We start from the raw sequence: 43,760 nt of genomic DNA, 5'->3' as shown, positions 1-43,760 counted from the left end.
TTGCTGGGCCTCTGCCCTTTCGGCGTTCCGGATAAACGCGCCGGGCGGGCCCGATGATCCTCATCGACGAAGGGAGCGGCGTCACTCGAGCGCGTCGGCGAGCTTCGCCTCGACCTCCGCCTGGTCGACGATGTTGTCGATCACGATCACCTGCGCGTAGGTGCGGCCGATCTCCGCGACCTTCTCGCTCGTGGCGAGCACGACCTGGGCGTCCTCGGCGAGCGCCGCGACGTGCGCCGCGTCCGTCGCAGTGACGGTCGCCTCGATGCCGAGCCGCTGGAGGGCGCGGACCGCGGTCACCCGGAGGATCTCGCTCGTCCCGATGCCCGCGCCGCACACGGTGAGGATCTGCACCGCCATCGCTAGTCGATCGCCTCGAACCCGGCCGTGATCCGGTCGGCGAGGTCCTCCCGGTCCTCGAGCGGCAGGAAGGCGGCCTCCGCGGCGTTCAGCTGGAAGGTGAGCAGGTCGTCGAGGTCGTAGTCGAACGCCTCGGTGAGCAGCGCGAGCTCGCGGGACAGCGTCGTGCCGCTCATCAGCCGGTTGTCCGTGTTCACGGTGACCCGGAAGCCGAGCTGGTAGAGGAGGTCGAAGGGGTGGTCCTCCAGCGCCTCGCCCCACGTCGCGATCGCGCCCGTCTGCAGGTTCGACGACGGGGCGAGCTCGAGCGGGATCTGCCGGTCGCGGATCCACCTGGCCAGCCGGCCGACGGTCACGTAGGAGCGGTCGGCGTCCTCGCGCTCGACCACGAGGTCCTCGGCGATCCGCACCCCGTGCCCGAGCCGGAGCGCCCGGCCGTCGAAGAGCGCGGAGCGGATCGAGTCGAGCCCGTCCGCCTCCCCCGCGTGCACGGTCGCCGGGAACTGGTGCTCGGCGAGGTAGTCGAACGCGACCCGGTGCCGGGAGGGAGGGAAGCCCGCCTCCGCGCCCGCGATGTCGAAGCCGACGACCCCGCGGTCGCGGTGGCGCACGGCGAGCTCGGCGATCTCGAGTCCCCGGTCGGCGTGCCGCATCGCGGTGACGAGCTGCCCGACCTGGATGCTCCGGCCCCGCTGACGGACGAGGTCGACGCCCGCGTCGAGTCCGCGCTGCACGGCCTCGACCGCACCGTCGAGGGTGAGCCCGCCCTGCAGGTGCTGCTCGGGCGCCCAGCGGACCTCCCCGTAGATCACGCCGTCGTCGTCGAGGTCCAGCACGAACTCGCGGGCGATCCGCTCGAGGTTCGGGGCGGTCTGCATCACCCCGGTGGTGACCGCGAAGGTGGTCAGGTACTCGACCAGGGAGCCGGAGTCGGCCCGGTCGCGGAACCACGCACCGAGCGCCTCCGGCGTGTCCGCCTCGAGGGCGATACCCGCCTCGTCCGCCAGCTCGAGCACCGTCGCGGGGCGAAGGCCGCCGTCCAGGTGGTCGTGCAGCGAGACCTTCGGCAGACTCGCCGCGTCCACGTCCCCCCAGAGGAGCCACCCCGCCACCGGCTCAGCGTACCCCGGCGCCGAGCGCGTTCATTTCGAAGGGGATCCTGTCGCGCGGGGCACCAGGACCCCCTTCGAAATGCAGTGGCGGACTCAGGCGATGCGTGCGGCGATGAGGGGCTCGCGGGGCACCTCCGTGCCGGCTGGCGCGATCGACATGGCGCCCTCGAGCGCTTCGAGGGCCCGCGGGATGCGATCGGCATCGTCCGTGAGCAGGGTCGCGAGCGGCTGCCCCGCGCGCACCGCGTCGCCGGGCTTCGCGTGGAGGCGGACCCCCGCGGCGTGCTGCACCGGGTCCCCCTGCCTGGCGCGGCCGGCCCCGAGGCGCCACGCCGCGACGCCGACGGCCTTTGCGTCCTGCGTGGCGAGCACGCCGTCCGTCTCGGCGAGCACCTGCTGGGACTCGGCCGCGACGGGCAGCGGCGCGTCGGGGTCGCCGCCCTGCGCGCGGATCATCCGCCGCCAGACGTCCATCGCGCGCCCGTCGTCGAGCGCCGCCGCAGGGTCCGCGTCCGCGACCCCCGCGAGCGCCAGCATCTCCGCCGCGAGTGCGACGGTGAGCGCTCGCACGTCGGCAGGACCGCCGCCGGCGAGCACCTCGACGCTCTCCTCCACCTCGATCGCGTTGCCCGCGGTCAGTCCGAGCGGCACCGACATGTCGGTGAGCAGCGCGACCGTCGCGACCCCCGCGTCTCGGCCCAGCTCCACCATCGTGCGGGCGAGCTCCTCGGCCTGCGCGCGGGCGGGCAGGAACGCACCGGAGCCGAACTTCACATCGAGCACCAGGGAGGCGGTGCCCTCCGCGATCTTCTTCGACATGATGCTCGACGCGATGAGCGGGATCGCCTCCACGGTGCCCGTCGTGTCGCGCAGCGCGTAGAGCCGCTTGTCCGCGGGCGCGAGGTCCGCACCCGCCGCGCAGATCGCCGCGCCGACATCGGCGAGCTGCGCCCGCAGCGCCTCCGGGCTCAGGTCTGGCCGCCAGCCGGGGATCGACTCGAGCTTGTCGAGCGTGCCGCCGGTGTGGCCCAGGCCGCGGCCCGACAGCTGCGGGACGGCGACCCCGAACACGGCGACGAGCGGCGCGAGCGGCAGGGTGATCTTGTCCCCCACCCCGCCGGTGGAGTGCTTGTCGACCGTCGGCCTGCCGAGGCCCGCGAAGGACATGCGCTCGCCCGAGTCGATCATGGCGAGGGTGAGGTCGCGGATCTCCCGCCGGTCCATGCCGTTCAGCAGCACCGCCATGGCCCACGCGGCCATCTGCTCGTCCGCGACCACGCCGCGGGTGAAGGCGTCGACGAGCCAGCGGATCCGCGCGGTGTCGAGGGTGCCACCGTCGCGCTTGACGGCGATCACGTCCACGGCGTCGAAGGGTTCCCGGGCTGCGCTCATCCCGGCAACGCTACGGGGTCAGCCCGAGTAGCGGGCCACGGGGCGCACGGTCATGAACGCCGGCCCGGACACGCACGCGACCGCGCTCGAGTCCTGCACGAAGTACGCGCGGGTGGAGTGCGGCGGGTACACGCGGTAGCCGTCGCCCCGCTTCACGGTGCACCCCTGGAGCGGACCACCGTTCGTGCCGATGTTCACCACCTGCAGCGGCGCCGCGACCGTCTGCCCGACCGCGAGGGTGAGCGTCGACACCCCGGTCTGCACGCGCGTGGCCGGCTCGCCCAGCTGCGTGCCGTCGCCGTCGCCCACCACCGACACGCCTGGGGTGCCGCGCAGCGCGCAGGGGGTGCCGCCGGTGTTCGTGAACAGGACGTCGAAGAACTCGCTGCCGGCCGCCCCGCCACCGGAGGCGGTCACGACGCTGACCCCGATGTCGGTGCACTGGTTCGCCGGTCGGCCGGGGTCCGCCGCGGCCGTGCTCGTCGCCGGCTCGGGTGTGGCAGGAAGCGTCCGGGTCACGGTCGCCGTCGGTGCCGGCGCGGCCGTCGACGGGGCGACGGTCACGGTCGGGGAGGCGGTGGGCCGGCTGGCCTGCGACCCGCACGCCGTGAGCATCAGCACCGACGCGGCCGCGACCGCCGCTCCCCCCAGGACCCGCATGCCCGGCACGCTAACGATCGCCGCTGACAGCCGGAGCCGCGGCGCCGGGCAGCGCGCCCGCCACCACCTCGCCCCGGCAGACGACGGCGACGACGCGCTCCGGCCGGAGGGCCGCGAGGTCCTCCCACGGCCGCCCCTCGACGAGCACGAGGTCGGCCTTGGCGCGGGGTGCGATGCGGCCGAGATCCGGGCGGCCGATCGCGGCGGCGGCGCGCGAGGTCGCGGCGGCGAGCGCCCGCTCGGCGGACCAGCCGAGCACCGCCGCCATCCTGGCCACCTCCTCCGCCTCCTCGCCGAACCCGACGTGGAAGCCGTTCGCGTCGGTGCCGAGCACGAGCTCGACGCCGGCGTCCGCTGCGGCCCGCAGGCGCGCGTCGCGCTCGATCACGAGCTCCCGCGCCTTCCGCGCCTGCTCCTCCGACGCACCGCGCCCTGCGGCGATGCGGTCGTTGATGAGCAGCGTGGGCGCGAGGGTGATGCCGGCCCGCGCGATCAGTACGGCCTGATCCGCGGTGACGAGCGTGCCGTGCTCGATGGAGTCGACGCCCTCCTCGATCGCGACGTCGATGCCCGCCTCGGTGTGCGCGTGGGCCGCGACCCGCATCCCGAGGGCGTGCGCCTCGTCGACGATCGCGGCGACCTCGGCGCGGGTGTGGTTGCGCCAGGCGGGACGGTCCCCGACGGAGAGCACGCCTCCGCTCGTCGCGATCTTGATGCCGTCCGCGCCGGCCCGCGCCCAGTGGCGGACCAGGCGCCGGCACTCGTCCGGGCCGTCCGCGACCGGCGGCCGGTCCACGATCGCCGGCGGCGTGAACAGGTCGGCGTGGCCGCCGGTCATGCCCACCATGCCGTGGGCGACCAGCCGCGGCCCCGGCACGACGCCGGCGTCGAGCGCGCGCCGGAGGGAGAACTGCACGTCGTCCGCGGCGAGGTCCCTCACGGTCGTGACCCCGGCGGCGAGCGCGCGCCTGGCGTTCGCGAGGCCGTGGAGCACCCGCTCCTCCGCCCGGGTGGTGAGCGGCCAGGTGAGGAAGTCGCCGCGCGCGCCCGTCGACTCCCCGATGAGGTGGACGTGCGTGTCGATCAGCCCGGGGATCGCGGTCAGCCGGGCGGGTGCCGACGAGGGCTCGACGGCCGCGATCACCCCGTCGGCGCCGTCCCGCGCGAACCGGATGGTCGACGGGCCGCGATGCGCGGTCCCGTCCCAGACGTCGATCCCGTCGAGCACGTCGAGCACCGCCCCACCCTAGAAGTGCAGCGGGGCGCCTCCGGTACCCGCCCTCCTAGGCTCGAGGGGTGACCGTCGACCTGATCGTCTCCGATGCGACCGTGCTCACCCGTACCGAGCCCGCCGAGGCCGGCTACCCCGACGACCCGGCGCGGCGCCGCGCGACCGCCGAGCTGCTCGAGCACCACGACCTCGGCGTGGCCGACGGCGCGATCGCGTGGGTCCGGCCGACCGGGTCGACGCCGGAGGAGGAGCGCGCCGGCGCCCGCGTGATCGACGGCCGCGGCCGGGTCGCGATCCCGGGCCTGATCAACTGCCACACCCACTCGGCGATGACGATGTTCCGCGGCTCCGCGGAGGACGTGCCGGTCCACTCCTGGTTCAACGACCACATCTGGCCGATGGAGGTGAACCTCACCCCGCACGACGTGGCGCTCGGCGCACGCCTCGCGATCGGCGAGATGCTGCTGGCGGGCGTGACCACGTTCGCCGACCACTACTTCTCGATGGACGAGATCGCGAAGGAGGTGCTGGCGAGCGGGGCCCGCGCCGTCCTCGCCCCGACCTACTTCTCCTCGGAGGGGCCCGCCGGGCTCGACCGGTCCGCGGCGTTCGCGGCCGAGTGGCACGGTGCCGCCGACGGGCGCATCACGGCGATGATGGGCCCGCACGCGGTGTACACGGTCGACGACGCCGACCTCGCGCGCACGGCGCGCGTCGCCACCGAGCTCGGCGTCCGCACCCACCTCCACGCCGCGGAGGGCATGTTCCAGACCGAGTCGAGCCTCGCGAACCGCGGGGTGACGCCGATGCAGGTGCTGCACGACGCCGGGCTGCTCGAGTCCGGCGTGCTGATCGCGCACGGCGCGGGCATCACCCCGGAGGACGTGCAGTGGCTCGCGCCGGTCGCGGACCGGATCGGCGTCGGCGCCTGCGACAAGGTCTACCTGAAGCACGCGCAGCAGAGCACCACGCCCGTGCGCCTCCTCCACGACGCCGGGGTGCCGGTCGGGATCGGCACCGACGGCCCCGCCTCCGGCAACACGCTCAGCGTGCTCGAGAGCATGCGGCTCCTGTCGCTCGTGGAGAAGCAGAAGGAGGCGGACGCGACCTGGCTGACGAGCGCCCACGCGCTCGACATGGCGACGCGGCAGAGCGCGCTGACGGTGGGGCTCGGCGACCGGATCGGCGCGCTGCTCCCCGGCCGCCGCGCGGACATCGCGCTGATCGCGCTCGACGGCCCGCACCTGCAGCCGCTCCACGACCTCGCCGCGGCGCTCGTCCTCAGCGTGCAGGAGGCGGACGTGCGCACGGTGCTCGTCGACGGGAGGGTGCTCGTCGACGAGGGCCGGCTGACGACGATCGACGTGCAGGAGGCGATCGACGGCCTGACCCGGCGGATCCCGCAGCTGCGCGATCGCTCCCACGGCCGCCGCATCCAGGACTACGCCCCGTGAGGCTCGACGCCGCGACGGCGACCGCGCCCCAGGTCGTCTCGCACCTCCGGGCGGGGCGCGGCATCGCCGTGCTCCCGGTCGGGGCGCTCGAGCAGCACGGGCCGCACCTGCCGCTGTCGACCGACACGCTCACCGCCGAAGCCGTCGCCGAGCGGCTCGCGGACGCGCTCGACGCGCTCCTCCTGCCCGCGATCGGCTACGGCGCGACCTGGAACATGTCCGGCTACCGCGGCACGGTCACGCTGCGGCCGGAGACGGTCGAGGCGCTCGCCGTGGACATCGGCACGGGCATCGAAGCGGCCGGTGCGCGGCTGCTCGTGGTCGTGAACGGCGACTGGGGCAATCGCGAACCGCTGGCCCGCGCCGCGGCGGCGCTCGCGCTCCCGACGCTCGTGCTGAACCACCCGGGCCTCGACGAGGCCGCCGAGCGGGTGCGCGAGTCCCGGCCGGCCGCGCCCGGCCTGATGCACGCCGAGGAGATCGAGACGTCGCTCGTGCTCGCGATCGCGCCGGAGACCGTGCAGGGGGCGGCGGAGCCGGTGTACCCGGACTTCCCTCCGGAGTTCGGCGTCGTGCCCATGCGGATGCACGGCTTCAGCCCGACGGGCGTGTTCGGCGACCCGCGACCGGCGACGGCCGAGAAGGGCGCGGCGCTGCTCGACGCGGTCGTCGCCGCGTCCCTCGAGACGATCGCGGCGTTCCCTTCGTCTATCAGGAGATCCGGCGCCGAGGCGCGCAGATCTCCTGATCGACGAAGGCGGGTCAGCCCTTCACGTAGGGGCGCCCCGCCGCGGCCGGCCCGCGGACCCGGCCGACGAGTCCGGCGACCGCGATGATCGTCACCACGTACGGCAGCGTGAGCAGGATGTCGGAGGGGACGGGGCTCCCGACGATGCCGAGGATGTTCGCCACCTGGCTCGCGAATCCGAACAGCAGGCCCGCGGCGGAGGCGCGCAGCGGGTCCCAGCGGCCGAAGATCACGGCCGCGAGCGCGATGTAGCCCGCGCCGGAGGTGATGTTCTGGGTGAACGACCCGACGGACCCGAGGGTGAAGTACGCGCCGCCGAGACCGACGATCGCCCCCGCGAGCGCGACGTTCCAGAACCGGGTGCGCGACACGTCGATCCCGACCGTGTCGGCGGCCTGGGGGTGCTCGCCGACCGCGCGGAGGCGCAGGCCCCAGCGCGTGCGGGTCAGCCCGATCCAGACCACGACGACCGCGATGATCATGAGGTAGGTGACGACCGACTGGTCGAACAGCACCGCCCCGACGATCGGAATGAGCGACAGGCCCGGGATCGGCAGGTTCGAGAACGTCGGCGGCGCGTTCAGGGTGCTCGACGCGGGCACGAGCACGGTCTCGTAGAGGAACGTGGTGAGGCCGAGCACCAGCACGTTCAGCACCACGCCGACGATCACCTGGTTCACGACGTACTTGATCGCGAGCGCGGCCAGCACGAAGGACACGAGCACGCCCGCGATGACGGCGCCGACGAGGCCGACCACGAGGTTGTGGGTGATGGAGGCGAGGATCGCGGAGACGAACGCGCCGGCGAGCAGCTGGCCCTCGATCGCGATGTTCACCACCCCGACGCGCTCGGAGAGCACGCCGCCGAGCGCGCCGAAGATGAGCGGCGCGGCGAGCGCGAGCGAGCCGGTGAGGAGGCCGACGATCGGCAGTCGCTGCCCGGCGGTCGCCCAGGCGAGGAACCCGATCACGAGCAGCAGCGCGAAGACCACGACGTACCAGCGGGGGACGCCGCCGCGGCGCTGGAGCGGCACGGAGCCGAGCGCCAGGAGCACCGCGACGATCGAGAGCACCAGCCCGGTCTGGCGCACCGGCAGGTGCACGTCGGGGAGCGCGACCGTGCCGGTCTGGGTGAACGAGAACGTGGAGACGCCGTCCCGGGCGAAGACGACGAGGAGCAGCAGCGCGAGTACGGCGAACACGCCGAGCGCGATCGGCGTCTTCCAGCCGCGTCCGCGCCGCACGACCGGCTCGGCGACCGCGGCGCTCACGCTGCGGCCTTCCGGGCGCCGGGCTGCGGGAGGCGGAAGATCGCCCGCACCAGCGGTGGCGCCGCGATGAACAGCACGATCACCGACTGCACGACCTGCACCGCGTTGATGTCCACGTTCTGCGCCGCCTGCATGGTGTAGCCGCCCGCCTGGAACACGCCGAAGAGGATCCCGGCCCAGAACACGCCCCACGGCCGCGACCGGCCGAGCAGCGCGACCGTGATCGCGTTGAAGCCGATGCCCGCGTCGACGCCGCTCGTGAAGCCGGTCGTCGTCGTGCCGAGCACCTGGTAGACGCCCGCGAAGCCGACGAGCACGCCGGAGATGATCATCGCCGCGGTGAACACCCGGTTGACCTCGATGCCCGCGACGCGCGCCGCCCTGGGGTTCTCCCCCACGGCGCGCATCTTGAACCCGATGCTCGACCTGGAGAGCAGCCACGAGCACGCGAACGTGCCGAGGATCACCAGGAGGAAGCCGACGTTCACGTGGTACTCGGCCGGCAGGAGGGGGAAGAACACCGAGCTCGGGTGCTCGGCCGGGCTGATCGGGTTCCCCGATCCCGGCGCCCGCAGCAGCGGGGTCTGCAGCGCGAAGTCGAGCAGGTAGTAGACGACGTAGTTGAGCATGATCGTGACGATCACCTCGTTCGCGCCGGTCCGCGCCTTGAGGACGCCGACGAGGCCCGCGAGCACGCCGCCGCCGAGGAGGCCGAACAGGACCGCGACGAGCATCGTCACGACCGGCGGCCCGTCCCAGGTGAACCCGACGAAGCCGGCGAACGCGGCGCCCATGAGCACCTGGCCCTGGCCGCCGATGTTGAAGACGCCGGCACGGAAGCCCACGGCGATGCCGAGCCCGGCGGCGATGAGCGGCGTCGCGAAGCCGATGGCGTGCCCGAACGACTGGAGCGCGACGAGCGGGTTCGCCTGCGTGAAGTCGTAGACGCCGCCCTGGAACAGCGCCGCGTACGCGCCGCCGACGCTCGACCCGATCGCCGACAGCATGTCCGTCGGCCGGGCGAAGAAGTAGCCGGCCGTCGTCTGCACCGTCGGGTTGGTCGCCGCGATGAGCACCGCCCCGACCACGAGCGCGATGACGACCGCGAGGATCGTCGTCAGCGCGCTGCCGTCGCGGATCGCGATCAGCGCGACCGCGAAGCGGCTGCGCGGCTGTGCGGGTGTGGCCGCACGCTCCTCCGGCGGCACCTGGTCGGGGTCGATCCCGCCGCCGGCGAGCCCGGTGTCTCCGACGGGCACGGCGCCGGCGGCGCCCTGCGGCTCTCGGAGGGTCATGCCGCGGTCCGCACGTCGTCGGGCAGCTCGCCCGCCATCATGAGACCGAGGACGTCGCGGGAGGTGTCACCGGGCACGATGCCCACGATCCGGCCGCGGTACATCACCGCGATCCGGTCGGCGAGCGCGACCACCTCGTCGAGCTCGGTGGAGATCACGATCACGGGCACCCCTTCGTCGCGCGTGGCCACGATGCGCTCGTGGACGAACTCGATCGAGCCGACGTCCAGGCCGCGCGTCGGCTGCGCCGCGACGAACAGCCGCAGCGAGCGGGACAGCTCCCTGGCGAGCACGACCTTCTGCTGGTTGCCGCCGGAGAGCCGGCCGACGTGGGTGTCGATGCCCTGCGCCCGCACGTCGAACTCCCGCACGGTCGCGGTCGCGAACGTCTCGAGCTCACGCCGCTGGACCGCGCCGCGCTTCACGAAGGGAGCGCCGTCGGAGCGGTCCAGCATGAGGTTCTCGGCGATCGAGAACTCCGCGACGAGGGCGTCCTCCTGCCGGTCCTCCGGCACGAAGCCGACCCCGGCGTCGAGCACGCGCCGCACCGGAAGGCCCGTCAGGACCTTGCCGTCCAGCGTGACCGTGCCGCGCACGTCCTCCTGCAGCCCGAGCAGCGCCTCCGTCAGCTCCGTCTGACCGTTGCCCTGCACGCCCGCGATCGCCAGGATCTCGCCGCGCCGGACCGTGAACGCGACGTCGTCGACGACGACCCGCCCGTTCGCGTCGAGCACCGTCAGACCCTCGACCGCGAGTCCCGTCTCGCCGCCGGCCGAGGGGGTGCGCTGCACGGTGAGCTCGACGCTGCGGCCCACCATGAGGGAGGCGAGCTCGGCGTTGGAGGCGGTGGGCTCCGCCTCCCCGACGACCTTGCCGAGTCGCACGACCGTGATCCGGTCGGCGACCTCGCGGACCTCGCGGAGCTTGTGCGTGATGAAGACGATCGCGGTGCCCGCGTCCTTGAGCTGGCGCATGATCGCCATCAGCTCGTCGGTCTCCTGCGGCGTCAGCACCGCCGTGGGCTCGTCGAACACGAGCACCTTCGCGTCGCGGGAGAGCGCCTTGACGATCTCGACGCGCTGCTGCACCCCGACCGGCAGGTCCTCGACGACGGCGTCGGGATCCAGGTCGAAGCCGAAGCGGGAGGAGATCTCCTGCACCCGGGCACGGGCGGCGGGCAGGTCGAGGAACCCGCCCTTCGTCTGCTCGTGACCGAGCATGACGTTCTCGGCCACCGTGAACACGGGGACGAGCATGAAGTGCTGGTGCACCATCCCGATGCCGGCGCGCATCGCGTCGCCGGGCCCGGAGAAGTGCTGCACGGCTCCGTCGAGCCGGATCTCCCCCGCGTCCGCCCGGAGGAGGCCGTAGAGGATGTTCATCAGGGTGGACTTGCCTGCGCCGTTCTCACCGAGCAGGCAGTGGATCTCCCCCGGTTCGACCGTCAGGTCGATCGAGTCGTTCGCGGTGAGCGCGCCGAAGCGCTTCGTGATGCCGTGCAGTTCGAGCCGCACCGGGTCCTCCTTCCGGGCCGCGCCGGACGCGGCGCCGGGTCCGCCCTCCGTGTGCGGAGGACGGACCCGGTACCGATGGTGCTAGAACTTCGACGGCGAGTCGACCGTGATCGAACCGCTCTCGATGCCCGACTGGATGGTCTGCAGCTCGCCGGACAGGGACGACGGCACCTTCGACGTGAAGTCGTGGAAGGGCGACAGGCCCACGCCGCCGTTCTTCAGCGTGCCGATGTAGGTGCTGTTGTCGAAGGTCTTCTCCTTCGCCGCCTGCAGGACGGAGTCGCGGGCGGCGACGTCGACCTTCTTCAGGATCGACGTGAGCATCAGCGACTTGACGCTCGGGTCGGTCAGGTAGATGTCCGCGTCGACGCCCTCGAGGACGGCCTTGCTGTTCGACCCGGTGATCGCCTTCGCCGCGCCCTGGTACAGGGAGCCGGCGACCGGGATCACGACGTTCGCGCCCTGGTCGAGGAAGCCGGAGGTGAGCTGCTTCGCCTTGTTCTGGTCGGTGAAGTTGCCGACGAACGAGCCGTTCTGCTTCGCGACGTCCCAGCCGAGCATGCCGACCTTCGCGTGCTTCTGCTGGTTGTAGTACGCGACGCCGTCGGCGATGCCGTCCATGTAGATGGTGACGGTCGGGTACTTCGCGCCGCCCCAGGTCGCGACCTTCGGGCTGCTGGACACGCTCGCGGCGTAAGCGGCGGCCGCGTACCCGCCGAGGAAGGCGGCCTCGGACGTCTGGAAGACGACGTCCTTGACGTTCGGCAGCTTCAGCGAGTTGTCGTCGATCATCACGTAGTCGATCTTCGGGTTCGCCTTCGCGGACGCGGAGAGCGCCGCCGGGAACTGGAAGCCCGCCGCGACGATCGCGTTGCAGTGCTGCGCGACGAGGCTCGAGAACGCGGGCGCGTAGTCGGTGGAGCTCTGCGACTGCACCTTGCGGACGGACGAGCCGATCTGCTTCGCGGCCGCCTGGACGCCCTCGAGCGAGAGCTGGTTGAACGAGTGGTCGTTGAAGCCGCCCACGTCGCCGACCACGCAGGGCAGGAAGCTCGAGGTCGTGGCGCTGGTCGTCGCGCTCGGCGCGCTTCCGCAGGCGGTGAGCAGGGCGACCGAGCCGAGCGCCGCCACGGCGCCGAGCCCGATCCGCTTGGTGAGCGAGTGCAAAGAGAGACCCTCCGTCAGGTGGTGAGCTGCCGCGGAGCGGGTGCATGCTCAGCGGGCTGTCGGTCAATGTAGATGACGACGTGTTACGGCCGCGGGTCGGTGCCCTCGCGCGAGCGGATGGTTATCGATCCGAGACCCACGGAAGCGGGGGTGCGGCGGCGGTCAGTCCTCCGGTCGCCGCTCGGCGTACTCCACCAGCTGGCGCGGCCCGAACGCGTCCGGCAGCACCTGGTCGATGGTCCGGAGGCCGGACACCGTCTCCAGGAGCATGCCGGGCGCGGCATGCTCGACGAGCAGCTGGCGGCAGCGCCCGCAGGGCATGAGCACCCGGCCGTCGCCGTCGACGCACGCGAACGCCGTGAGCAGACCGCCTCCGGTCATGATCAGCTCCGACACCATCGAGCACTCGGCGCAGAGCGTCACCCCGTATGAGGCGTTCTCGATGTTGCAGCCGGAGACGACGCGGCCGTCGTCGACGAGCGCCGCCGCGCCGACCGGGAAGCCGGAGTAGGGCACGTAGGCCCGCTCCATGGCGGCACGCGCCGCGTCCCGCAACCTGCCCCAGTCGATCTCCGCCATGCGCCCATCCTCCCGCCTCCGCCGCCGGCCGCACCCCACTTGCAGGCCGGTGCATTTCGAAGGGGTTTCTGCGGCGCTCCGCGCGGCAGAAACCCCTTCGAAATGAACGGGCTACAGGACGTCGGTGCGGCCCGAGAGCTTCAGGGCGTCGACCACGCTCTTGACCCGCTGCGCGTGCTCGCTCGTCGTCACGAGCAGCGCGTCCTCCGTGTCGACCACGACGATGTTCTCGACACCGATCAGGGTGATCAGCCGCTCGCGGTCGGTGACGACGATGCCGCTCGACGAGTCGGCGAGGACCCGCGCGTGCTCGCCGAGGATCGCGAGGTCGCTCCCCCGGCCGCCCGACTGGAGCTTCGCGATGGAGGCGAAGTCGCCCACGTCGTCCCAGGGGAACTCCCCCACGACGACCGCGAGCCGTCCCGCCGCGGCGGCGGGCTCGGCCACCGAGTAGTCGATGGCGATCTTCTCGAGCCGCGGCCACTCCTCGTCGACCACGGCACCGCGGTCCGGGGTGTCCCATGCGGCCGCGAGGCGGCGGAGCCCGGCGACCAGCTTCGGCTTCGTCTTGGCCATCTCGTCGAGCAGCACGTCGGCCCGGGCGATGAACATGCCCGCGTTCCAGAGGTAGCGCCCGGACTCGACGTAGTCCCGCGCCGTGGGCAGGTCCGGCTTCTCGACGAAGCGGCTCACGGCGTAGGTCGCGGTCGTGCCGGCGACCGGCAGCCGCTCGCCGCCCTCGATGTAGCCGAAGCCGATCGCCGGCTCGGTCGGGAGGATGCCGATCGTCGCGATGTAGCCCGCGTCGGCCGCGGCGACGGCCTCCACCACGGCCTGGCGGAAGCGGCGCTGGTCGCCGATGACGTGATCCGCGGCGAACGACCCGATGATGACCCCGGGCTCGCGCTGCTCGAGGATCGCCGCCGCGAGCCCGATGGCCGCGGACGAGTCCTTGCCCTCGCTCTCGAGCACCACGTTCCGGTCCTCGAGCTTCGGCAGCTGCTCCTCGACCGCGGCGCGGTGCGCGCGCCCGCAGACCACCATGACGCGGCCGTCGCCGGCGATCGGCGCGAGCCGGTCCCACGTCTCCTTCAGCAGGGTCTGCCCCGACCCGGTGAGGTCGTGGAGGAACTTCGGCGCATCCGCGCGGGACAGCGGCCACAGCCGTGAGCCGATCCCCCCTGCGGGGATCACGGCGTAGAAGCGCTCGACCGCCTCCGGCTCCGTGCCACGTCCGGCCCAGCGCATCGTCCCGTCGGTCATGGCGTCACTGTAACCAGCCCGCTGATCGCGGAGCCGGTGGCTGCCCCGTCGATCCAGGGCGTACCGGAGTGCGGAACGGCGAGTAGTCTTGGACGGAACGGCTCGGAGGCAGCACGCCCCCGTTCCTCACGGGGGGCGCCCCCGCGCCGCACGTAGGATCGGAGCCGTTCGGACTTCCACGAGAGGCAGCGGGGAACGATGGTGTCACTGAGGCCGGCGCCCGCGACGGAGCGCGTCGCCAAGCCGAGAGCATTCGCAGGGACCGTGTACCGCGGCCACGAGGGCATGTGGTCCTGGGTGCTGCACCGCATCACCGGGGTGGCGATCTTCTTCTTCCTGCTGGTGCACGTGCTCGACACGGCGCTCGTGCGGCTCTCCCCGCAGACCTACAACGGGGTCATCGCGACGTACAAGAACCCGATCATGGGGCTCGGCGAGCTGGTGCTCGTCGCCGCGATCGTGTTCCACGCGTTCAACGGGCTGCGGATCATCCTCATCGACTTCTGGAGCGTCGGCACCAAGCACCAGCGGGCGATGTTCTGGATCGTCGTCGCGCTCTGGGTGATCGTGATGGCCGGGTTCGCGCCCCGCCAGTTCCTCACGATCGTGAGCGAGGTGCAGGGCTGATGGCGACCACGCTCCCCGCGCCCCGCGCCGCCCGGCCGCGCCGCAACCTCGAGAAGTGGGGCTGGATCTACATGCGCGCCTCCGGCGTCGTGCTGGTCGTGCTGATCTTCGGCCACCTCTTCATCAACCTCGTCGCCGGCCAGGGCGTGAAGCAGATCGACTTCGCCTTCATCGCCGGCAAGTGGGCGAACCCGTTCTGGCAGGTCTGGGACGGCCTGATGCTGTGGCTCGCCCTCATCCACGGCGGCAACGGCATGCGCACCATCACGAACGACTACGTGACGAACCCGACCGCGAACCGCCTCCTGAAGGGCGCCATCCTCGTGGCGGTCGCCCTCCTGATCCTCCTGGGAACCCTGGTGATCACGACCTTCGACCCCTGCCCGCCGAACGCGGCCCCCGGCACGCTCGACACCTCGCTCTGCCAGGCGCTCGGCCGGTGAACGCGTCCGTGAACGACCGCAGGGAGAACCCGACCGGGCCGATCCGCCGCGTCGCGGAGCGCATCGCGCACCGCGCCGCGGAGGCTGTCGCGCCACCGAAGCGCGCCTCCGAGACCATGGGCTGGACGGACGACGGCCCCGACGAGCGCGAGATCGACGGGATCCTCTACCACCGGCACGACGTCGTCATCGTCGGCGCGGGCGGCGCGGGCATGCGCGCCGCGATCGAGGCCGGCCCGAAGGCGAAGACCGCCGTCATCACGAAGCTCTACCCCACGCGGTCCCACACGGGCGCGGCGCAGGGCGGCATGGCCGCCGCGCTCGCGAACGTGGAGGAGGACAGCTGGGAGTGGCACACCTTCGACACCGTCAAGGGCGGCGACTACCTCGTCGACCAGGACGCCGCCGAGATCCTCGCGAAGGAGGCCATCGACGCGGTCATCGACCTCGAGAACATGGGCCTGCCCTTCAACCGGACCCCCGAGGGGAAGATCGACCAGCGCCGGTTCGGCGGCCACACCGCCGACCACGGCAAGAGCCCGGTGCGCCGCGCCTGCTACGCCGCCGACCGCACCGGCCACATGATCCTGCAGACGCTGTACCAGAACTGCGTCAAGCACGGCATCGACTTCTACAACGAGTACTACGCGCTCGACCTGGCGATGACCGACGTGGAGGAGAACGGGCGGATCGTCTCCCGCCCCTCCGGCGTCGTCGCGTACGAGCTCGCGACGGGCCGCATCCACGTCTTCCAGGCGAAGTCGATCGTCTTCGCGACCGGCGGCTTCGGGAAGATCTACAAGACGACGTCGAACGCCCACACGCTCACCGGTGACGGCGTCGGCATCATCTGGCGCAAGGGCCTGCCGCTCGAGGACATGGAGTTCTTCCAGTTCCACCCGACCGGGCTCGCGAAGCTCGGCATCCTCCTCACCGAGGGGGCCCGCGGCGAGGGCGCGATCCTCCGCAACGCCTCGGGCGAGCGGTTCATGGAGCGCTACGCGCCGACGATCAAGGACCTCGCTCCGCGCGACATCGTGTCCCGCTGCATGGTGCAGGAGGTCGCTGAGGGCCGCGGCGCGGGTCCGCTCAAGGACTACGTGCTCCTCGACTGCACCCACCTGGGCGCGGAGGTGCTCGAGACGAAGCTCCCGGACATCACCGAGTTCGCGCGCACCTACCTCGGCGTCGACCCGGTCGTCGAGCCGGTGCCCGTGATGCCGACCGCCCACTACGCGATGGGCGGCATCCCGACCAACGTGAAGGCGGAGGTGCTCTCCGACAACGACACGGTCGTGCCCGGCCTCTACGCGGCCGGCGAGTGCGCGTGCGTGTCCGTGCACGGCTCGAACCGGCTCGGCACCAACTCGCTCCTCGACATCAACGTGTTCGGCAAGCGAGCGGGCAACAACGCGGTCGACTACGCACGGACCGCGCGGTTCGTGCCGCTGCCGAAGGACCCGGCGAAGGCCGTCCGCGACCTCGTCGAGCAGCTGCGCACCTCCACCGGCACCGAGCGCATCGCGGACCTCCGCAAGGAGCTGCAGGACAACATGGACGCGTCCGCGCAGGTGTTCCGCACGGACGAATCCCTGGCGAAGGTGACGGAGACGATCCACGGTCTGCGCGAGCGGTACCGGAACATCGGCATCCAGGACAAGGGCAAGCGGTTCAACACCGACCTGCTGGAGGCGATCGAGCTGGGCTTCCTGCTCGACCTGGCGGAGGTCGTCGTCTACTCGGCCAGGAACCGCAAGGAGAGCCGCGGCGGCCACATGCGCGACGACTTCCCGAAGCGCGATGACGCGAACTACATGAAGCACACGATGGCGTACCTCACCGGCGACCCGCACTCGTCGAACGCCGCCGACCACATCAAGCTCGACTGGAAGCCCGTCGTCGTGACGCGCTACCAGCCGATGGAGCGGAAGTACTGATGACGATCACGACCCTTCCCGGTGTCACCGACGCGGTGATGAACCCCGCGGTGAAGCGCCGGCCCGCCGAGGGCTTCACGACGATCACGCTCATCATCCGCCGGTTCGACCCGGAGGTGGACACCGAGCCGCGCTGGGTGGACTACGACGTGGACACCCTCCCGACCGACCGCATCCTGGACGCGTTGCACAAGATCAAGTGGGAGCAGGACGGCTCGCTGACCTTCCGCCGCTCCTGCGCGCACGGGGTCTGCGGCTCCGACGCGATGCGCATCAACGGGCGCAACCGGCTCGCGTGCAAGACGCTCGTGAAGGACCTCGACACCTCGAAGCCCATCTACGTGGAGGCGATCAAGGGCCTGCCGCTCGAGAAGGACCTCGTCGTCGACATGGAGCCGTTCTTCGCCTCCTACCGCGCCGTGCAGCCCTTCCTCCAGGCCTCGACGCCCCCGCCGAACGGCCGCGAGCGGCTGCAGTCCGCCGCGGACCGCGAGCGCTTCGACGACACCACCAAATGCATCCTCTGCGCGGCGTGCACGTCGTCGTGCCCGGTGTTCTGGACGGACGGCCAGTACTTCGGGCCTGCCGCGATCGTGAACGCGCACCGGTTCATCTTCGACTCGCGCGACGAGGCGGCGGAGGTGCGGCTCGACATCCTCAACGACAAGGAGGGCGTGTGGCGCTGCCGCACGACCTTCAACTGCTCGGAGGCGTGCCCGCGCGGCATCCAGATCACGAAGGCGATCAGCGAGGTGAAGGCGGCGACGATCCGGCGGCCCGACAAGGTCAAGATCGCCTGACGACTTCCCCGCACCGCGGGGTCGCGGACGTGGACGGCGCCCTGCAGCGGGCATGACCGTCCCACCGACCCGCCGCGTGGCGGCTGGGTCGGACCGTCCTGCCCTCCGTACGGTGACGGGGCCGTGTCTCCCGACTCCTCCCGCCCTCGACGCCGCGTCCGCCTCGCGGTCGCGGCGGGCGCGCTCGGCCTCGTGACGGCGGTGACCGCGCTCGCCTCGGTCGCTCCGGCCACCGCGGCTCCCGGCTCGGGCTCCCCCTCCCCCGTCGCCCCGGGGTCGAGCCTCTCGGTGGTGCTCGCGAAGGGCACCGTGCTCACGCTGCCCGCGCACGACGGCCTCCGCGACCGCGCCACCGCGCAGGTCCGCTCCGGTTCACCGGGACGCGTCACCGTCGACGCGGTCCGCGGCCGGACGACGGTGCACCTCGCCACCGCCGTGCCCCTCGAGGCCTCCGCGACGGACTGGTCCCGCGCCGTCACGATCCCGGTGGCGAAGCTCAGCCGCGGCACCTGGCGGATCCGGGCGGAGCGCACCACCGATCACGCCGTGAGCGCGCGTTCCCGCACGTTCGCCGTCGGCTCGGGTGCGGCCGTGCACGTGGCCGTCCGCCCCGCCGAGCGCACGCTCTACCCGTACCGGGACGGCCTCCTGGACACCGCCGCGATCACGGTCGTCGCGAAGGACGAGACCGGCGCGGTCGTGCCCGTCACCGGGTCGATCCGGATCGACGCGGGGAGGGCCCACGTGACGCGCTCGCTCGGGAGGGCGGGCGCCGCGGTGCTGCCGATCACCTCGCTCCCCCTCGGTCCCGCGGTGGTCCACGCCACCGTCACCGGGCCGACCGGGCCGAAGGCCGTCCGCACCACCACGATCACGCTGGCCCCGACGGGGGTCGGCCGGCTCGCGGTCACGCGGTCCTCCGGCACGGTGGAGCCCGTCGTCGACGGACGCCTCGACTCGGTCGTGCTCACCACGACGGGCACCGCGTCCGCCGGCTCGCCCGCGAGGGTCTCCGGCACGCTCACGGTGACGAAGGGGCGCACGGTCGCGGCGCGGTGGAGCGTCCGGGACGGCAGGAAGCGGTCCTTCACCTGGAACGGCCGGGTCGGCGGGAGGATCGTGCCGGGCACCTACCGCGCGACCCTGACCCTCAAGGGGCCCCAGGGGGCCGCACGGACGGCGTCGACGACCCTCCGGGTCTCCACGTCGCACCTCCCGTACACGGTCCGGAACCTCATCACCGTCGCGGCGGGCAACCAGCAGGGCCTCGCGATCCGGGACGGTCACTTCGTCGTCGGCTACGACATCGGGAACGGGCAGACCCGGCTCGACGTCTACGACCGCACGGGCAAGCGGACGGCATCCCTCGGCCCCCTCCCGATCCCGCACATGGCCGAGCTCGCCTACTCCGCCACGACCGGCATGCTCTACGCGGCGACGGGAGGCGCGACCACCCCGTCGAAGGTGGTGGTCATCGACCCGCTCGACCCGCAGTGGACCGCGCAGCCGCAGACCGACCCGTCGGCGGCGATCCGCGCGACGTACGACTACTCCTCGACGCTCGGCGACAACGCGATGGTCGCGGTCGACGACGCCGCCGGCCGGCTGCTCGTGTTCTCCGGCGCGACCGGCCACTACGCCGTCAGCACCGTCGCCCTCACCGACGGCCCGGTGCCGGCCGGGACGATCATCTCCACGACGCCGATCGCGATCACGGGCGTGCCACAGGGCATCGACCTCGTCGGCGGCCAGCTCTGGATCTACACGAGCATCCCGGGTCGCCGGGTCAACCACATCGAGAAGTACGACCCCACCACGGACGCGCTCCTCCCCGCGGCCGCGACCCCCTCCGCCGACCTGTACTGGGGCGGCGAGGGCGAGGGGATGGCCACGGTCGCCGACTCCGCCGCGGGCGAGGGGCTCCCCGCCGGGGTGTACCTGGGTGCGCACGACCCGAACCGGTCCAAGCCGAACCACATCGGCGTGCTCGTCCCGGTCACCGCCCGCTGACCCGCTTCCCCACGGGTTTTGCTCACGCTTCTGGACGCGCGATCGGCGATCGCGCGTCCAGAAGCGTGAGCAAAGAGGGGGGTCAGGCGGAGGCGGGGACCTTCGCCGCCGCGGCGGCCGCGGCCCGTGCGGCGGCGGCGCTCGGCGCCTTGAGCGCGGCGGCCGCGCGGGCCTTCGCCTCGTCGAGCGTCACCGGGAGCAGCTCCGCCCGCACGTCCGCGAGCGCCGCGGGCGTCATCGAGAGGCTCTTGGCGCCCAGCCCGACGAGCACGACGGCGAGCGCGGGATCCGCCGCGGCCTCCCCGCAGATACCGACGCTCTTGCCCGCGGCGGCGCCGGCCCTGCCGACCTCCGCCACCAGCCTGAGCACCGCCGGGTGCCAGGGGTCCTGGAACGTCGCCACGGTGCCGAGCAGCCGGTCCGCGGCGAGCGTGTACTGGGTCAGGTCGTTCGTGCCGATGGACACGAAGTCGGCCGACTCCAGGATCTGCGAGGCGAGCAGCGCGGCGGACGGCACCTCCACCATCACGCCGGGGGTCGCGATGCCGAGCTCGCGTGCGAGCGCGGTGAAGTACTCGGACTCCTCCGGCTCGGACACCATCGGCGCCATCACCCAGAGGTCCGCCTCGGTCTCGGCCGCCGCCTCGGCGAGTGCGGTGAGCTGCTCCCGGAGGATGTCCTCGTGCACGCGGAGCACCCGCAGCCCCCGGAGGCCGAGGGCCGGGTTCTCCTCCTCGCTGTCGTTGAGGAACGACAGGGGCTTGTCCGCACCGGCGTCGAGCGCGCGCACGACCACCTTCTTGCCCGGGAACGCCTTCAGGACCGCGGCGTACTGCTCCTTCTGCTGCTGCACGGTCGGCGCCGACTTCGAGTCGAGGAACAGGAACTCGGTGCGGAACAGGCCCACGCCCTCCGCGCCGAGCTCGACGGCCTTCGCCGCGTCCTTCGCGCCGCCGATGTTGGCGAGCAGCTGCACCTTCGTGCCGTCGGCGAGCGCGCCCGGGGTGATCGGCGCGTTCGCCGCAGCCTTGCGCTCCTCGATCGTGCGGAGCGCGGCAGCGACGGTCTCCTCCGACGGGTCGACCTCGACCGTGCCCGCGCCCGCGTCGACGACCACGGTCTGGCCGTCGCGCAGCGTGTCGGCGTCGCTGACGCCCACGATCGCAGGGATGGAGCGGGCCCTGGCGAGGATCGCGGTGTGCGACGTCGGACCGCCGTCGCGCGTGATCAGCGCGAGGACCTTGTCGAGGTCGAGCAGCGCCGTGTCCGCCGGAGCGAGGTCGCGGGCGACGAGCACGAACGGCACGTCGGAGTCCGGCACGCCGGGCGCCGGGACGCCGGTGAGCCGGGCGATGACCCGCTGCGCGACGTCGCCGAGGTCGGCGGCGCGCTCCGCCATGTAGCCACCGAGCCCCACCAGCATGACCTGGAACTCGAGGAAGGCCTCGTGCACCGCGCGCGGCCCGGTGCGGCCGTTGCCGATCCTGGCGATCACGTCGTCGACCAGCGTCGGGTCCTCCGCCATCAGCGCCTGCGCGTCGAGCACGTTCTTCGCGTCGCCGCCCGCTCTGGCGCCCCGCTCCGTGAGCTCCGCGGCGACCTGCTGGAGCGCGCTCCTGGTGCGGGCGACCTCCGCGTCCTTGTCCGCGGGCGTCTCCGCCTCAGGAGGTTCGGGCAGCGGGTCCGGCATGCGCCGGATCGGGCCCGTCGCGAGCGCCCTGCCGACGCCGATCCCGTTCAACCGCATGCCCGTCTCCTTCGCCGTGGCCCTGTCGGACAGTCGATCAGTGTAGGACCGGGGTTGTCGAGGACAACCTCGAGACGGCCACCCGTGCGCACCCGGCTCCCACCCGCCGCTCAGCGGACGCTCGGTATCGTCCCGCCGTGAGCGACGCCGGCGAGGATCAGGGCGTCCGAGACGAGAGCGCTCCGGTGCGCGCCTCGGGTGCGCGCCCCGACGCACCGCGGCCGCAGACCGGGATCGCCGGACTCATCGAACGGATCCTCGCGCTGCGTCCCGTCCGGGTCTTCCTCCACTACGCGGGCGACAACGGGCCGCTGATCGCCTCCGGGATGACCTACCAGGCGTTCTTCGCGCTCGCAGGAGCGCTCTGGCTCGGCTTCGCGCTGCTCGGGTTCGCGCTCCAGGGGAACGCCGTGCTGCAGTCGGAGGTGTTCGGCTCGATCAACCGGTTCCTGCCCGGGCTGATCGGCTACCACGGCGTGAACGGGGCGGTCGACAGCGGATCGCTGCTCCAGAACGCCACCCTGTCGTGGTCCAGCGCGATCTCGCTCCTGGTCGTGCTGTGGACCGCCGTCGGCTTCCTCGGCACGCTGCGCACGGCGATCCGGATCATGTTCGGACTGCCCAACGAGCAGGGGAACTTTTACCTCCTGAAGCTCCGCGACCTGGCCTACACGATCGCGTTCGGGGCCGTCGTGCTGCTCACCGCCGCGATCACGGTCGCCAGCAACGCCGCCCTTGGCCTCGTGCTCGGGCTGCTCGGGCTGCCCCAGGCCGGGCTCGCGCAGCAGGTCGCCACCGCGGCCGTCGCGCTCGTGCTGCTCGCGGCGATCGACTCCGTGCTCCTCGCGGCCGCGTTCCGGATCCTGTCCGGCATCCCGGTGCCGCACCGGAGGCTGTGGGCGGGCGCCACCATCGGCGGCGCGGCGCTCGCGGTGCTGCAGACGCTCGCCTCCACCCTCCTGCACTTCGGGACGAACAACCCCGTCATCAAGGGGTTCGCGGTCCTGGTGGGGCTGCTCGTGTTCTTCAACCTCGTGTGCCAGCTCATCCTGCTGGCCGCGGCCTGGGTCGCTGTCGGCATGCTCGACGCCGGGGTCGACGCCTCGTCGCTGACCACGGCGGAGCGCGAGCAGGACGAGGCTGCCCGCCTCGAGGCCGCGCGGCGGCTCGTCGCCCGCGCGAACCGGGACGCGCTCGAGGACCGGCTGCGCGCCGCGCGAGGACTCGCCCGGTGGCGGCTCTCCCGGGAGCTGCAGCGCGAGGTGCGGGCGGAGGCGCGGCGGCGCGAGGAGGTGCCGTCGACCTCCGAGTACCGGCGGGCCCAGCGCCGCACCGGCGACCCGGACCCCGACGAGCGCCAGGTGCAGCGGGCGGCGGATTGACCGGGTGGCGGCCCGCCTAGGCTGGACGGCATGGCGCAGCAGACCTTGCGACTCGCGACGGTGAACGTCAACGGCGTCCGTGCCGCCTTCCGCAAGGGCATGGGCGCGTGGCTCGACGGACGCGGGGTCGACATCCTGGCGCTGCAGGAGGTGCGCGCCTCCACCGACGACCTGGAGCAGCTGCTCGGCCCGGAGTGGAACGTGCTGCACGACGCCGCGACGGCGAAGGGCCGCGCGGGCGTCGCCATCGCGTCGAGGGGCAAGGCGGACATCCACCGCGTCACCATCGGGGACGAGGAGTTCGACACCGCGGGCCGGTGGCTCGAGGCCGACTACGCCGTCGGGGACGAGATCCTGACCGTCGTGTCCGCCTACGTCCACTCAGGCGAGGCGGGCACCCCGAAGCAGGACGACAAGTACCGCTTCCTCACGAGCATGGAGGCGCGGATGCCGGAGCTCGTCGCGCACAACCCGCTCGCGGTCATCGTCGGCGACCTGAACGTCGCCCACCGCACGCTCGACATCAAGAACTGGAAGGGCAACCTGAAGAACGCGGGCTTCCTCCCGGAGGAGCGGGCCTACTGGGACCGGTTCGTCGGCGCCGAGGGCGAGGCGGACTACAACGCGGGCGCCGGGCTCGGCTGGGTCGACGTCGGGCGGCGCGCCGCCGGCGAGGTCGCCGGGCCGTACACCTGGTGGTCGTGGCGCGGCCAGACCTTCGCGAACGACGCGGGGTGGCGCATCGACTACCACCTCGCCTCGCCTGGGCTCGCCGAGCGGGTCGTCGCGTGCACGGTGGACCGGGCGGCGACCCGGGACGAGCGATGGTCGGACCACACGCCCGTGGTCGTCGACTACCGCATCGGCTGAACGCCGCCCCCTCCCGCATCCCCTGATCTCCGACGAAAGCGCCCAATGAGCGACAAGCCCCGGATCTTCTCCGGCATCCAGCCCTCCGCCGACTCCCTCCACATCGGCAACTACATCGGCGCCCTGCTGCAGTGGAAGGCGATGCAGGACGACTTCGACGCGATCTTCTGCATCGTCGACCTGCACGCGATCACCGTGCCGCAGGACCCCAAGGCGCTCCGCGACGCGACCCGCACGCTCGCCGTGCAGTACATTGCCGCCGGGATCGACCCGGAGCGCTCCACGATGTTCGTGCAGTCGCAGGTGCCCGCCCACGCGCAGCTCGCGTGGATCCTGAACGGGATCACGGGGTTCGGCGAGGCGGGCCGGATGACGCAGTTCAAGGACAAGTCGGCGCGGCAGGGCGCGGACGCGGCGAGCGTCGGCCTGTTCACTTACCCGGTGCTGATGGCCGCGGACATCCTCCTGTACGACGCCGAGTTCGTGCCCGTCGGCGACGACCAGAAGCAGCACGTCGAGCTCGCCCGCGACCTCGCGCAGCGGTTCAACAGCCGCTTCGGGCGCACGTTCACCGTGCCGCAGCCGCAGATCCAGAAGGAGACCGCGCGGATCTACGACCTGCAGACGCCCACCGCGAAGATGAGCAAGTCCGCGGCGACCGACTCCGGCATCGTCTGGATGCTCGACGAGCCGACGGCGATCGCGAAGAAGATCCGATCCGCCGTGACCGACACCGGCAGGGAGGTGCGGTTCGACCGCGGCGAGAAGCCCGGGGTCTCCAACCTCCTGGCGATCCTGTCCGCGTTCCGCGGCGAGCCGATCGCGGCGCTCGAGGCGGAGTACGAGGGCCGCGGCTACGGCGACTTCAAGCGCGACGTCGCCGACGCGGTCGTCGCCGCGTTCGCGCCCATCCGGGAGCGCACGCTCGAGCTGCAGGCCGACCCGGCCGAGGTCGACCGGATCCTGACGCGCAGCGCGGAACGCGCCCATGGGCTCGCCGCCGCGAAGCTCGCCGAGATCCACGAGAAGGTCGGCCTCTACCCGTCCCTCTGACCCCGTTTCGTCGTTCAGGAGATCCGGGCCCCCCGCGCGAGAAACTCCTGAACGACGAGGATTGCGAGCGCTGAGCACATGACCTCCACGGCCGACATCGCGATCATCGGCGGCGGCATCGCCGGGCTGTCGCTCGCCGCGGCGATCGGGGGCCGCGCCTCCGTCGTCGTGCTCGAGGCGGAGTCGCGGCTGTTCCACCACACCTCGAGCCGCTCCGCCGAGCAGATGCAGCCGACCTACGGTCCGGCGCCCGTGCGCGCGCTCACCACCGCGTCGATCCCGATGGTCGACCGCCGGGCCGAGCGCGCGGGCGCCTCCGTGTACACGCCCCGCCCGCTGCTCTGGCTGCACTACGACGAGGGCCCTTCGCACTTCGAGGACCTGCTCGCCACCGTGCCCGGCCTCGCACGGATCGGGGCGGACGAAGCCGTGCGCCGGCTCCCGGCCCTCCGTCGGGAGCCGCTCGTCGACGCGGGCATCGACATGAGCGCCGTCGAGGTCGACGTCCCGGTGCTGCTCTCCTGGTACCTGTCAGACGCGGTGGAGGCCGGCGCGGTCGTGCGCACCGACGCGCAGGTCACCGCGGCCCAGCGGGTCGGCGACGTCTGGCGGCTCACCGCGGGGTCCGACACCGTCGAAGCACCCGTGATCGTCGACGCGGCGGGCGCCTGGGTGGACGCGGTGGCGCGCACCGCAGGCGTGCGACCGCGCGGGCTGACGCCCAAGCGACGGACCGTCGCCGTCGCGCGCTCGGCCCGCCCCATCGACCCGACGTGGCCGATGGCGTCCGACGTCGCCGATCGCTTCTACTTCCGGCCGCGTGGGGAGGCGATGCTCGCCTGCGCGCTCGAGGACGAGGTGAGCGAACCGGAGGACGCGCAGCCGAGACCCGACGTCGTCGAGACGATCCTCGAGCGGGTGAACGCGGTCACGGATCTCGGGCTGGCCGCGCCGCAGACCACCTGGACCGGACTGCGCACCCTCGCCCGCGACGCCGTGCCCGTCGTCGGGTTCGACGACGAGGCGCCCGGGTTCTACTGGCTCGCGGGGCAGGGCGGCTACGGCATCCAGACCTCGGCGGCCCTCGCGCAGCTCGTCGCGGCCGACCTCCTCGGCGCACCCCACGCCGTCGCGGGGCTCGAGGGCGTCCAGGAGGCGCTGTCCCCCGCACGGTTCTCCTCCTGACGAGGAGGCTCCGGAGGAGCGACCCCTGCGCCCGGGCCCGAGAGGAGCCCGCACCGGCGGTATGATCCGCCCAAGCAACAACGTGCTCCGGGGTCGGTGGAAGTCCGAACCGGCGGTCAAAGTCCGCGAACCCGTTCCGCCCGCGAGGGCGGTGCGGGCCGATCCGGTGGAACTCCGGAACCGACAGTCACAGTCTGGATGGGAGAAGCACGAGGGTGGTCCGCGCGCGGCCGCCCCGCGGCGACGTCCCGCGACCCCCGGAGCACCCGGACGAGGACAGGGACACGTGGTCACCGCGGAGACGGCAGCGCCGGGCACGGACGCGCACGTCGTGCGCGCCATGCGGCGCGCGCTCGAGCTGGCCGCGACGGGCCCCGCGGGCGGTCTCAACCCGCAGGTCGGCTGCGTGCTGCTCGGACCGGACGGGTCGCTCCTCGCCGAGGGCGTGCACCGCGGGGCCGGCTCGCCGCACGCCGAGGCGGACGCGCTCAGCCGCGTGCCGCCCGGCGCCGCAGTCGGCGCCACGGCCGTCGTCACGCTCGAGCCGTGCGACCACACCGGGCGCACCGGCCCGTGCTCGACCGCGCTGATCGACGCCGGGGTCGCCCGCGTGGTGTTCGCGCAGCCCGACCCGAACCCCCTCGCCGCGGGCGGCGCCGCGCGCCTCCGCGCGGCAGGCGTCCGCGTGGACGCGGGCGTGCTGGCCGACGAGGCGGAGGCGCTCAACGAGCGCTGGTCGGCCTCCCTCCGCCTCGGGCGCCCGTGGGTGACCGCGAAGTGGGCGGCGAGTCTCGACGGCCGCATCGCCGCCGCGGACGGCACGAGCCGCTGGATCACCGGGGCCGAGGCGCGTGCGGATGCGCACCGGCGACGGGCGGCGCACGGCGCGATCCTGGTCGGCACCGGCACGGCGCTCGCGGACGACCCGGCGCTCACCGCCAGGGACGGCGAGCGCCTCCTGCCGCACCAGCCGATCCCCGTCGTCCTCGGGCTCAGGGACCTCGCGCCGGGCGCGGCGCTGCACGATCACCCGCGTCCGGTCCTCCGCGTCCCGTCCCGCGATCCGCGCGCCGCGGTCGCGGCTGTCGCGGACGCCGGGGCGTCGAGCGTGTTCGTGGAGGGGGGCCCGACCGTCGTCTCGGCCTTCCTCGCCGCCGGCCTCGTCGACGAGGTGCTCGTGTACCTCGCGCCGACCCTGCTCGGCGGCGACCGGCTCGCGACCGGGGACATCGGCGTCCCCACCATCGCCGCGCAGCGCCGGCTGGCGCTCCGTGAGGTGCATCGACTCGGCGACGACCTCCTCGTCGTCGCCCGTCCCGAAGGCGCTCCTGGATCCGGGGGGCTGCACACCTCCCCGGATCCAGGTACACCTTCGACCCGACCCACGGAGGGGGACTAGATGTTCACCGGGATCATCGAGGAACGCGGCCGCATCACCGGCTGGGAGCGAACCGCCGACGGCGGCGCCCGTCTGACGATCGACGCGCCCGTCACCACGGAGGACGTGCATCACGGCGACTCGATCGCCGTGAGCGGCGTCTGCCTCACCGTCGTCGCGTTCGGCGACGGGCGCTTCACCGCGGACGTGATGGGGCAGACCCTCGCGGTGACCGCGGTCGGCGACCTCCACGAGGGGGACGAGGTGAACCTCGAGCGCGCCGCTCGGGTCGGCGACCGGCTCGGCGGCCACATCGTGCAGGGGCACGTCGACGGCGTCGGCGAGGTGCTCGAGGTGCGCGACGAGGGCTCCTGGCGCGTCCTGCGGTTCTCGCTGCCCGCCGACCTCGCCCCGCTCGTCGTCGACAAGGGCTCGATCGCGGTCGCCGGCACCTCGCTCACGGTCTCGGCGGTCGGCGACACCTGGTTCGAGGTGAGCCTGATCCCGGAGACGCTGACCGCGACGACGCTCGGCGGGATGGGCGTCGGCGCCCGGGCCAACCTCGAGACGGACGTGCTCGCCCGCCACGTCGCGCGCATGCTGGCGCTCGCGCCGGCGAAGGAAGGGGTGGCGTGATGCCGCTGGCACCGGTGGAGGAGGTCGTCGCCGCGCTGCGCGACGGCCGGGTCGTCATCGTCGCGGACGACGAGGGCCGCGAGAACGAGGGCGACGCGATCGTCGCGGCGGTGCACGCGACGCCGGAGTCGATCGCGTGGATCGTGAACCACTCCTCCGGGTTCATCTGCGCCCCGATGACGAACGCGATCGCGGATCGGCTCGAGCTGCCGCTCATGGTGCGGGACAACCAGGACCCGCGCGGCACCGCCTACACGGTCAGCGTCGACGCCGCCGACCGCATCGCGACCGGGATCAGCGCGGCCGACCGGGCGCACACCCTGAACGTGCTCGCCGAGCCGGACGCGACCCCCGCGGTCGTCACCAGGCCGGGCCACGTGCTGCCGCTCCGCGCGGTGGACGGCGGCGTGCGGCAGCGCGGCGGTCACACCGAGGCCGCCGTCGACCTCATGAAGCTCGCCGGCCTGCCGCCGGTCGCCGCGATCTGCGAGATCGCGTCCCCCGACGGCACCATGACCCGGCTCCCTGGCCTGCTCGAGCTCGGGCGGCGGGAGGGGGTCCTCGTCACGACCGTCGCGGCGATCCGCGAGCACCTCGACGCCCACCCGGACGCCTGCGCGAGCGCGGGCATCACCACCCCTGGCGTCGCGCCGCGGGTCCGGTTCGAGGTGGAGACGAACCTCCGGACCGCGCACGGCGTGTTCCGGACGCGGGCGTACCGCGACCTGCTGACCGGCGACGAGCACCTCGCGCTCGTCGCGGACGGGGACGGCACGACACCGCCGCTCGTGCGGGTCCACTCGGAGTGCCTCACGGGTGAGGCGTTCGGGTCGGTGCAGTGCGAGTGCGGCCCGCAGCTCGACGCGGCGCTGGATCGGGTGCAGCGCGAGGGCGGCGCGGTCGTCTACCTCCGTGGGCAGGAGGGGCGCGGCATCGGGCTCATCGACAAGCTCCGGGCCTACAGGCTGCAGGAGGACGGGCTCGACACCCTCGACGCGAACCTCGCGCTGGGGCTGCCCGTCGATGCGCGCGAGTACGGCGCGGCGGCCGCGATCCTCGCGGATCTCGGGTTCGACCGGCTGCGCCTGTTGACGAACAACCCCGACAAGATCGCGCAGCTGGAGGCGCACGGGGTCCGGGTCGCCCGGCGGGAGGCGCTGGTCGTGGGCGTCGGCGCCGCGAACCAGGGCTACCTCGACACGAAGCGCGAGCGGATGGGGCACCTGATCGACCGCCAGAGGGCGGTCGGCGACACGGAGCGGAGGGCCGGATGAGCGGCGAGGGAAGGCCGAGCGGGCAGCGCATCGACGGCACGGGGCTGACGGTCGCGATCGTGCACGGCACCTGGCACCGGGAGATCGCGGAGGGCCTGCTCGCGGGCGCCCGCCGCGTGCTCGCCGAGTCCGGCGCGACCACGATCGAGCACCCGGTCCCCGGCAGCTTCGAGCTGCCGGTCGTCGCGAAGGCGGCGCTCGAGGCCGGTGCGGACGCGGCGGTGGCGCTCGGCGTCATCATCCGCGGCGGCACCCCGCACTTCGAGTACGTCTCGAGTGCGGCGACGGACGGGCTCACGCGCGTCGCGCTCGACACCGGCAAGCCGGTCGGGTTCGGCGTGCTCACCCTCGACGACGAGCAGCAGGGTCTCGACCGGGCGGGCCTCCCGGGCTCGAAGGAGGACAAGGGTGCGGAGGCGGCGGAGGCCGCGCTGCGGACGGCGCTCACCCTTCGCGCGATCCGCTCCGCCACCGGACCCCCCCCCGCTTCACGGATGTGGGCGAGCGCCATTCCCGGTTAAGCGGCGGGGAGGGCTGCGCGCCCTCGTGCTCGACGGAGCGCGCCGCCGCCCCGGCGGCCGCCCGCATCGCCGCCGCCCGGTCGAGCCCGGCCGCCAGTGCCGCGGCCAGCGCGCCGCAGTAGGTGTCGCCCGCCCCGGTCGTGTCCACGACGCGGTCGACGCGGTCCGCGGGTGCGGTGAGCTCGCCCCAGCTCGAGCCGTGCTCGCCGCGGGTCACGAGCAGCGACGCGGGACGGCCACCCGCCGCGGCCAGCAGCTCCCCCTCCGTCTCGTTCGCCACCACCGGATCGGCGCCGGCGAGCACCTCCGCAGGCAGATCCGCGTAGGGCGCGACGTTCAGCACCACCCGGGCCCCGGCCGCGACCGCGCGACGCACCGCGGCGCCGACGACGCCCAGGTCGACCTCGAGCTGCAGCAGCAGCAGGTCCCCCGCGGCGATGCCGTCGAGCACCGCCAGGTCGGCCTCCCCGACGGCCGCGTTCGCGCCCGGCGAGACGATGATGGTGTTCTCGCCGTCGTCCGCGACCGCGATGAACGCGCGCCCGGTCGGCCCCGACACCGTGCGCAGGGCGGTCACGTCGATCCCGAACGCCGCGAGCCGCTCGCGGTAGGCGCGTCCCTCCGCGTCGTCGCCGACGGCACCGATCATGCGGACCCGCGCACCGGCCACCGCGGCCGCCACCGCCTGGTTCGCGCCCTTGCCGCCGAACGCCGTCACGGGATCGCCGCCGATCAGCGTCTCACCGGGCTCGGGATGCCGCTGCACCCGCACGACCACGTCGACGTTCAACGATCCCAGCACCCAGACGTCCGCCACGGGACCATCGTGGCAGGCGAGGTCAGATCGGCACGGTCAGGTGGGCCTGCACCCGCTGCCGGACCAGCGCCGCCATCGGCGTGGACCCGCCGTCGAGCAGCCACTGGAGCTGCAGCCCGTCCATGAGCGCGACCAGCTCGCGCGCCGCGTCCTCCGGCGCCACCCCGTCCAGCAGGACCCCCTCCTGCCCGGCGTCGCCGTAGGCGTCCCGCATCGCGGTCAGGGTGCGGCGGTAGCGCTCCACGAAGAAGCCGTGCGCCGGGTGGTCCTGCGCGGTCGCCTCCGCGGAGAGGACGCAGTACAGCTCGACGATCCCCCGCCGCGTCTCGTTGTGCGCGGCGAGGGCGACGATCCGGCGCAAGCGGTCGAGGCCGGAGGCGTCCGGCGCGAGGAACCGTTCGGCGTCCTGCTCGTCCCGATGCTCGAGCACCGCGATGAGCAGCGCCTCCTTCGTCGGGAAGTGGTGCAGCAGGCCGGGATGGGAGATCCCGCACCGGGCGGCGATCTCACGGAGGGAGGAGCCCCGGTACCCGACCTCGCCGAACAGCGCGGTCGCGCGGTCGATGATCTCCGCCCGCTTGGCCCGGCCCTTCGCGTAGCCGCGATCCGATGCGATGCTCATGGCTCGTCCTCCGTCGACTCGCACGAGTGTCCCACGCAGACCCCGACCGAGCGGTCGGTTTTGCGGCTAGCGTTGCCGGAGACCCCATCCCCACGCGCGCCGAGGCGCGGATCGGAGCAGCACCCGTGACCACCACCGCAGCGCTCGACGTCGCCGAGGTCCTCGCCCGGCTGACCCTCGAGGAGAAGGCGTCCCTGCTCGACGGCTCCGACTTCTGGCACACGCAGGGCGTCGAGCGGCTCGGGGTGCCGCCCGTGATGGTGACCGACGGACCGCACGGTCTGCGCAAGCAGGCGGCAGCGGCGGATCACGTCGGGCTGAACGACAGCGTGCCCGCGACCTGCTTCCCGCCCGCCGCCGGCCTCGTCTCCTCCTGGGACCCGGAGCTGCTGCGCCGCGTCGGCGCCGCGCTCGGCGACGAGTGCCGCGCGGAGCGGGTGGCCGTGCTGCTCGGCCCCGGGGTGAACATGAAGCGCTCACCCCTGAACGGGCGCAACTTCGAGTACTTCTCCGAGGACCCGCTGCTCGCGGGTGCGCTCGCCGCCGGGCTCGTCGAGGGCGTCCAGTCGCGCGGCGTCGGCACCTCGCTCAAGCACTTCGCCGCGAACAACCAGGAGACCGACCGGATGACGGTCGACGCGGAGGTGGACGAGCGCACCCTGCGCGAGATCTACCTCCCGGCGTTCGAGCGGGTCGTGCGGCAGGCCCGCCCGTGGACGGTCATGTGCTCCTACAACCGCCTGAACGGCACGTACGCCTCCGAGCACCCGTGGCTGCTCACCGGGGTGCTGCGGGAGGAGTGGGGCTTCGACGGCCTCGTGGTCAGCGACTGGGGCGCCGTGAACGTGCGCGAGGACGGCGTCGCCGCCGGCCTCGACCTCGAGATGCCCTCCTCCGGGGGTGCGGGGACCCGCCGGATCCTCGAGGCCGTCGCGGACGGTCGGCTCGCCGAGCAGGACGTGGACCGCGCCGCGCGACGCGTCCTCGAGCTCGTCGCGAAGGCCCAGCCCGCCCTCGCGGAGGACGCGGAGCCGTTCGACGTCGACGCGCACCACGCACTCGCGCGCGAAGCCGCGACGAGGTCGGCGGTGCTGCTGCGGAACGACGGCGGCATCCTCCCGCTCGCGCCTACCGGCGGGACGATCGCGGTGATCGGCGAGTTCGCCCGCACCCCGAGGTACCAGGGCGCCGGATCGTCCCAGGTCAACCCGACCAGGCTCGACACCCCGCTCGACGCGCTGCGGGCCGCGCTGCCGGACCGGGAGGTGGTGTTCGCACCCGGGTTCGAGATCGACGCGGAGGAGGCCGACGCCGAGCTCGTCGCCGAGGCCGTCGCGGTCGCGAAGGACGCGGAGGTGGTCGTGGTGTTCCTCGGCCTCCCCGCCGCCGCGGAGTCCGAGGGCTACGACCGCACGACCATGGATCTCCCTGCCCAGCAGACCGCGCTCATCCGTCAGGTCGCCGACGCCAACCCCGAGGTCGTCGTCGTGCTCGCGAACGGCTCGGTGGTCACGCTCGACCCGTGGCAGGGCCGTGCGCGGGCGCTGATCGAGGGCTGGCTGCTCGGCCAGGCGGGCGGCACGGCGATCGCCGATCTGCTCACCGGCGCGGAGGCCCCCTCCGGGCGTCTCGGCGAGACGATCCCGGTCCGCTACGCGGACAACCCGACGATCGGCAACTTCCCGGGCGAGGCCGGCACCGTCCGGTACGGCGAGGGCCTGCTGATCGGCTACCGCTGGTACGACGCGCATCGCCTCCCCGTCGCGTACCCGTTCGGGCACGGTCTCACCTACACGACGTTCGGCTACACGGACCTCGATGTCGAGGTGATCGAGGACGGCGCGGAGCCGCGCGTCGCCGTCTCCGTCACCCTCACGAACACCGGTGCCCGCGCCGGCATCGAGACGGTCCAGGTGTACGTGTCCGACGCGGAGGCGAGCGTGTACCGGCCGGAGCAGGAGCTGCGCGGCTTCGCGCGGGTCGACCTGGAACCGGGCGCATCCGAGACGGTCCGCATCGAGCTCGACGCCAGGGCGTTCGCGTTCTGGGACGTCGCTCGCGGGCGCTTCGTGGTGGAGGGAGGCGCGTTCGGCATCCGGGTGGGCGCGTCGAGTCGCGACCTGCGCCTCCACGCGGTCGTCCGGCTCGACGGCGAGGCGCTCGAGCCGCCCGTCCGGGCCGACGCCACCGTCGACCAGCTCCTCGCGCACCCGCGGGCCGCCGAGTGGGTCCGCGAGCGCGTGGCCGGCCACCCGTTCGAGGCGATGCTGTTCGACCCGCAGCACGGGGCGATGATGCGGGCGATCCCGCTCGTGCGGCTCGCGCGCTTCCCGGGCTCCCCCGTGTCGGAGGCCGAGGTGCGCGAGGCGCTCGCCCGCTTCGACGCGAGCTGACGGAAACGACCCCGACGCCCTTCGTCGTTCAGGAGAATTCGGCGCCCGGCGCGGATTTCTCCTGATCGACGAAGGATGCCTACGGAGCTTCCCGGCGGTCCCCGCCGACCGCGGGCGCGCTCGATTCGCGGATCACGAGCTCGGGCTGCAGCACGATCCGGCTGCGCTCGCTCACCCCGTCGATCTCCGCCAGGAGCAGGTCGACGGCGACGGCCCCCATGCGGTCGCGCGGCTGCCGCACCGAAGTGATCGGCACCCCTGCGGAGGCCGCGAACTCGATGTCGTCGTAGCCGACGATCGCGAGGTCGTCCGGCACCCGCCGGCCGCCGAGCAGCCCCACCGCCTGGAGCACGCCGAGCGCGATGAGGTCGTTCGAGGCGAACACCGCGTCCGGCGGCGAGTCCATCGCGAGCACCTCCCGGCCGGCCTCGACCCCGTGCCGGACCGTGAGCGCGCCGACCGGCAGCACGTCGAGCACCGCTCCCGGCACCGCCGCGACCGCCTCCCTGGCGCCCCGGAGGCGGTCCCGCACCTGTTCGAGGTCGAGCGGGCCTCCGACGAACAGGATCCGGCGTCGACCGCCGTCGAGCAGGTGCTGCACGGCGATCCGACCACCCGCGACGTCGTCCACCGACACCGAGGAGAAGCCCGGCGTCGCAGCCATGCGGTCCACGAGCACCGAGGGCGTGCCGCGGTCCCGGAGCCGCTCCAGCCGCGCGGTCACGTCGTCGACGGGCGAGATGAGCACACCCCGGACGCGCTGCTCCTCGAAGAGATCGAGCCCCGCGGCCTCACGCACCGGCTGCTCGTCGCTGTTCGCGATGAGCACTGCGAGCCCGGACTCGGCGGCCCGCTCCTCCGCCGCCCTGACGAGGTCGGTGAAGAACGGGTTGCTCACGTCGAGCACGACGAAGCCGATGCAGCGGGACGTGCCCGCCCGCAGCTGCCGCGCCGCGTCGTTGCGCACGAATCCGAGCGCGACGATCGCGCGGTGCACGCGCTCAGCGGTCTCGGCCGCGACCTTCGTCGGGCTGTTCAGCACGTTGGAGACCGTGCCGACGGAGACGCCCGCGCGGGCGGCCACGTCCTTCACGCTCACGCTCATCGGGGCCTCCGGCTGCTCAGCCGAATCGTAATGAGCACCAGGAGGTCCCAGACTCCTTCCGAACGGAATGAGGTGCCATGCCCCGCGTGTGCTTCCAGCTGCAGGTGAAGCCGGCCCGGATCGACGAGTACGTCGAGCGGCATCGGGCGGTCTGGCCGACGATGCTCCGCGCGATCGAGGCCTCGGGCCGTCGCAACTACTCGCTGTTCCTCCGTCCCGACGGTCTGCTCATCGGGTACTACGAGACGGACGACGACGCGGCGTCCGCGAAGGCACTCGCGGACAACCCGTACACCGCGGAGTGGGAGGCGCAGGCGGCGGGCTTCTTCGAAGCGCTGCCCGGCGCGCGCCCGGACCAGGGCGCTCCGCAGCTGACCGAGGTGTTCCACCTGGAGGACCAGCTTGCCGCGCTCGGCTGAGCGGCTCAACGCACCCGGACGGTCGATCTCCGGACGACGAGCTCCGGGTCCAGCAACACGTGCTCCGGAGGCGCGGCGGTCAGCCGCTCGTTCTCCAGGAGGCGTACCGCCATCGCGCCCATGACACCCGCCGGCTGACGGACCGTCGTCACCGGCACGACCGCGGTCCTCGCGAGGTCGATGTCGTCGTACCCGACCACCGCGACTTCCTCCGGCACCGCGACTCCCGCGCTCACGAGCACGTTGAGGATCCCGATCGCCACGAGGTCGTTGCCCGCGATCACAGCATCGACCGCGTCCGCGCCGCCGCGCCTCCGGAGGACGTCCTGCGCCGCCGCGATGCCGTCCTCGATCGAGGTGTCGAACGTCTCGAACACCTCGAGCACGGCTCCCCCGTGCAGGCAGTCCTGGATCCCGGCGAGTCGCTGCTGCAGCGCCTCGAGCGCCATCGGTCCACCTGCGAACAGCAGCCGACGCCGTCCTTGCTCCATGAGGTGCGACGCCGCGAGACCGGCACCCGCCCGGTTGTCGACAGAGATCGACGAGAACGTCTGCTGACCGAGGCTGACATCCATCGTGACAATCGGCATGCCCCGACGGTGGAGCAGCTGCCCGGTCGGTCGCGAGAGCGCCTCCGGATCCATCATGTGGACGACCACGCCGCGGGCACGCTGGCGGTAGAACGCTTCGAGGTAGCGGTCCTCGCGGGCGGCGTCACCGTGCGAGTTCCCGAGGAGCACGATCCCGCCCGTCTCGACTGCCTCAGCCTCGGCGCCACGTGCGACCTCGATGAAGAACGGGTTGTGCGCCTCGGACACGATCAGACCGATGACGTTGCTCGTCCCGGCTCGGAGGGTGCGGGCGACGTCGTCGCGTACGAAGCCAAGCTCGGCGACCGCCTTCTGGACCCGTTCGACGAACTCCGGCGCAACGCTCTCGCGTCCGTTCAGCACGTTGGACACCGTCCCGACGGAGACGCCCGCGTGCCGAGCGACATCCTTCACCCCGACCATCCGGGACCTCCTCCGTCTGCACGTTGCGCTGTTCCGTGCAGCATGTCATGATCATGAATCGATTCATAATGAATCGATTCACACTATGGCGAGGAAGCCATTGGCTCCTGCAAGCCGTCGAGGCCCGTAGCACCGGAGGAACAACGATGAAGTTTTCCCGACCTTCCACGCGACGCCTGCTCGGCGTCGCCGCAGCGGCGGTCGCCACAGCGCTAGCGCTCACCTCCTGCTCGTCCGGCGGCGGCGCCCAGCAGTCCGCCGACGCGAAGCAGACGATCACCTGGTGGTCCTGGAACCCCGATAACCACAGCGACGCGCAGTGGATCACCGCGTTCGAGAAGGACCACCCGAATATCACGGTGAAGCACCGCTTCATCCAGTACAGCGACTACGTGAACGCGGTGCGGCTCGCTGCGACGACCAGCTCCGGCCCCGACGTCTTCGGGCTGCAGGTCGGCGCGCTCACGAACCAGTTCGCGCCGCTGACGGTCGATCTGGCTCCGCTCGCCGCCAAAGGCATCGGTGCCGACTGGAAGAACAAGCTGAACGCCAGCGAGCAGCTCGTCGCCGACGGGAAGCAGGTGGGCCTGCCCTGGATGGTGACCGGCGGAGGGCTCATCTGGTACAACAAGGGCCTTCTCGCGAAGGCCGGCGTCAGCGCTCCGCCGACGACGCTCGACGAGTGGCTCGTGGACTGCAAGAAGGTCACAGCGATCGGGAAGACCTGCTTCGTCCAAGGTGCCAAGGACGACTGGATCAACCTCGACATGTATCAGTCGATCGTCAATGAGCTCGCCCCCGCGGCCTTCTATGACGCGATCAAGGGAACAGGGTCGGTCAAGTTCGACTCGGCCGACTTCGTGAAGGCGTTCGATGTCTGGAAGAGCCTCTTCTCGAACGGGATCATGCAGAAAGGTGCGCTCGCGCAAACGCAGTACCCGGACGCCAACGACGCGTTCCACAAGGGGAACGCAGCGTTCATCCTGAACGGCACCTGGCAGGACGGCGACATGAGCAAGGCGAACCTGGCCACGCAGGCGCAGACCTACGGGGACGCGGTGAAGTCGGAGGTATTCCTCCCGGCGGCGTTCCCCGACGTGGTCGGCGGCGCGAAAGAGACCGGCCGACTCTTCGGCGGCCCTGACGTGGGCTGGGCGATCTCGGCCAAGAGCTCCCACCAGGCTGCGGCATTCACGTTCGTCCAGTGGCTGACGGCGAGCACGACCGCTCAGACGATCATGGGGAAGTCTCTCGCCGGCCAGCCCGCGCTCAAATCGGTACCGGTCGACGACAGCGACGTCGTGAACGACGCGGGCAAAGCGGCGCTCGCCAGCCAGGCGTCGCAGCTGTCGAACCTCATCGGCGCTCGACAGATCCCGAGCGCTGACGTCCAGTCCGCGCTCGGCCAGGCCCTGTCCTCGGTCGCCTCCGGCCAGATGACCTCGGCTGCGGCGGCGAACTCCGTCCAGGCCGCGATCGACTCCGCGAAGTAGCAGGAAGGGAGGGGTGGAGGCGGTGAGCGTCGCCTCCACCCCAGATCCGATGAGTACGACGAACACGATGTCCACGACAGCGGCTCCGCCGCACCAGCCGCCACCGGGCGCGACGCCACGGCGATCGCGATCCTCGAGCCGGACCGAGCCGGTGACGGTCGGGCAGTCCCCCCTCGTCCCGTGGCTCTACATCCTCCCCGCGCTGATCCTCATTGTCGGGATCATCTACGTCGGGATCGGCTACACGGGCTGGGTCAGCACGCTCGACTGGAACGGGATCGATCCGACGACCCGATCCGTCGGCATCGGGAACTACGTGGAGCTGGTCGGCGACCCGGTGTTCTGGGCCGCGATCGGGCACTTCGTCGTCTTCGCGATCGTCACGATCCTCGTCCAGATGGCGCTCGGCCTCCTCATGGCGATCCTGCTCGGCGGGAACGCGGTGCTCGGCCGTCCGGTGTACAAGGTGCTGCTCTTCATCCCGGTCGTCCTCGCTCCCGCCGCCGTCGCCACGGCGTTCCGCAGCATCATGAGCCCGGACGGCGCGCTGAACGACCTGCTCGGAGCGGTCGGTATCCCGGCCGGCAGCATCGCGTGGCTCGCAGACCCTCACATCGCGGTGTACTCGCTCGCCGCGATCAACATCTGGCAGTGGACGGGACTCAGCTTCCTGCTCTACCAGGCCGCGCTCTCCCAGATCGACCAGAACCTCTTCGAGGCCTCGGCGATCGACGGTGCGACGGGATGGCAGACATTTTGGTACGTGCTCCTGCCCCAGCTCAGCGGCACGCACGCGACACTCGCGCTCACCGGGGTCATCGGCGCGCTGAAGACGTTCGACATCGTCTACCTGACGACGGGAGGCGGACCCGGCCACGCGACCGAGTTCGTGACGACGTACATCTACAGCGAGGTCGTCGAGCAGTTCCACGCGGGCTACTCCGCCGCGCTCTCGATCGTGCTGCTTGTCCTCGCGCTGCTCCTCACCGCAGTGCAGATCCGCGTCTACCACTTCGGGGAGGACTGACCGATGCTCGTGCGCCCCACGCTCCTCACGCGGATCCTCGCGCAGCTCGTCGCGACCGTCGTCGTGATCCCCTTCGCCCTCGTGCTGATCGCGATCCTGGCCACCTCGTTCGGCGGCGCTGGATTCGCCGCCAATTACGCCGCGGTGCTGACGCAGACGCCGTTTCTGCAATCGACGTTCAACAGCGCCGTCATCTCGCTCGGGGTCATCGCGCTGGTCTTTGTCTGCACCATGCTCGCCGGCTACGCCTTCGCGAAGATGCGCTTCCGGGGAAAGCGCCTGGTCTTCAACGCGATCCTGGTCGGGCTCGTCCTGCCGACGATCGCTCTAATCGTGCCGCTGTTCATCATGGTTCAGCGACTCGACCTGTTCAACAACTACCTGGCGGTCATCGTGCCGCTCGCGACGACGATCATCCCGTTCACGCTGCTGCTGACCAGGAACTCGCTGGCGAACATCCCGGACGAGGTGCTCGAAGCGGCACGACTCGACGGGTGCTCGAGCTTTGGATCGCTCGTCCGGATCGTGCTCCCGCTTTCCCGCCCGATCACGGCGGTGATCATCGTGTGGGCATTCCTGCAGGGCTGGAACGAATTCTTCCTGCCGCTCCTCTTCTTCCAGGACCCGTCGCTCTCGACCGTGACGACGATCCCGCTCTACTTCACGAGCACGTACGGATCGGACCAGCCGAAGATCTTCGCCGCCCTGGTCCTCATCTGCCTTCCAGTCGTCATCGCCTACCTGGGCCTGCAAAAGTTCTTCGAACGAGGGTTGTCCGCCGGTGCCATCAAGTGACGAGGCGGTGCAGCGCCCGAAGGTGCTCGCCTACTACTTCCCGAGCTGGCACGAGGACACAAGGAACGCCGACTGGTTCGGCGAAGGCTGGACCGAGTGGCGTCTGGTCGCGGAGGCGTCGCCGCGATTCCCCGGGCACCGCCAGCCCCGAGTCCCGGTGCACGGACCGTTCGACGAGGCGACGGCGGACCACTCCGCGTGGCAGATCGATCTCGCGTCGGACCACGGCGTCGACGGCTTCTTGATCGACTTCTACTGGTACGACGACGGCCCGTACCTGCAGCGCGCGCTCGACGAGGGCCTGCTGGCAGCTCCGAACATCGACCGCATCGAGTTCGCGCTCATGTGGGCGAACCACGACCTCGTGAACATCTTCCCGTCCACCTCCGGCACCAGGACACCACCGATGCTGCGCTCCGGCCGGGTCGGACGGCCCGCCTTCGACGCGTTCACCGAGCACGTCGTCGGGCGGTACTTCACCCATCCGAGCTACCTCACTGTCGACGGTCGTCCGTGGTTGTCGGTGTACGAGATCGGCAACCTCGTCGAAGGACTCGGCGGTGTCGAACAGACCCGCGACGCCCTCGCGTCGCTCGAGCAGGCAGCGCTGGACGCGGGGTTCCCCGGTGTACACCTCGATGCGGTCGTGTGGGGCATGTCGGTGCTGCCGAGCGGTCTCGGCATGCAGCATCCCGGCGCGCTGCTCGATGAGCTCGGGTTCCGGTCCGCGACCTCGTACGTGTGGATCCACCACGCCGATGTGCACGCGGGCGCGTTCCCTGCAGGCGACTGGGCGGCGGTGCGTCGGTCGGCGTTCGACGACTACCACCGTCTCGGGTCGGAGCTCGGCATCCCTCTCCATCCCGACGTCACGGTCGGATGGGACTCCTCACCCCGGACCTCGCAGCGGACAGCCTGGCGCCGGGGCGGCTACCCCTGGCTCCCGGTCTGGGACGCCGGCCCTGAGGAGTTCGCCAGGGGCCTCGCGATGGCGAAGGCGCACATCGACCGCTTCCGTCCAGTCTCCCCCGTCGTCACGGTGAACGCCTGGAACGAGTGGACCGAGGGCTCGTACCTCCTGCCGGACACCGATCACGGCACCGCGTTCCTTGAGGCGATCCGCGCCGCGTTCCCGCCGCTCCGATGACCGCCCTCGGCAAGCCGACCCTCCATCCCCCGTCCCCAACCTCACGAACGGAACACCACCCATGCTCGAGATCGATCTGACCGGCGCCACCTTCCGAGACAAGCTGCGGGGGTGCTGGGTCGGCAAGAACGCCGGCGGAACGCTCGGCACCCCGGTTGAGGAGGCCTGGGGGCGGGAGGAGCCCTTCGACATCTGGTGGTACCCCGAGCTCCGTGAAGGCGGCCTGCCGAACGACGACCTCGAGATGCAGCTGGTCTGGCTCACCGCGCTCGAGCAGGTCGGTCCCGACCTGACCTCGCGTGACCTCGCTCGGTACTGGCTCGATCACATCGGCTACAACTGGGATGAGTACGGCCTGTCGAAGACGAACCTCCGCCTCGGGCTCGTCCCACCGATCAGCGGCGGATTCAACAACTGGTTCGTCGACTGCATGGGCTGCCCGATCCGATCGGAGGTGTGGGCGTGCGTCGCGCCGGGGATGCCCCGCATCGCGGCACGGTACGCGTACGAGGACGCGATCTGCGACCACGCGGGCGGTGAGAGCGTGTACGGCGAGCTGTTCAACGTCGCGATTCAGTCCGCGGCCTTCGTCGTGGATGACCCGCGGAAGCTGATCGACATCGGCCTGTCCTACGTCCCGGACAACTCCCTGACAGCGAAGGCAATCCGCGCGGCCCTCGCCGCCGTCGAGGAGGGGCTCGATTGGAAGGACGCCCGCCGCCGCGTCCTCGAGGCGACGCCGCATCACGTCGCGCAGTACTCGCCCATCAACATGGGGTTCCAGGTCATCGGCCTGCTCGCCGGGAAGGACTTCGGCGACGCGCTCTGCATCACGGTGAACTGCGGCTACGACACCGACTCGAGCGGCGGCAGCATCGGGAGCTGGTGGGGCATCATGGCGGGCGACTCGAACCTCCCTAGGAGGTGGACCGAGCCGCTCGGAGACGCCATCTCGACGAACGAGTCCTGGGGCGGGGTCCGGCACATGTCGGACGGCAGCACGCCGATCCCTGCGACCCTTCCTGAGGTGATCGATCGCCTCGTGATCGCGGCCCGGACCGTCCTGCGGGCGAAGGGCTCGCTGGTCGGCGACACCGTCATGGTTGACGAGGCATCCCTGTACGCGGACGACTCGATCCGAGAGCTGTGGACCAGGGACCCCCTCACCGTCCGCTTCCCGGAGGTGGAGCTCACGGCGTCCGTCCGCTACGACGACGGTTCGCCTTCGGTCGAGGCGGGCCACGAGGCGCACGTGACCACGACGTTCACCAACCCGCACCCCGACCCGATCACCGTCACGGCCAGGCTGTCCACCCCCGCCGGATGGTCGGCTCCCGCTCAGCAGACGTTGACGATCGAGGCAGCATCGTCGGCGGCCATTCCCTGGACGATTGAGGTGCCGGGCCGCGCGATGCTTCGGAACAGCAACCGGCTGTTCCTCATCCCCGACGCGATGGGCTACCCCCAGGGGCCGGCGACGCCGATCGTGCTGATCGGCGCGGCAGCGCTGCGGTACTCCGACCCGCTACCGTTCGACGGCACTACCGCGTCCGCGCTCGACACGGTCCTTGCAGCCGAGGACGGCGCGGACCCCGCGACGCGCCCCGGCGTCTGGACGGAGGCTGTGGCACACGGCAACGGGCTGCCCGCGGAGGCGATGCCGGAGCCGGGAACGGTCCGCTACGTGCAGACATTCCTCGATTCCGACGAGGAGATCGACGTGCTCCTCGGGGTCGATTCCGGTGGGCCGGTCAAGGCCTGGCTCAACGGGACCGAGCTGTTCTCGCTCGACCGGTTCCGCCCCATCCGTCCCAGCTACGGCGGCTCGAAGGACGCCTACGTGGACGCCCGCTTGCGGCAGGGATCGAACGAGCTGCTCGTCAAGCTCGCACGCGGCGCCGACGACCCGGCGTTCGAGTGCCACATCCTGGTCAGCACCGCCGGGCGGCTCAACGACGGTCTCCCCGCCATCGGCCGTACCACGTTCCCCTGGGACGTGTGAGCCATCCGTCGTTGGCCCGGTGGCGCTGCGGCGCGGCCGGGTTGACGATGTGCTCACGGGGTCCTACGGTGACAATGAAACGATTCAATAGACAGGAAGAGGAACGATGCCGTCCTTCGACCAGATCACCGACGCCCTCGCGCAGCAGGCGATCGAGCTGCCCTCGTGGGCGTTCGGCAACTCCGGCACCCGGTTCCGCGTCTTCCCGCAGGCCGGCGTCCCCCGGGACCCGTTCGAGAAGATCGCCGACGCGGCCGAAGTGCACCGGCTCACCGGGCTCGCCCCGTCCGTCGCGCTGCACATCCCGTGGGACCTCGTCGACGACTTCGCCGTGCTCCGACGGCACGCGGAGGACCTCGACGTGCGCCTCGGCACGATCAACTCGAACACGTTCCAGGACGAGGCCTACAAGCTCGGCAGCCTCGCCCACCGCGACGCCGCCGTCCGCCGCAAAGCGATCGACCACCACCTGCGCTGCATCGAGATCATGGGCCAGACCGGCTCGCGGGACCTCAAGATCTGGCTCGCCGACGGCACGAACTACCCCGGCCAGGACGACATGCGGACCCGGCAGGACCACCTGACCGAGTCGCTCGCCGAGATCTACGCGGCGATCGGCGACGACCAGCGGCTCGTGCTCGAGTACAAGTTCTTCGAACCCGCGTTCTACCACACCGACGTCCCGGACTGGGGCACCTCGTACGCCCAGGTCGCCGCGCTCGGCGACAAGGCGTTCGTCTGCCTCGACACCGGCCATCACGCGCCCGGCACGAACATCGAGTTCATCGTCATGCAGCTGCTGCGCCTCGGGAAGCTCGGCTCGTTCGACTTCAACAGCCGCTTCTACGCCGACGACGACCTCATCGTCGGTGCGGCGGACCCGTTCCAGCTGTTCCGGATCCTCGTCGAGGTCATCCGCGGCGGTGGCCTGAACAGCCCGGACGTCGCCTTCATGCTCGATCAGTGCCACAACATCGAGCAGAAGATCCCGGGCCAGATCCGCAGCGTCCTGAACGTG

At 72.0% G+C, this 43,760-nt stretch carries 39 protein-coding genes and 1 riboswitch; of the genes, 23 read left to right on the top strand and 16 right to left on the bottom strand.

Annotated elements, in window-relative coordinates; translation table 11 throughout:
- Nucleotides 1-81: 81 nt before the first annotated feature.
- The 5 genes from ACTHLI_RS13140 to ACTHLI_RS13120 form a co-directional block, all read right to left on the bottom strand.
- On the bottom strand, nt 82-360 hold the full coding sequence (locus ACTHLI_RS13140) for a PTS sugar transporter subunit IIB (protein ID WP_440184435.1): 279 nt from the start codon (nt 358-360) through the stop codon (nt 82-84).
- Nucleotides 361-362: 2 nt separating this feature from the next.
- Complete coding sequence (locus tag ACTHLI_RS13135) at nt 363-1,472, bottom strand: adenosine deaminase (protein WP_440184433.1); 1,110 nt, start codon at nt 1,470-1,472, stop codon at nt 363-365.
- A gap of 93 nt (nt 1,473-1,565) precedes the next feature.
- On the bottom strand, nt 1,566-2,864 hold the full coding sequence (locus tag ACTHLI_RS13130; RefSeq protein ID WP_440184431.1) for a thymidine phosphorylase: 1,299 nt from the start codon (nt 2,862-2,864) through the stop codon (nt 1,566-1,568).
- A gap of 18 nt (nt 2,865-2,882) precedes the next feature.
- The gene (locus ACTHLI_RS13125) at nt 2,883-3,524 is read right to left on the bottom strand and encodes a DUF4232 domain-containing protein (RefSeq protein ID WP_440184429.1); all 642 of its coding nucleotides are present in this window, start codon (nt 3,522-3,524) and stop codon (nt 2,883-2,885) included.
- 10 nt (nt 3,525-3,534) lie between these two features.
- On the bottom strand, nt 3,535-4,761 hold the full coding sequence (locus tag ACTHLI_RS13120) for an amidohydrolase family protein (protein WP_440184426.1): 1,227 nt from the start codon (nt 4,759-4,761) through the stop codon (nt 3,535-3,537).
- 59 nt (nt 4,762-4,820) lie between these two features.
- On the opposite strand from ACTHLI_RS13120, the gene ACTHLI_RS13115 reads away from it, so the two are divergent.
- Together ACTHLI_RS13115 and ACTHLI_RS13110 are read left to right on the top strand one after the other, a co-directional pair.
- On the top strand, nt 4,821-6,209 hold the full coding sequence (locus ACTHLI_RS13115; protein WP_440184424.1) for an amidohydrolase: 1,389 nt from the start codon (nt 4,821-4,823) through the stop codon (nt 6,207-6,209).
- Nucleotides 6,206-7,045, top strand: coding sequence for a creatininase family protein (locus ACTHLI_RS13110; protein ID WP_440184421.1), 840 nt, complete (start codon nt 6,206-6,208; stop codon nt 7,043-7,045). The genes ACTHLI_RS13115 and ACTHLI_RS13110 overlap by 4 nt, the downstream gene beginning before the upstream one ends.
- On the opposite strand, the gene ACTHLI_RS13105 is transcribed toward ACTHLI_RS13110, so the two are convergent.
- The 6 genes from ACTHLI_RS13105 to ACTHLI_RS13080 form a co-directional block, all read right to left on the bottom strand.
- Nucleotides 6,972-8,228: an ABC transporter permease gene (locus ACTHLI_RS13105; RefSeq protein WP_440184418.1), complete on the bottom strand. Its 1,257-nt coding sequence runs from the start codon at nt 8,226-8,228 to the stop codon at nt 6,972-6,974. The genes ACTHLI_RS13110 and ACTHLI_RS13105 overlap by 74 nt on opposite strands.
- Nucleotides 8,225-9,523, bottom strand: a complete 1,299-nt coding sequence (locus ACTHLI_RS13100) for an ABC transporter permease (protein WP_440184415.1) — start codon at nt 9,521-9,523, stop codon at nt 8,225-8,227. The genes ACTHLI_RS13105 and ACTHLI_RS13100 overlap by 4 nt, the downstream gene beginning before the upstream one ends.
- On the bottom strand, nt 9,520-11,037 hold the full coding sequence (locus ACTHLI_RS13095; protein ID WP_440184412.1) for an ABC transporter ATP-binding protein: 1,518 nt from the start codon (nt 11,035-11,037) through the stop codon (nt 9,520-9,522). Before ACTHLI_RS13095 ends, ACTHLI_RS13100 begins: the two co-directional genes overlap by 4 nt.
- A gap of 81 nt (nt 11,038-11,118) precedes the next feature.
- On the bottom strand, nt 11,119-12,204 hold the full coding sequence (locus ACTHLI_RS13090; protein ID WP_440184408.1) for a BMP family lipoprotein: 1,086 nt from the start codon (nt 12,202-12,204) through the stop codon (nt 11,119-11,121).
- A gap of 162 nt (nt 12,205-12,366) precedes the next feature.
- The gene (locus tag ACTHLI_RS13085) at nt 12,367-12,783 is read right to left on the bottom strand and encodes a cytidine deaminase (protein WP_440184405.1); all 417 of its coding nucleotides are present in this window, start codon (nt 12,781-12,783) and stop codon (nt 12,367-12,369) included.
- A gap of 111 nt (nt 12,784-12,894) precedes the next feature.
- Nucleotides 12,895-14,046 (bottom strand): mannose-1-phosphate guanylyltransferase, encoded by a 1,152-nt coding sequence (locus ACTHLI_RS13080; RefSeq protein ID WP_440184403.1) that lies wholly within the window; start codon nt 14,044-14,046, stop codon nt 12,895-12,897.
- 198 nt (nt 14,047-14,244) lie between these two features.
- Here ACTHLI_RS13080 and sdhC point away from each other — a divergent pair, with 198 nt between their 5' ends.
- The 5 genes from sdhC (at nt 14,245) to ACTHLI_RS13055 (ending at nt 19,863) form a co-directional block, all read left to right on the top strand.
- Complete coding sequence (gene sdhC / locus ACTHLI_RS13075) at nt 14,245-14,673, top strand: succinate dehydrogenase, cytochrome b556 subunit (protein ID WP_440184400.1); 429 nt, start codon at nt 14,245-14,247, stop codon at nt 14,671-14,673.
- Complete coding sequence (locus ACTHLI_RS13070) at nt 14,673-15,116, top strand: succinate dehydrogenase hydrophobic membrane anchor subunit (protein ID WP_440184397.1); 444 nt, start codon at nt 14,673-14,675, stop codon at nt 15,114-15,116. The genes sdhC and ACTHLI_RS13070 overlap by 1 nt, the downstream gene beginning before the upstream one ends.
- A gap of 116 nt (nt 15,117-15,232) precedes the next feature.
- A complete protein-coding gene (sdhA, locus tag ACTHLI_RS13065; RefSeq protein WP_440184442.1) occupies nt 15,233-17,053 on the top strand; it encodes a succinate dehydrogenase flavoprotein subunit in 1,821 nt (606 codons plus the stop codon).
- A 38-nt stretch (nt 17,054-17,091) separates the two neighbouring features.
- Nucleotides 17,092-17,853 carry a succinate dehydrogenase iron-sulfur subunit gene (locus tag ACTHLI_RS13060; RefSeq protein ID WP_440184440.1) on the top strand — a complete coding sequence of 254 codons (762 nt, stop codon included), beginning with the start codon at nt 17,092-17,094 and terminating at the stop codon, nt 17,851-17,853.
- 123 nt (nt 17,854-17,976) lie between these two features.
- Nucleotides 17,977-19,863, top strand: a complete 1,887-nt coding sequence (locus ACTHLI_RS13055) for a hypothetical protein (protein WP_440184394.1) — start codon at nt 17,977-17,979, stop codon at nt 19,861-19,863.
- A gap of 82 nt (nt 19,864-19,945) precedes the next feature.
- Here ACTHLI_RS13055 and ptsP read toward each other — a convergent pair whose 3' ends face one another.
- Nucleotides 19,946-21,610: a phosphoenolpyruvate--protein phosphotransferase gene (ptsP, locus tag ACTHLI_RS13050; RefSeq protein WP_440184391.1), complete on the bottom strand. Its 1,665-nt coding sequence runs from the start codon at nt 21,608-21,610 to the stop codon at nt 19,946-19,948.
- Between the two features lie 137 nt (nt 21,611-21,747).
- Between ptsP and ACTHLI_RS13045 the strand changes: the two genes are divergently transcribed.
- The 8 genes from ACTHLI_RS13045 to ribH all read left to right on the top strand — a co-directional run bounded on the left by ACTHLI_RS13045 (nt 21,748) and on the right by ribH (nt 29,909).
- Entirely contained in the window at nt 21,748-22,992 is a 1,245-nt protein-coding gene (locus tag ACTHLI_RS13045) for a YihY/virulence factor BrkB family protein (RefSeq protein WP_440184388.1), read from the top strand.
- 30 nt (nt 22,993-23,022) lie between these two features.
- A complete protein-coding gene (locus ACTHLI_RS13040; protein ID WP_440184385.1) occupies nt 23,023-23,862 on the top strand; it encodes an exodeoxyribonuclease III in 840 nt (279 codons plus the stop codon).
- Between the two features lie 45 nt (nt 23,863-23,907).
- A complete protein-coding gene (gene trpS / locus ACTHLI_RS13035; RefSeq protein ID WP_440184383.1) occupies nt 23,908-24,915 on the top strand; it encodes a tryptophan--tRNA ligase in 1,008 nt (335 codons plus the stop codon).
- A 78-nt stretch (nt 24,916-24,993) separates the two neighbouring features.
- Nucleotides 24,994-26,100 (top strand): NAD(P)/FAD-dependent oxidoreductase, encoded by a 1,107-nt coding sequence (locus ACTHLI_RS13030; protein WP_440184381.1) that lies wholly within the window; start codon nt 24,994-24,996, stop codon nt 26,098-26,100.
- A 79-nt stretch (nt 26,101-26,179) separates the two neighbouring features.
- Nucleotides 26,180-26,314, top strand: a riboswitch (FMN riboswitch).
- 126 nt (nt 26,315-26,440) lie between these two features.
- Nucleotides 26,441-27,499, top strand: coding sequence for a bifunctional diaminohydroxyphosphoribosylaminopyrimidine deaminase/5-amino-6-(5-phosphoribosylamino)uracil reductase RibD (gene ribD / locus ACTHLI_RS13025; RefSeq protein WP_440184437.1), 1,059 nt, complete (start codon nt 26,441-26,443; stop codon nt 27,497-27,499).
- The gene (locus ACTHLI_RS13020; protein WP_440184378.1) at nt 27,500-28,114 is read left to right on the top strand and encodes a riboflavin synthase; all 615 of its coding nucleotides are present in this window, start codon (nt 27,500-27,502) and stop codon (nt 28,112-28,114) included.
- Entirely contained in the window at nt 28,114-29,388 is a 1,275-nt protein-coding gene (gene ribA, locus ACTHLI_RS13015) for a GTP cyclohydrolase II (RefSeq protein WP_440184375.1), read from the top strand. The genes ACTHLI_RS13020 and ribA overlap by 1 nt, the downstream gene beginning before the upstream one ends.
- Entirely contained in the window at nt 29,385-29,909 is a 525-nt protein-coding gene (gene ribH, locus ACTHLI_RS13010; protein ID WP_440184372.1) for a 6,7-dimethyl-8-ribityllumazine synthase, read from the top strand. Before ribA ends, ribH begins: the two co-directional genes overlap by 4 nt.
- Here ribH and ACTHLI_RS13005 read toward each other — a convergent pair.
- Both ACTHLI_RS13005 and ACTHLI_RS13000 read right to left on the bottom strand, forming a co-directional pair.
- A complete protein-coding gene (locus tag ACTHLI_RS13005) occupies nt 29,833-30,726 on the bottom strand; it encodes a PfkB family carbohydrate kinase (RefSeq protein WP_440184369.1) in 894 nt (297 codons plus the stop codon). The genes ribH and ACTHLI_RS13005 overlap by 77 nt on opposite strands.
- Nucleotides 30,727-30,748: 22 nt before the next feature.
- The gene (locus ACTHLI_RS13000) at nt 30,749-31,348 is read right to left on the bottom strand and encodes a TetR/AcrR family transcriptional regulator (RefSeq protein WP_440184367.1); all 600 of its coding nucleotides are present in this window, start codon (nt 31,346-31,348) and stop codon (nt 30,749-30,751) included.
- A 125-nt stretch (nt 31,349-31,473) separates the two neighbouring features.
- On the opposite strand from ACTHLI_RS13000, the gene ACTHLI_RS12995 reads away from it, so the two are divergent.
- Entirely contained in the window at nt 31,474-33,741 is a 2,268-nt protein-coding gene (locus tag ACTHLI_RS12995; RefSeq protein ID WP_440184364.1) for a glycoside hydrolase family 3 C-terminal domain-containing protein, read from the top strand.
- 79 nt (nt 33,742-33,820) lie between these two features.
- Here the strand turns inward: ACTHLI_RS12995 and ACTHLI_RS12990 are convergent, their stop codons facing one another.
- Nucleotides 33,821-34,846: a LacI family DNA-binding transcriptional regulator gene (locus tag ACTHLI_RS12990; protein WP_440184361.1), complete on the bottom strand. Its 1,026-nt coding sequence runs from the start codon at nt 34,844-34,846 to the stop codon at nt 33,821-33,823.
- Between the two features lie 77 nt (nt 34,847-34,923).
- On the opposite strand from ACTHLI_RS12990, the gene ACTHLI_RS12985 reads away from it, so the two are divergent.
- Complete coding sequence (locus ACTHLI_RS12985) at nt 34,924-35,265, top strand: L-rhamnose mutarotase (protein WP_440184358.1); 342 nt, start codon at nt 34,924-34,926, stop codon at nt 35,263-35,265.
- A gap of 5 nt (nt 35,266-35,270) precedes the next feature.
- Here the strand turns inward: ACTHLI_RS12985 and ACTHLI_RS12980 are convergent, their stop codons facing one another.
- Nucleotides 35,271-36,278, bottom strand: coding sequence for a LacI family DNA-binding transcriptional regulator (locus ACTHLI_RS12980; protein ID WP_440184356.1), 1,008 nt, complete (start codon nt 36,276-36,278; stop codon nt 35,271-35,273).
- A 146-nt stretch (nt 36,279-36,424) separates the two neighbouring features.
- Here ACTHLI_RS12980 and ACTHLI_RS12975 point away from each other — a divergent pair, with 146 nt between their 5' ends.
- From ACTHLI_RS12975 to ACTHLI_RS12950, 6 genes are all read left to right on the top strand, one after another.
- Entirely contained in the window at nt 36,425-37,771 is a 1,347-nt protein-coding gene (locus ACTHLI_RS12975) for an ABC transporter substrate-binding protein (RefSeq protein ID WP_440184352.1), read from the top strand.
- Between the two features lie 151 nt (nt 37,772-37,922).
- Nucleotides 37,923-38,798, top strand: coding sequence for a carbohydrate ABC transporter permease (locus ACTHLI_RS12970; protein ID WP_440184349.1), 876 nt, complete (start codon nt 37,923-37,925; stop codon nt 38,796-38,798).
- A 3-nt stretch (nt 38,799-38,801) separates the two neighbouring features.
- Nucleotides 38,802-39,593, top strand: coding sequence for a carbohydrate ABC transporter permease (locus ACTHLI_RS12965; RefSeq protein WP_440184347.1), 792 nt, complete (start codon nt 38,802-38,804; stop codon nt 39,591-39,593).
- A complete protein-coding gene (locus ACTHLI_RS12960; RefSeq protein ID WP_440184344.1) occupies nt 39,580-40,740 on the top strand; it encodes a glycoside hydrolase family 99-like domain-containing protein in 1,161 nt (386 codons plus the stop codon). Before ACTHLI_RS12965 ends, ACTHLI_RS12960 begins: the two co-directional genes overlap by 14 nt.
- A gap of 61 nt (nt 40,741-40,801) precedes the next feature.
- The gene (locus ACTHLI_RS12955) at nt 40,802-42,742 is read left to right on the top strand and encodes an ADP-ribosylglycohydrolase family protein (protein WP_440184341.1); all 1,941 of its coding nucleotides are present in this window, start codon (nt 40,802-40,804) and stop codon (nt 42,740-42,742) included.
- Nucleotides 42,743-42,848: 106 nt separating this feature from the next.
- Nucleotides 42,849-43,760 (top strand): L-rhamnose isomerase (locus ACTHLI_RS12950; RefSeq protein ID WP_440184338.1); only part of this gene is annotated, 912 nt, incomplete at its 3' end.

It is taken from the genome of Amnibacterium sp., from assembly GCF_051956055.1.
Lineage (GTDB): Bacteria > Actinomycetota > Actinomycetes > Actinomycetales > Microbacteriaceae > Amnibacterium.
Note: the sequence above shows the minus strand (reverse complement) of the source record. Positions and strands in the feature narration are given on the sequence as shown.

Coding starts and splice junctions, on each gene's coding strand:
- ribA (WP_440184375.1), top strand. CDS start 28,114: ATGCCGCTGGCACCGGTGGAGGAGGTCGTCGCCGCGCTGCGCGACGGC.
- ACTHLI_RS13060 (WP_440184440.1), top strand. CDS start 17,092: ATGAACCCCGCGGTGAAGCGCCGGCCCGCCGAGGGCTTCACGACGATC.
- ribH (WP_440184372.1), top strand. CDS start 29,385: ATGAGCGGCGAGGGAAGGCCGAGCGGGCAGCGCATCGACGGCACGGGG.
- ACTHLI_RS12985 (WP_440184358.1), top strand. CDS start 34,924: ATGCCCCGCGTGTGCTTCCAGCTGCAGGTGAAGCCGGCCCGGATCGAC.
- ACTHLI_RS13085 (WP_440184405.1), bottom strand. CDS start 12,783: ATGGCGGAGATCGACTGGGGCAGGTTGCGGGACGCGGCGCGTGCCGCC.
- ACTHLI_RS12965 (WP_440184347.1), top strand. CDS start 38,802: ATGCTCGTGCGCCCCACGCTCCTCACGCGGATCCTCGCGCAGCTCGTC.
- ACTHLI_RS13140 (WP_440184435.1), bottom strand. CDS start 360: ATGGCGGTGCAGATCCTCACCGTGTGCGGCGCGGGCATCGGGACGAGC.
- ACTHLI_RS13000 (WP_440184367.1), bottom strand. CDS start 31,348: ATGAGCATCGCATCGGATCGCGGCTACGCGAAGGGCCGGGCCAAGCGG.
- sdhA (WP_440184442.1), top strand. CDS start 15,233: ATGGGCTGGACGGACGACGGCCCCGACGAGCGCGAGATCGACGGGATC.
- ACTHLI_RS12980 (WP_440184356.1), bottom strand. CDS start 36,278: ATGGTCGGGGTGAAGGATGTCGCTCGGCACGCGGGCGTCTCCGTCGGG.
- ptsP (WP_440184391.1), bottom strand. CDS start 21,610: ATGCGGTTGAACGGGATCGGCGTCGGCAGGGCGCTCGCGACGGGCCCG.
- ribD (WP_440184437.1), top strand. CDS start 26,441: ATGCGGCGCGCGCTCGAGCTGGCCGCGACGGGCCCCGCGGGCGGTCTC.
- ACTHLI_RS12955 (WP_440184341.1), top strand. CDS start 40,802: ATGCTCGAGATCGATCTGACCGGCGCCACCTTCCGAGACAAGCTGCGG.
- ACTHLI_RS13020 (WP_440184378.1), top strand. CDS start 27,500: ATGTTCACCGGGATCATCGAGGAACGCGGCCGCATCACCGGCTGGGAG.
- ACTHLI_RS13100 (WP_440184415.1), bottom strand. CDS start 9,523: ATGACCCTCCGAGAGCCGCAGGGCGCCGCCGGCGCCGTGCCCGTCGGA.
- ACTHLI_RS12990 (WP_440184361.1), bottom strand. CDS start 34,846: ATGAGCGTGAGCGTGAAGGACGTGGCCGCCCGCGCGGGCGTCTCCGTC.
- ACTHLI_RS13080 (WP_440184403.1), bottom strand. CDS start 14,046: ATGACCGACGGGACGATGCGCTGGGCCGGACGTGGCACGGAGCCGGAG.
- ACTHLI_RS12975 (WP_440184352.1), top strand. CDS start 36,425: ATGAAGTTTTCCCGACCTTCCACGCGACGCCTGCTCGGCGTCGCCGCA.
- sdhC (WP_440184400.1), top strand. CDS start 14,245: ATGGTGTCACTGAGGCCGGCGCCCGCGACGGAGCGCGTCGCCAAGCCG.
- ACTHLI_RS13130 (WP_440184431.1), bottom strand. CDS start 2,864: ATGAGCGCAGCCCGGGAACCCTTCGACGCCGTGGACGTGATCGCCGTC.
- ACTHLI_RS13040 (WP_440184385.1), top strand. CDS start 23,023: ATGGCGCAGCAGACCTTGCGACTCGCGACGGTGAACGTCAACGGCGTC.
- ACTHLI_RS13070 (WP_440184397.1), top strand. CDS start 14,673: ATGGCGACCACGCTCCCCGCGCCCCGCGCCGCCCGGCCGCGCCGCAAC.
- ACTHLI_RS13030 (WP_440184381.1), top strand. CDS start 24,994: ATGACCTCCACGGCCGACATCGCGATCATCGGCGGCGGCATCGCCGGG.
- ACTHLI_RS13125 (WP_440184429.1), bottom strand. CDS start 3,524: ATGCGGGTCCTGGGGGGAGCGGCGGTCGCGGCCGCGTCGGTGCTGATG.
- trpS (WP_440184383.1), top strand. CDS start 23,908: ATGAGCGACAAGCCCCGGATCTTCTCCGGCATCCAGCCCTCCGCCGAC.